Source organism: Salmonella sp. NW38, assembly GCF_051807745.1.
Classification (GTDB): domain Bacteria; phylum Pseudomonadota; class Gammaproteobacteria; order Enterobacterales; family Enterobacteriaceae; genus Salmonella; species Salmonella enterica.
The window spans coordinates 1-57671 of the sequence record NZ_JAMMTO010000007.1 but is presented as its reverse complement, the minus strand read 5'-3'; the positions used below and the strand labels follow the sequence as shown (position 1 = coordinate 57671).

Genomic DNA, 57671 nt, shown 5'->3' with positions numbered 1-57671 from the left:
GGCGCCGGCGTATAGTCATAAGCTCTGCCGTTAAGATCAAACGGCAGGTTAGTCTGATAGCCAATCGCCACAATCACCGGCGGCGAGTGGTCTGCCAGTTGTTTGAGCAACGCCTCCGGCAGCCTGTCCATCACTGCGTTGCCGTCCAGCATATATAAGACAGGATAACCCGACGGCGGGGCGGCTTTATTGGGAATAGCGGTCCATACCCGGTAATGTCTTGCGCCATCGGCAGATTGAAAGTCATTGACCCTAAAATGGTAATATCCCGAACCTTTATCAGCGATATTCGGCCCTAATGGCTGCATATCCGGCTGCGCATAACTCAGCGCGCTAAAACAAAAACTCACTAAAAATAGCGCCATGCGATAGCACTTGTTGTGGTACTGGCGACCATACATCGGATGTGATTCCTTTTTGGCAGGTGAAGTTTTATCGGGGCAGTAGACGTAATCCGTCAATCAGCGCGCCGCGCCACCAGGCATAATCGTGACCGCCGGTGTACACGCTGCAATGGCTTTCGACGCCGGCGGCGCGCAATTTTTCATGCAACTGTTTGACCTGCGGGACCGTCGAACCTTCCAGCGATCCCACGCACAGATGCGTACGTACGGCTGGCGAGGGCGCGGATAACACATGTTCGCTGACCCATGAGCGCTCTTCTGCGCTGAAATGGTCCGGGCGATTGCGGTTGTCCGGCGTCCACCACATTGAGGGGGAGTGGCTCAGCACCAGGCCGAAGCTCTCTGGCGCGTGGCGGGCCGCCATCAGCGCGGTCACGCCGCCGAGGCTTTGCCCTGCCAGCACCGTTTGTGTACGGTCCGCCCACCGCCGTTCCGGGTATTTGGCGCGAAGGGTTGGCAGCAGGCGTTCGGCAATGTCGAGCACCAGCTCGCGGCGACCGCCGAGGATTGCGACGCGTTCACGCGCGTTGATGTTATCAATGCCGAGTACGGCCACCGGCGCGATGCGTCCGCTGCGGATGGCAGCGTCAATGGCGGCACTTACCCCAAGATGGTCGAACCAGATCTCGCCATCCGTGAGTACCAGTAAGCCCAGCGGTTGTACGACAGGAACGTCAGGAAGATACAGCCGCACACGGCGACGTTGTCCGGCGAGCCGATGTTCTGAGGTGAAAAGCTGCCCGGCGTAAGCGCGACAGCCTGACCACTCCTCCTGTGCCGGGGCATGATCCAGCGCCAGAACGGATTCCTGCGCATTGCCCCGAACATTTATTCCCGGCGTGCTGTTCAGCGGGTCCGCCTTCCCGACAAGGGAGGCGAAACGGCTTCCAAGCTGCAACACCGTCTCGTCCGGGGTTTCCGGTGGTATTTCGACCATCGTATAGGAACCGCAGTAGGACGCCGGTAAGCGAAGCGTCAGATGCCAGATATCCGTTGTGGGCAGTTGCGTCATCATACCTTTCGCCACATTATCTTTATCGGTGACACGGTTCAGGCGGACATAAACCCCCCGCAGAGGAGAGGCGGCACGCCACAGGAAGGTGACTTCCCGTTCATCGTCTGCGTCGTTAATGGCTGTCACCAGCGGCAGCGCGAGCGAGTTTGCTTCTCGCCAGAAGTGAGAAGCGTCAACCTGGCTTCCGGCGGCGAGTTGGCGGCGAAGGCGCGTAGCGGTCTGTATAGCGACAGGAGCGACGGGCGGGCTCAGTCTCATTTTCTGTATTCCATCTCATTTATATTTCGGTCAGTATCAATAGCTAAAGCGGCTGTTACAGGAACAGCCGCTTGCGGGCTTTCTTTTGCGTAAATCGTGGCGATAAAAACTATCCTGTGACCTCTCCTTGCGTATCGCGTGTCTGGCCGACGCTGTCCCGCCACAGACGAGCATACAGGCCATGAGCCGCTATCAACTGCTCATGGCTGCCATATTCAGCGATACATCCTTTATCGATTACGACAATAACATCGCAGCGGCGAGCGGTGGTCAGTCGGTGCGCGACGATAAGCGCGATGCGTTTCTCGGTATGCGTCACTCCGGTAAGCGAGGTTATTAAGCGCTCCTCGGCGCTGCGGTCGATACGCGCTGTCGCCTCGTCGAGCAGCAGAATGTGCGCCTGCGCCAGTTGGGCGCGGGCGAGGGCAATCAACTGACGCTGGCCCGCGGACAGATCCGTGCCGCCGTTATTGACCGGAGTACGAAACCCCAGCGGCAGATGTTGCACAGTTTCAAAGAGTCCCGCCCGTCGCGCCGCGATCTCCACCTCCGTGTCGCTGCTGTCTGGCCGCGAATAGCGGATATTTTCGGCAATATCGCCGCTAAATAATGCGACATCCTGAGTGACCAGCCCCGTCTGGCGACGATAATCACTAAGCGACGCGGCATCAATTAGGCGCTCACCGACACGGATTTGCCCGCTGCCGGGAGAGTAGAGCCCGGCCAGCAGCTTGATCAGCGTCGATTTGCCGACGCCGCTACGTCCGACCACCGCGACTACCGTTCCTGGCGGAATGGTGAGCGAGAGCTTATCAAGCACAGGTTGCGTTTTTTCGGGATAGCGGAATGTCAATGCCTCCAGACGTAGCGCGCCGCCAGTGCCAGGCGTTATGGATGACGGTTCAATATTCTCCGTTTCCTCAGTCGCCAATAGCGCATTGATATGTTTGCCGCTGGCGGTTGCCTGCTGCCAGGAATCAACAATGCCTGACAACTGCTGTACCGGGCCATAAAATTGTCCCAGTAGCAGGAAGAACGCCGCCAGTATCCCGGGCGTCATTTCGCCTCCGGCGACCCGGGTCGCCCCGATTAAAAGCACGGCGGCATAGGCGGCCTCGGTGCAGAAGGTCAGGAACGGAAAATAGACAGCAAGGTATTTTTGCGCCCGCACGCGGGTGGCGCGGAAGTTGTCTGATAACGCCCGTAGCCTGGCGGCTTCCTGCTTCTGTTGGCCGTGTGACTGCACTACCCGCATACCGGAGACCTTTTCCTGAAGCGTACTGTTCACCTTACCAATTTCCAGCCGTGCCTGGGCGTAGGCAGGCGAGCTCAAACGGCGGTAAATCCACGTCGCCAGCATCACTACAGGCACGGCGCTTAATGCCGTTAACGCAAGAATGGGATCAAGCCAGAACATTGCCGCGGCGATAGCGACCATCGTCACGATGCTGGTGGCCGCGCTGGCAAGACCGTTTTGCAGAAATCGGGCGAGTGAATCAACGTCGACGGTCATGCGAGTAAGACGCGAGTCGATGTGCTTCTCGTGCCAGGGAAGACTCAGGCGTAGCAGGTGGCTGAAGCTGCGTAAGCGTACCGTATGCTGTACCGACTCTGCCGCGCGGGCGGCGAAGATCGTTTGCAGCGCATAGCAGCACCAACCGATCGCCACCAGGCACAGCGCGAGCAGGGCGCATATGCCAATAGTCGACATATCCCCTGCGGCAACGCCTGAGTCAATACCGCGCTGCAAAAGCACCAGCACGCCAACGCCTGCGGCGGAATCAAGCGCGATAAGCAGGGCGGCGATGACGAACATCCAGGCTACTGGCGTCAGCAACGATGAGACTTGACGCCCGTGGCCTGCCAGCGCCATCTGTACGGCGCGTTCCGGAACGCGCGTCATCCGGTCGACAAAACCTTTTCCGGCGGGGGGCTGGCGCTCATGCGCGTCGTCGGATTTTACCGCCTGCGTTGTTGGCCATAGCGCACGTTGTTCCGCCGGGGCGAGGGCGAGAAAATCACCCTCGCCGCTCATCAGCGAGCGAAACGTCGGACACCTTGCATCCAGCTCCGCCTGGGTACCGATATCCACGACGCGGCCTTTATCCAGCACGACGATCCGATCGGCTAACTGCAGTGTTGAGCGGCGGCGCGCAATCACCAGCAGCATATGCTCATTATCGGCATAACGACCAAGAGCCGTGTTAATTTCCGCTTCAGTACCGGCATCGACCGCCGAGGTGGTGTCATCGAGAATCAGCAGTTCCGGCGCGGTAATCAGTGCCCGGGCTAGCGCAATACGCTGGCGTTGGCCGCCGGAGAGGTTGCTTCCGCGTTCGGCCAGTCGGGTGTTGAACCCCTGCGGTAGCGCATTGATGAACCCGCTGGCGCCTGCGGCATCGGCGGCGCGTCGAATGTCGTCCTGAGTCGCTTGCGGGTGCCCATAGGCGATGTTTTCCGCCACCGTACCGGCAAACAAAAACGCGTCTTCAAACACTACGCCAACGCGACGACGAAGCGCCGTCAGTTTCAGGTCGCGAATATTCTGTTGACCCGCAGTGGTGTTGAGCCACACCCCACCGGAGGTGGGATCGTAAAAGCGCGCCAGCAACATCAGCAATGTTGATTTCCCGGAGCCGGATGCGCCAACCACTGCCACGGTTTCACCGGCGTGAATGGAAAAGGAGATCTCATTGAGGATACGGTTACCGTTGTCGTAGTGGAAACTCATCTTCTCCACGTCCAGCCCAATAATCTGACCCTCAACCGACTCAGTACCGTCTTCCATGCGAGAACGCGTGTCGATAAGCGCGAAGACGCGCTCTACCGACGCCTGTGTGCGCTGTGCAATAACCAAAAACGATGCCAGTACGCGGGTGGGGCCGGTCAGCATAGCGAGAAAACTCGCGAACGCAACGAAGGTTCCCAGATCGATGCGCCCATTCATTACCGACCAGCCGCCATAGCACAGCAGGACGATCTGCCCTATCACCGGTAGCGCCAGCATGGTTGCGCCCGGCATCGCCTGCGAGATAGCGGCGCCGATGCGTACCCGCACCATCTGCCGCGACTGACCATCGAGCCAACGCGTTTCGCGCAACTCCGCCACGCAGGACTTCACCACTGAGATCTGTTCCAATACTTCGCGCATATGTTCCGTCATGTGCGCCAGCCGGTCTGAGGCAAGCCCCGTTTGCGCGAAAACACGGCGACGGGTGCGCAGGGCGGTAATAGCAAGGGCGGCCAGTACGCAAATCACGATAAGCGTCATGGATGGCGACATCCATAGCATCACCACGATACCGGCCACATAGTAAGTGAGCACCGCCAGCGGCACCGGACACATCTGTAGCAAGGTGTGTACCTGTTGAAGATCGCTGTTGGTACGCGAAATGACCTGCCCGGTACGCAAGGCGTCCTGGCCTGCGCCGTCCAGTTTTTGAATACTGTCGAACGCACGGCTACGTAACGTATGCTGAACCCACAGCGAGAGTTCTCCGGCATAGCCGCGGCGCACGTAATTCCCGATAAAATCAAAAAGGGCAATTAATATCAGGCCGCAGGCAAGTAACGGCAGGTGGGTTGTATCGCCTGCTATCGCGTCATTGACGGCCTGACGCGTTATTAGCGGCGTCAGCGCAGCCAGTAAAATGGTCGATACTGATGCTACGATGACAATGATGCTCAGTGTTTTACGTTCCCAACACACGCGGGCAAGGCGAACTATCCAGGCACGAGCGGGCATGGGGGAATGAGTCGCGGGCATTAAGCCTCCTTATCGGTGAAAGATGAGATATGGCGACGCAATCTGGGTTCAGCCGCCACATTGTCATTGCGCTGCCGCGGTTAGCTGTGTTGCAGCATGGCGATCAGTTTTTTTGCCACCTCGGTCGGGCAAGGCTGGGCCGCCATTTCCGCCGCGACCTCCTGCGACGCCTCGCGAAGCGCGCGATTACCGAGGAAGGTATTGATCATGCTGCTCGTAAGCCCGCTCTTACCGGGAATAATGCCGCATCCGCGCTCGACCACGGCGCGGGCATTGACGGGTCTGTCGGCACCCTGGCCAAAGACTATCTGCGGAATGCCGGCATGTAGTGCCGTCAGGGTGTTGCCTGCGCCGCCATGGTGGATAAAACCGTCGGCGCCGTTAAGGAAAACGCCCATCGGAAGCCAGTCGACCAGACGGACATTCGGCGGTAGTGAACGTAAATCCGAGCGGGCATTTGCCGGAAGATGCAGGATGATTTCGGCATCTACTTCGCCGGCAGAATCCATTACCCAGGAAATCAGATCCAGGCCATCCACCATCGGTTTGACGGTGCCGAGGCTGACCAGAAGACGCTTGCGATCAGGTGTACGTTCCCACCATTCTTCCCAGACGGCGCCGCCGTTATACGGGACGTATTGCATGGAGATAACCGGCTCTCCGTCATTTTGCAGTATGCTCATGCTGGGCGGTGTGACGTCTATCCACGCCAGATCTCTTGGTGGCGCGCTGACCCCATGGCGGCGGTAGGCGTCAGAAAGTGATTTCGTCACGCCTTTGATGTGCCAGGGCGTATGACCGAAGCCGACGGTTTGCATCACTACCGGAATGTCATACTTAGCGGCAATCAGTGGTCCAACGACCCCAAGGGGAGGGTAGACGATGAGATCTGGTCGCCACTGCCCGGCGAACGCGACCAGCGGGTCAGTCATCTCTTCGCTGAAGAATGAGAAGTTCCCCATTTTTGTTCCAATGTTATTTTCTTTTCGCAATGCCTCCTGACGGCGATAACCCGCTTCCGAATCGAAACCAGGCGCAGCGTCAAATACCACCAACCCAGCTTCGGCTGCTTTCTGTGCAAATTTTCCACCGCTTGCAATCAGCACTTCATGGCCATTAACACGAAACGCTTGCGCCAGGGACAGCACAGGGTATAGCAGTCCATACAGTGGTGGACCGACAAACAGAATACGCATGAGAAATCCTCTCTCTCCACGTCATAAATCGAACAAGTCGTTAATGAGAATGATAATAATTACCAATATCATTTGAAAAATGCAATAACAAATACGACCCTTGATCATGTGATGATTTTTTGCGTAAAAATTGGGGAAGAGGAGAGCGTTAAGCGGTGAAGTTTAGTTTCAGACTTATTTACGCGCGTATGGTCGCAAAGGCAAAGCGCCAGGATTGGGGAACTGGATTCGCATACCAGACACCCGTGGATTATTAATGATAACTTCGTAAATAACCTTTCAGACAATGAGGTAAACGTACCGACAGCAAGGTAACGGGAAACGTAGGGAGTAGTATTGATAACACGTTGCGGGGCAATTTAACGCTGTCCGGCGGCGGATCGTGTTCTGTGTGGACTTTCCGTGCAGTGATGTGACGGACGCCTCTTCCTAAAGTAGTCAGTGCCATACTTTTAGTGACTGCATTAATTCTGGCGTTAAATCCTTTAATTTGGTGGACGTAAAGTAGACATAGACAACAAATAGGAGCTACGTATTCACGTTACCCCTTGTTTTATTTGCTGGCGTCCTTGTAATTGGTGGGGGAGGTGGTTGAGTTTGTTGGGGGGGATTTTTTGCGAGGAAGGGAAGGCGCAAAAAGAGTGGCGATAGTGTTGATATGGAAAGGTTTTTGTATATTTTTTGATTTTTAAGGTTATTTTTATAGTGCTGAAGTTTATTGTATTGATTGATGCCTGCAATAGATGCAAAATGAACTATACTAGAAAGAGAAAAGATCTGATTTAGAATTTGTCAAATAAATGGCTATAATCATAGGTATCACCAGTTCTTTCATCTGTGATTCTGCAGCGAGCATGATAAGCAGCCTTCGCAACGGAAGATCTGCCCTCACTTCGTTTCACAATTTTAAAATCCAGATGAAAAATAGCCATACAATAAAAACAACCTCAATATAAAATTAAATATCAAACCAAAATATAAATCTCCAATGCGACTATGCTGGTTTTAGTTTTTCGTAAGAAAAACTCTGGTGTTGACGTTGACTTTGTTTCCGAAGGAAACGGTGTTAGCCTGCGGCAGGCAACCGTCGGTAGACCCCACACGCTCACGAAGTGAGTGTATAGGTGGGCATTGCTTTATTTTTATATCTCCTAAAGGAGCTAAAAATAATGACAATGTTTTAAGTTTTTCTATACTTAATAATAACGCTAGTTTTTAAGTCTGTGAAATTAATGGGATTAGAATCGGATGAACGGCTGAGGTAGGGGGATAATATTGAATGTTTAGGTTTAGAGAGCGCCCGTAAGGGCAAAAGTGGTATTTTCTCCTCCCGCCGTAAGGCGGGAAAATAGGATTTAGATAAAACAGTGAAAATAACAGATATTCTTATGTGTTGCACAATTCACAGGTTAAGACCAGAAATCAGTGTCTAAAAACAACAGGTAAAATTGTTTTCATTGTTTTGATAAAATAAGTAACGCGGAGAGTATCAGGTATTTTAAGTTAGTAATTGCACACGTTTGTGTTGCAAAATTTCATTTTGAGCTTACTGATATCTCATTTTTCAAACCAAAACACCATTTTTTCGGGATGAATCCTATCATTAACAGGGATGAACCCTGTTCCAGCAATGTGATTGTTTTGAACAACCACAAAGTGCTGCGCCTCTTTCAACGCCACGGACCATTTCAAGCAGTTCAGCTTTACAAATGATGTTGATTTTCTATGTAAACTGGTATTTATTAATGTTATTAGAGTAGAAAGGATGCCAACATGATTCTATCTGAGAAAACGCTTGAAAAACTGAGGGTTTTGATCAATGAGGATACGGAGTATCGTTCCGGTCCAAAGCTTGTTCAGTTCTTTAATGATCTTGGTTTTCAAGATACATATGTACAGGGATTTCCTTCAAGGTGGATGTATACCGATGAAAAGTTGAGCGTGATAAATGGTAGTCCGCAGTTAGATCGTTGTATCAAGAAATTGTTCGCTCCAATTAACTTTGTTGGCGATATACCTCGATTAGACGCCTTGATCACTGAATTTAATAAATATATGGCATTTGATAAATGGACGGTTAAACGAGAAAATGCTGAGATTGTTTTTGAGAAAAAGGATAAGATCGTTGTAGATACTGAGAATCAACGGAAGGATTCTGAAGATGATTTTTTGAGAAGAGAGTTCAATAATGTTGAATTTACTTCTGATTTGATTGATCCATTTGTGGCAGATGTATTGAAGGGAAGAATCAAAGAAATTGAGAATTGCTATCCGGCAGGCGCGTATCTGTCAGTGATATTTCTTGCTGGAAGCACATTAGAAGGTTTTTTGCTGGGTGTTGCTTCGAAATATCCAAAATTGTTCAATACAACAAAATCATCGCCTAAAGATAAGAGTGGGAAAATAAAACAATTTCATGAATGGTCATTGTCTTCATTTATTGAAACGGTCAGAGAGTTAGGATTGATTGAGTATGATACATATCGATTCAGTCATACTCTCAGAGATTTTAGAAACTATATACATCCATACCAACAGCTATCACATCAATTCAATCCGAGAGAACATACAGCCAAAATTTGTTTACAGGTACTAAAAGCAAGCATTACGGAAGTAAATGATCATATTGGGAAATTAAAATAGGTGCCGTTATGGGCGAAAGTATTTTTATTGGGATTTTAACAGGCATTATCAGCGGGGCCTACACAGGACTTATACTATCTAAGTATGTGCTTTTCACATCATTACGACGGGAAACACTCAGAATTGTCAGGCGGATTAATTATATCGATGGAGAAGGATACTCAAATTATGAGTCGTTATCTGAATTAATATTAATATCTTCTGATTTTCTTGCGTTAAAGCATAAGAGGGCAGGGGAGGACGTTATGGCCATTTTCAATGAACTGAACTTAGAGGTATTGAACTCTAATAAGAAAACTAATGGTGATAAAATAGTAGATGCTCAGCGAAGGTTAAGAATGATGCCTGTAAATATATGGTCTATTATTAATCCACTATCTTTTAGGATGTGATTAAATATAACTGATATAGACTAAGCTTAACACGATATCAATATTAAATTAAAATGGTAAAACGAAAGTGAGTTAGTATCATAATGACAAACCAATAACAAGTGGAGCTGAAGATCCTGATTTATTGAATAGACTAAATAGCTGCGTAGTTGAAATAGAAATGGAATGCTTTCAACCTTCTGCCTATGGATTGACCTTTTTCTTTTTTAATTGTATTTGATGTTTTTAACAGCTAAAAGGAAAGGTATTATGAATACGGATGATAAAAATAGGAAGCCAAGAACAGAAAAAACCATTAAGCAAAAAATAGCATCAGCGCAGATGCGTCTGAATCGTCTCAAGACCAAAGAGCAATCTTTATCCAAGAGTGCTGAGACACGCTTGAAGATCATCCTTGGTGCTGAAGTAGTTAAAGCCGTGGGCTGTAAAGTTGAAGATGTCGATAAAGAGTTTGTATTAGGGATATTATTACAAAATTCGGATATTAATACGGAGGCTAAAGCGAGAGTTAAATTACGAGGGAAAAGATTCCTTGAGGATATGGTGGGAAGGCAAGAATAAAATCTGATGATTCACCATAATAACAAGTTAGTCCCTTAATGGGAGAATAAAGGGCTTTTCGGCCCTTTATTATTTAATGTTGTTTAAGTAAATCTCCCTCTATCCATTTCGTTATTGCATATCTAATATAGTTGTTGAATGTTACGTAATCCATCTGCCTTTCTTTAAAAGCAAAATCTATATTTCTTTGTAAGTTCACATTAAATTCACCAAAGTGAAATTTTCCTGAGTGAAAGTGACCTGACCTTACAGAGTAAAAGTAATCAGATATTTCTTTCTTAAAATCTGAGTTTCTATATTTTTTCATGAAGTCAGAGAAACCTATGCTATCTATTTTTGCTAAAGATTCAATAGCACATATTTTATAAGAAATCTCTGTGGTGGCATTGTTCCTAGCTAGGGTTAAGGCAGTATTGTACATACGATAAAAAGAAGTGAAAATTGATTTTTTTGTGGGGGTAAACTTGAAATATCTCTGAAATCATTTCTTATACATGTTGGTACAGAAATCTCTTCTGACGGATAATGTGCATTTTTTGGAGATGTACTAAAGGTGGTTTTGTTTTGTTATTCTGTTTAGGTTTTTCTATTTTATGATTTCTAAAAAGTGTATCGAAATGTTGATCATCTGAAAGCGTATCTTGAATATACAGTTTATCATCAAATACTAATGCTCCATTACTGTCAGGATAGGCGACATTCATAGTCCATCGACCTGATTAAAAAGAGTTAACATGCTCTAGATTTTCTATATTTTTCAACCCATAGTGATTATCTTTTATAATTAAATTAAGTTCATAATCTATGAATCCAGTTCTGTATCTGTTTAACTCAAATGCATTTCATTTTTTTATTGTGAATATTCTGAATTCTGAAGTGATCAGTTCGAAACTAACATCAAGTAATACGCATAGATAAGCATTGAGATTTGCTGTGTGATTGTATGCAAGACTTCTTGCATGATCTACATTTATTGCATCCACCTCAATGTCAAACATGACGATTTGTTCTGTCAGTGACTCTTGTTTACTTGTCCAGATATGAGGTTTTATTAAAGTTTAAAAGTCTGAATTAACTAGGTAGGATTGTCTTATCGGGTGAGAGTTAAAATAACGAGAGTATGTTCTAATGGTGTATCTTACCGTTTCATTATTTTGGCTACTCCCTAGTATATCATTGACAAGTTCAAGAACGTAATATTTTAAATGAAGTTGAGGTAGATCATTTTCATTTTTGTCTAGGGTTGCTTCAATAGATAACATTTTCAGTCTCGTTACTTTTAAAATCTATAGCTAGGTTGAATTTTTGTTGTGGCCTGATATAAGGAAAAAATCGACAAGCAAGTGAGGTTGAGGATGCAAAACAGAAGGCCAAGGGGGGGAAAGCAAAAGCGGCTCGTTTTGGAAAAATGAAAGAGGAAGTGATTAGATTACTACAAAAAAATAAAGTAGACGGAGGATGGCGTAAGAAAACAATCGCATTCAAATTTATTAAAGATGATTTGCTTTTATTTGTTGAGAAAAATGGATGGCCTTCTGCTGAGGATAAAGATGAGTTAAATAAATCATCGGTAGATAAATATGCTAATATGCAGCGGTTAGTGATGGATTGGTCTAGAAATGATCAAGGCGTGAAGAGTGCTTTTGATTCGGTAATACAAAGGAAGCCCAAAAAATAAAGAATTTTTTCTTACTCATTGACGTTATTTGTGGGCATCTTTATTTCTATCGCGGATCATCATTCATGACTATCCGCGATGCATCGGAAGTGATTTAGAGCAAGTATATTATTATCTTTTACACTCATTTTTTTGAAGCAGTTTAGTTGTGAAGCCATCTTTGAAATGAAAGTAACTAGCAGTAATGAAAATAATTATTTGTATGTATCCAAGACTCATTGTAGGCTTTGCCAGCATGCCAAAATAAGCAGCAATAGATATGACTACTAAAAGGAAACGCTTTGCGGTATACCATCCAAAAAAATGCTCACTTGTTTTAGTATTAGAGCAAGCGACGGCTTTCGATACTTTAGATGTTATTTGTCCAAAGATCAGGCATGATGCTAAAGACCAATCTGGAGATGTGATTATCTCTTGCCATGTTGAAATATAAATTTTTATCGAAATTAAAAGTAGAAAAGGAATGGCTATAAATAAATATTCAGCCTTCAACTCTGCAAATGTTGCTTTTCTTTCTTTTAAACTAAGTGTCGAGTTCATACTGTAACCCATTATTTCGTTGGATATTGCTGATGTTTATCACTTTTAAGTTTCTAATCTGGGGTTGGCCTTTGCCTTTTGGTGGTGTGTAAATATCAAAAGTAATTTTAGCATCAATAATATCTTTTGGTCCAATTGCAGGAATTAAACCGTCTTGATATCTTTCCAACCATTCTTTATGTGTTATTCTTCCACTCAAGCGCTTATCCAAACTTATGCTACGAAATGACCACACAGAATTACCTTCGTTAACAGAGACGGTTACATAGAGTTTATCATTTAATTCTATGCTTTCAGTACTCCCTAGGAACATTTCTCTTGGTTTTCCACCAAAACGCCATTTTGTATTAAATTTAAAGTTTTGGTTGTTATCGCTATTGCTAGTAATAATGACTGATTCATTTGGCTTTATTTTTTGATTCGCAGTTGAGAATTTTTCTAGAGCAAATGATAGATTTTGTCTGTCTATATTGGGGTCCGCTATTTGTTGTGGTAGATTTTTTGCTAATGCAGTTTCTAGATTTACAGCTAGAGTTTCTACTTGTTCTTCAGTGTCGGTGGTTTCAATGTCAGTTAACTCTCTAAATAACTCATCACCTGAGTTATAAAATGCATTGGCTAATATTTCGTCAATTTTTCCGGGAATCACTGAGAGTTTACTAAGTATTGAACCACTTTTAATTTCATTTAATTGAAAGTTGAAATCTGCTTTAATTCCAATAGAGTTACTTAATACTTGTCCAAAATCACGGTAAGCATTTATGTATAATGCCATCGCCTCAAATACCTCTTCTGGATTGTGGCGGTCTTTGAGATAATCTATTTTTATCGATAACTCTGGGTTCACATTTAGCCCCTTGTGGCGCGCAACATTCAGGACCGTGATCCATGCTTTCCTATAGGTGGACGTCTGAAAGTTGAATTATCATGATGGTTTTATCTATCCAAAATAACTCTAATACTCCTGTTTTTCAATGGTTTTCTGCAGTCTTGAAGGGGGCAAGACATATGTTGATATGACGTAACTTGTACTTTCAGCAAACTCCTTTGGTATTTGGATAATCATTCCACCAAAAGAAATGAATAGATAACTTTGATACATGATGGCCTGTTTCAAACTTAAGTTGATCATTAGGGGATGGGACACTAACACACTCTGGTGCTAGTGTAAGGTAATCTGATTTGCATTTACCCCGCTAACTTAATACCTCTCACGCCCCCAGCCAATATGCTTCCTGCATCAGCTGCTTCTATAAAGTCAGCCCACCATTGCATCATAGGTCGTCGCGGCTCAAGGTAATCACTGCGGTTGTAAGCTCGACGTACCTCATTCTTATCCACATGTGCAAGTGCTGCCTCAATGACATCAGGTGGAAAACCTTGTTCATTAAGGGCCGTACTTGCAATAGATCTCAGCCCGTGTGAAACGAGCACCCCACCAAAACCTGCGCGTTTTAGCGATGCGTTTACGGTCTGACTGTTCATCGGCTTGTTTGGCTTGATGCGGCTGGGAAAGATAAATTCTCGATTTCCACTTAACGGCTTCATCATCTCCAGTATCGCAATTGCTTCATCTGACAATGGAACAGTATGGTCGCGGTTCATTTTCATACGTGCTGCAGGAATCTTCCACTCTCGCGCTTCTATGTCTACCTCTTCCCAGCGAGCTTCAGCCGCTTCGACAGGGCGGGTAATAGTAAGAAGTTGCCACATGAACAGGCAGCGTGTTGAGAGGCTAATGCTGGCTGTTCGCATTGTCTGCATCAGTTGAGGTAGCTGATCCGGTCGAATACTGGGCATGTTCTTTTTCTGAGGTTTCTCGAAGGCTTTACCGATATGAACGCTGGGAACAGCATCAATCAGTCCTGTGTTTTGGGCATAGATCATGACCTCATTAATGCGCTGGCACAGGCGACGAACGGTTTCCAGTGCTCCTCTGGCCTGAACCGGTTGCACGGCCTGAACCAGTGTATGAGCTTTAATATCTGTAACGCTAACGTCGCCAATCGCAGGAAAGACATCTCTTTCAAGAGAGCGCCAGATATCTTCCGTATAGTCCTCTGTCACACTAGCTTTCTTCACATTCCACCTACGTTCAGCTACGAGCTGGAAAGTATTTGTTTTGGCTTCCAGCGAACTGCGCAATTGTTCTTGCTGATGTTCCTGCGGATCGATCTGTTTAGCCAGGAGTGAGCGGGACTCTGCACGGTAGTTTCTGGCATCGGCAAGGGTAACTGACGGGTAGGGGCCTATGCTCTTCTTTGCTCGTTTCTTGGTGACAGGACGAATGTAGCGAAACTGCCAGATTTTACTCCCGCTGGATTTGATGAGTAGCTCAAGGCCATCGCCATCATAGAGAACGTAGTCCGCTTCTTTGGGTTTAGCAGATTCGATTTCCTTAACGAATAGAGGTTTGGTTTGTCTTGCCATTGCCGGGTTTCCATAGTTTTAGGCACCTCAAAAGCAATATAGCTTTATGAGGTGCCTAACAAGGTGCCTAAAAGGTTCGGATTTAATTAGTTGGCATCAGACTTCGCGGGACAAATTCAAGGCACAAAAAAGCCCGCATGGCTTGCGCCGTGCGGGCTCTTAGGACTTCATCGGATGACTCTGGTAATCACCGATGGAGAATTTTGGTGGAGCTGGCGGGAGTTGAACCCGCGTCCGAAATTCCTACATCCTCGGTACTACATGCTTAGTCAGTCTTTACATTCGCCTGGCACCTGCGGACGGACACGCCACTACCAGACTAGCCTGATTCGTTTTAACGCTTCAACCCCAGGCAGGGCATCCGCGCGATCTCTTTTGGGTTTGACCTCTCTTGATCCCCGTCCTAAGAGCGGAGGCTAGGGAGAGAGGGCTCTAAGCAGGTTATTAAGCTGCTAAAGCGTAGGTTTCGTCGTTTGCGACTATTTTTTTGCGGCTTTTTACGAGGCCAACCGCCCCTCGGCATGCACCTTGGGTTTCGCAAATCCCGTCGAATCCAGAATCAGCCCCAATGTGTAAGGTAAGTATAACAGACTTGTGACACGCGTGACCAGCCCCCGTATCTTCTTATCTTCAACGATTTACCGCTCGCGCAGCGCTTCTTTCGCGCGATTAAACGGTTTGATTAAATAGTCGACAATGGTTTTTTCACCGGTTTTGATATCCACCGTGGCGATCATGCCTGGAACAATCGAAAAACGGCGTCCTGATTTATTTTGTAGATAGTCCTGGTGGGTGCGGATAAACACGCGATAGTAGAAAATTTCCGGTTTCACTTTATCCTGAATGGTGTCCGGTGAAATGGTCTCCACCACGCCGTCAAGCCCGCCGTAAATGGCGTAATCGTAAGCAGTAATTTTAACCAATGCGCGTTGGCCGGGATGAATAAAGGCGATATCACGCGGCGAAAGGCGGGTTTCAATCAGCAGACGATCGTCTACCGGCACTATCTCCATCATCTCGCCGTTAGGCGGGATCACGCCGCCAATCGTCGTGACCTGGATATTTTTAACAATGCCGCGTACCGGCGAACGCACGGTAAGGCGGGTGACGGAATCCTCGCGTCCTTTTAAAATGGCGGAGAGCATATCGACCTCAGCGTTCGCTTTCGATAACGCTTCGCGTGCCTGCACATAATATTGTGAGCGCAGATCGGTAATTTTTAAGCCTAAATCGCTTTTTTGTCGTTGCAGGCGTAGCACTTCAACATGACTGGCCGCGCCGCTTTTCTCCAGCCGCTGGGTAATGGTCAGCTCTTTATTAACCGACGCCAGCGCATCCCGTAGCTCGGCTTCGGTATCGGCCAGCTGCGCGCGGCGGCTTTTATAGAGACGCGTCTCTGCGGCAATCAGATCCGGCCAGCCGTTCAGCTCAGCGGGAAAGGCGAGAGGTAAGTCGCTGACTTCCGCAGTTAACCGTGCGCTGGAGGCGAGTGAAGCGCGATATTTTGCCGCACTTTCACCAACATTGGACGCCAGACGCGTCGGATCAAGCCGGGCGACAATCTGGTTAGCCTGAACTCTGTCGCCTTCCCGCACCGTCAACTGCGCCAGAATGCCGCCATCCAGCGACTGCAGAACCTGTTCGCGTGAACTGGGGATCACTTTCCCGTTGCCGGTGGAAACCTCATCCAGCCGGCCAAACCACGCCCAGATGCCGAGAATGAGAAATAACAGTGAGCAGATCAGAACAATACGACTCGCGCCGGAAAACGCCCGTTCACGCTGAATATCGAAATCGTCCATCGCGGCATCATGCTGATTGATTTTCATTTTTCCACTCCCGACGGTGACTTTGCATCCGATCCGCGTTAAGCGCCTGCGCTTTTGGCGCATCCATCACCAGTTGTCCTTCTTTCAGGACAATGACACGCTCAACCAGCTCCAGTATTGGTACCCGGTGCGTCGCGACGACCAGGGTACGGTTGCCAAGCCACTGATGTAACCGCTGAATAAACTCTCGCTCCGTATGCTCGTCCAGCGAGGCGCTGGGTTCGTCAAGTAGCACAATATTGGGGGAGCGCAGCAGCATTCTCGCCAGCAACAGGGACTGACGCTGCCCACCGGACAGGCCGTTACCACCCTCCATAATGGGATGATCCAACCCTTTTGCCAGCCGCCTGACGAAGACGGCGCCGCCGCTGACTTCGAGCGCGTCAAAAATCTGTTCATCGTTGGCGTGCGGCGCGCCGAGCGTCAGGTTCTCTCGTAGGGTGCCGAAGAAAAGCCGCGCGTTCTGGCTAAGAAAGCCGATGTTGCGGCGTAAATCCGCCATATCGATGTGCGACAAGCTGAGATTATCAAGCCGGGCATCTCCCTGAATCATCTCCAGGCCACCCGCCATCGCCTGTAAAAGTGTGGATTTACCCGCACCGTTACGCCCCAGTATCGCAATCCGCTCGCCTGGCATGATCTCCAGACGCACGAGGCGCAACGGTATGCGTTGATCGTCGTTATGGTAACGAAACTGAGCGTTTTCAAAGAGGTAATGCCCGTGGAGGATGTCGCGGTGTATTAGGCTATCGTCATGCTGTGTCTCGGTGGGCAGTTGCATAATGTTGTCGAGACCCATCTTCGCCGCTTTCACCTGCTGCCAGCGCGCCAGCACGCCGCACAGGTTAGCCATTGGCGCGATCATCCGCGAGCCGAGCATCGACGCGGCGACCACGGTGCCGGTAGTCATACTGCCTTCAATGACCATCGGCGCGCCGAACATAATCACTGCGGCATACACCAGACTTTGTACCGACATCCCCCAACTGATAAGCCCTTGCGTGAGTTTGCGGGTGCGTAGACCCGACTCGCCGGTGATACGGATATAGCTATTCCACTGCTGAAGAAAGCGGTTCTCCGCCTGCATCAGTTTAATATCTTCCAGTCCCTGAACGCTTTCGACCAAGACTGCATTGCGTAGCGTCGCTTCGTGGGCGGCCTGGTTGGCGAGGACAGCCAGTTTTTTTTGCAGTGCGACGCCCGGCAGGATCATCAGCAGCGCCGCCACGGGCGCTATCCATGCCAGCGGTGGGGCAATAATCGCCAGGACTACCATAAACAGGAAAAAGAAAGGCAGATCGACAATGGTCGCCAGCGTTGAAGAGGTAATCATCTCGCGGATCTGCTCCAGTTCGCGTAACTGCGAGATAAAACTGCCAGTGGAACGGGGGATAGCGCTGTTGCGCAGCCTTAACGCATGACCGAATACCCGATCGGAAATGCGCATATCGGCGCGTTTACCGAGCACATCCATAATGTGCGTACGCGCTTCACGCAGCAGAAAACCGAACAGCACCGCTACCAGTACGCCGAAGGAGAGAACGTACAGGGTAGGATATGACTGAGCGGGGATCACCCGATCGTAAACCTGCATAGAGAACACAATCCCGGCCAGCGACAGCACGTTAATCAGAAAGGCGGCGACCATTACCGGTAAATAAGGGCGAATATCCTGCAGAACCAGCTCGCGCATCCAGTCAGGTTTAAAGCGGGAGATATAGCGGTCGACGCGGCTATCCTTGAGCGCCGATAGCGGGCGTAGCGCGGCAACATAGAGGATCTCCGGCAATAACTCGCTGAGCGTCAGGCGGTTACGCTGGCCCTCTTCTTCAATCACAAAAACGTCTACCGCATCTTCGCCATTAACATGCTCGATGACCAATAACTGCCCGTCCCGGAGCTCGACAACCAACGGCAATCGCCACTGACTAAATGCCGTTTTGTCTATGTCCGGCGCATGAAAGGATAAACCCGCCTGCCGCGCGAGCTGCGTTAAGGCGGTCGTTCTGCTTTTACCCCTAAACCACGGGGCGTTGGCCTGAATTGAACCGGGAGAACAGGCAACGCGATAATGACCGGCGACATAGCTGATGGCCTGCGCCCATTGGCTTAGCGCGCGCTCACTGAGTACCTCTTCTACATCGGGGGCGGCGCGGGTCATGGCTGGATCTCCACGGATTGAATGCTGCGATGATTTAACGCGAACGCCTGACGAAGCGCGCCGGTGTTATACAGACAGTTCAGTTGCAACTGATGCAACTGGCTTTCCGTTTGCAGTTCGGCAAAACGCGCCTGGTAAACTTCCTGCTCCGCATTCAGCACGTCGAGCAGCGGGCGGGAACCGAGGTCAAGGTATTGCTGCTGATACAGTTCGCGCGTGCGTTCGCTAAGCTGCTGTTGCCGACGAAGGATTTGTAACGCGCTGGCAAGACTCATTGCCTGGCTGCGTGCCTCCATTAGTTTCTGGCGGACATCAAGCCGGGTGCGCTGAATGGTCGACTGAGCCGCGTCTACCGCATGGCTGGCGGCGTTGCGTCGGGCAGTCAGCCCTCCGCCCTGATAAAGCGGCATCTCAACTTTCACCCAGGTGGAATACTGGGTTTTATCCAGCACTTCATGACTGGGATATTTATCATTAAGATAATGTTGAACGGAAGGTTCGAGCGAAATTGTCGGCGTCATTTGCGCGCTGGCATAGTCCAGATTCGCCCGCGCAACGTTGGCCTGCGCCCAGGCGGCCAGTACCGCGGGCACCAGTCGATCGTCGGGAGTTGCCGTCTCACAGCTGCGAGCAAGTTTCGCCGGGAAGTCATTATTGATGCCGTTAAGCGAATTCCAGCCCAGCCAGCTCATCAGTGAGGCTTTCGCACTGTCGAGATTGGCCTGATACTGCGCCAGTTGCGAGCGGGCGGATTCGATTCTGGCTTCGGTTTGCACTACGTCAGATAGCGACGTAGCGCCTTCATCGCTGCGCTGCCGGATAAGTTTACCGATGCTGTCCAGCGCGACGAGCTGTTCTTCCGCCGCTTCTACCATTTGCTGCCAGCTCTGCGTTTGTACAATGGCGTTGGCGGTTTCGTGCGCGACGGTATCAATACTGAGCAACACATTGGCCTGTTGCTGCGCTGCGCCTGCGGTTTCGGCGCGAACCTGGCTTGCCACTTTGCCGAAGTCATAAAGCATTTGCGATACCGACAGCACCAGCGAGGGGTTATACCCGTGATCGGTGTAGGTATTGCTGTACCCATTGTTCACGCCAGCGCTGACTTGCGGATAATATTTCGATTTGGCGACCTCTATTTGTTCATTCTGTGCGAGCAGTTTGCCGACGGCTTCGCGAATAGAAGGATGCCAGTTAACGGCGCGATTGACCGCGTCATTGAGCGTCAGGTTGCCCGGCGCGGCGGCGCTGAGCGGCAACTCAGCGGCGGAGCCATCCAGCGAAGGAAGCATCTGGTCCGTTGCTAATCCTTCGGATGTAATAATTGGCGGCGCTTCTGCGCCCCGGGGCTGGTGATGAAACAAAGCAAATGCCAGTACGATGGCGACAGGCGCGACTCTTCCCATAGTTTATCCCTTTTAAATATCACCGCTTGTTGCCCCGAACGTCGTGGCGTTCGGGGCTTTTTTATCAACCGCCGGTTATCAGGTGGTTGTTTTGCAAAAGATCATTTAGCGTGAGCTGCACATTCTCCAGAGTGACAAGGTCAGTGGATTTAAACGCGCTGCCGACGCCGTCGCGATCGACGGATATCACCGTATTGGCGCCGCTGGTATGAACCTGAACAAAGTTACCCAGCGTCGCCGCCTGGTGATCCCAGCCGGTCAGCAGTTCGTGGATATCGATCTTGTCGCCCTGCGCGGTGGAGAAGTTTTGCCAGCGATCGGCGCCGTTGCCGCCGGTCGCGTCCGCGCCGTTTAACAGGTGGTAAATCAGCGTATCGCCATAGGCGGAGCCGATGAGAACATCGTTTTGGTTGGTACTGACGATTTGCGGCGCCATATCAATGGTCAATGTGGCGCTATCCGTATGACCCATCTTGTCATCCAGTTGATAGGTAAAGACCTCTTTACTGGTGATGGACGACATCGCGACGCCATTATTCAGGGTGTAGGTGTAAGCGCCATCGAGGTTAATTTGCAATGTGCCGTAATGTCCCTGAATCGTGGCGCTGGTGGTATTCGCCGCGGCGTCCAGCGTGGCGGCGCTGCCGTTATACCCGCTAATGCTCAGGCGGGTATTCACCGTATTAAGCTGATCCATCGCCCCCGCCGCATCGCTGCCGTCAAAAATATTGCCGAGAACGGTATGCGTTCCGGACGTTTCAAAATTATCCAGATCGACGGTGGTGCCGATGACGCGTGGCGTGATCGTCGCCGCCCCGGCCAGGGTATTGGTGCCGGTAAAGTTAAGCGTGTACGTTCCGGCATCCAGCTCCAGGCCGCTCAGGTTGACGGTCACCGTCGCGCTGCCCAGCGTGATATTCGCCACCGGAACGGTTCCGTTGCGTATGACGGTCCCGTTCTCCTGAATGGCCCAGCTAATATTCAGATTGCCCAGCGTAATGAGCGTGGAGACATCAAAGACCAGTGACGCGCCTTTAAGTACGGTACCTGTTGCAACGTCAAAGGTGCCGCTCCCGCTGCCCGATTTGCCGAGTAGCCCCCAACTGGCGCTGCCGACGCTGGAGTCCAGCCAGGCAGAGGTATCCTGAAGCGTGGCGACGCTAAGGGTATCGCTGACATCATTAATCGCATCCAGCGCCCTGGCGGTTGGCGTGATATTGAGCGAGGCCGTATCGGTATCGCCGTTTGGCGCTTTGACTGTATAGATAAAGCTGTCCGGCGTTTTAATGCTGTCGGCGCCGACGCCGTTCTTCAGCGTGTAGGTATAGTTGCCTCTTGCGTCAATGATGAGCGAGCCATACAGTCCGTTTACCTCCGTCGTGCCGGTCGCCGCAATCGCCACGCCGTTTACTTCAGTGAGGAGGGCGTCCGTAGGGGCGACATCATTGGTCAGTACGTTGCCGGTGGTGTTGGCGGTGATACTGTCAACGGCATAGGTGTGGTCCTGGGAAATCGCCAGCGTATAGCCAGTGAGGACGCTAATGCCGCTGGCGGTATTCAGCACGAACAGGTATTCGCCGCCAGGCAACGTCAGGGTCAGCGGCTGGGACTGTCCGGCTAACAGCAGGGTGTTAATCCAGCCCTTTTGCACCCGAAACTGCTCATATTGCTGAATGGCATCGTTGAAGCGATAAACGTACAGATCGAACGTGGAAACCAGTGAGACGCCGCCGACGGTTCCCTGTAACGTCATGGTTCGCGTAGCGCCTTCTTCAACGTTAAAGATGATCGGATTAGTCATATCATCAAGCAGATTCGCGTTCAGTACATTACCAAGTCCGACGCTTAATACCGTGACGCCGCTTTGTGTCGAGGGACCGTTGTTGACGTAGCTAACGTGAGTATCAAAGACCAGAGAGGCGTTATTGTCTGTCGCTATCACGCTGCCCGGTACAGGCGCGGGACCCAGATTGATAACCAGTTGCGCGGCGCTGCTACCGACGCCATTCTGGGTAATGGTGTAGGTGAAGCTCTCTTTATGTCCGTATCCCGCCGTGGGGTTAGTCAGCGTGTAGGTGTAACTGCCATCCTGATTAATGTGCAGCGTGCCGTATTGTCCCTGGATATCCACGCCGCCCGCGCCGACCGGCGTACTGACACCGTTGGCGTTGGTGATGGCGGTGACCGTGGTGCCCGTCGGCGCGGTATCATCAGCCATGACGTTGCCGGTGCTGATGGTTGGCCCGCTAATAATACCTGCGCTGGTCTGGTGTACATCGACATCCAGGCTGGTATACGACCCGGTGGCGAGCAGACTGGTGTTATAAGTGAGTACCCGGTACTGGCCTTCGCCCAGGCCGCTCAGGTTCAGGGTAACGCCGCTCCCGGTCAGGGTAAGCAAATTCGCGAAGTCGCCAACGGCGGTGTTGACGATCGTTGTCCAGGCGCCGAGGCTGGTGTCGTAGCGCTGTACCACAATCTCCTGAGTACTGAGCAGCGAAAGCACGATTCCCGTTGCGGCGGCATCAATGGTGACGTCGCCCGTACCACCTTCAGCAATGGTGAACTCAACCTGAGCGGTATCGTTACCCAAAACCGAGGCGACATTGCCAAGCGCGCCAACCAGCAGCAGGCCGTAATCCGAATAGTTTTGCGTGCTGGTGACGGCGGTAGAGGTCAGATCAATACTGGTGATGTTATCCCTTGCCGCCAGCGGCAGAATCGGCGCGGTAATGCCTAACGTGCCGGAGGCGTTACCCGCAGCGTCAGTGGCCGTCACGTTAATGAGTTGACCTTCAATTTGTTTTGTCGGCAAGGTGAGAGACCATGCGCCGTTGCTGCCGGCGGTGGTGGTGAGCGTCACGCCCCCCGCCAGCGTGACGGTTACGGTGCTGTTTGCCTCAGCCTGTCCGGAAAGTGAACCGCCATCGGCGCTGAGCGTACCTGACGGCGTACCGGGCGCCAGCGTATCGACAATCACCGTCGCGGCGGTGGAGACGCTGCCTGTACCGTTGGCGTTAGTCGCGGTGGCGGTGAAGGCGTGGCTGCCTTCGGTCAAATTGCCTGTCGGGGTAAAGCTCCAGTTTCCGCTGGCGTTCGCCGTGGTGGTGCCGAGCAGCGCCCCGTTGTTATAAATGCTCACCGTGGCGCCCGCCTGAGCGGTACCATTCAATGTGGGTTGTGCGTCATTAGTGACCTGACCGTTGGCGATAGCGCCGGTATAAATACCCACATCATCTACTACGTTGGTGATGATCGGTGCTTCCGGCACGCGCGTATCGGGCGCGGTAAATCCGGCGGCAATGCCGGTGTTGCCTGCTTTATCTTGGGCAAATGCCAGTAGCGGCTGACCATTGGTCTGCGCGGGCGTGAGTGTGGCGGTGAAGCTGCCTGTACCGTCGGCGGTGGCGGTTCCCAGTACCACACCAGTCTCAGAGGTAATCGTCACTGTACTGCCTGCTTCCGCGGTGCCCGTCACCCGATTACCGGTAGCATTGATGACCAGGTTGCCGGGCGCGCCGGGCGCAATGGTATCCACGATAATCGTTGTCGATGGCGAAGCGGCGCTAACGTTGCCAGCCGCATCGGCGGCGCTAACGCTATAGGCGTGACTTCCCTGGCCGAGCGCGGCGGTTGGCGTCCAGCTCCAGTTGCCGCTGGCATTGGCGTTCACGGTCGCAACCAGCGCGCCATTATCGAAGATGCTTACCGCGCTGTTGGCTTCCGCGGTACCGTTGAGCGTCGGCTGTGTGTCGTTGGTCGATTGTCCATTGCCAATGGCGCCGGTATTGTTCGGGACATCATCAACGATGCTGGTTATAAGCGGAACCGTTGGCGCAAGGGTATCGACCACGATAGTAAAACCGCTGGTGGCCGGGCTAACGTTGCCTGCCGGGTCGGTGGCGGTCACTGTTAATGTGCGCGTGCCGTCGTTTAACCCTGTCGTTGGCGTGAAGCTCCACGCGCCGCCCGCGTTAGCTGAGGTGACGCCAAGCAGAGTGTTGCCATCATAGATACTGACCACGCTGCCCGCTTCGGCAGTGCCGTTCAGCGTGGGGCGGTTATCATTGGTTATCTGACCATTAGCGAGATTTCCTGTGACCCCGCCCGCGACGTCATCCACCACGGACGTCAGGATTGGCGTTTGCGGCGCGGTGGTATCGACCGTCAGGGTGAAAGCCGTACTGTTCGGGCTGCTGTTTCCTGCGGCATCGGTGGCGACGGCGGTGATGACGTGTGTTCCGCTTGCCAGCGTTGAGGTGGAGACGCTCCACGCGCCGTCAGGTTGAGCCGTTGTCGTGCCAATGACCGTACCATTTTCATAGAGCGTGATCGTGGCGCCGGCTTCTGCGGTGCCGCTGAAGGTTGGCGTAGGATCGTTGGTATTTTGGCCGTTCGCGATCGTGCCGAGGCCTGGCGCCTGATCGTCACTGACTGATGTGATTACCGGCGTCAGCGGCGGCGTGGTATCGACGACGAAATTAACGCTGTCTGAAACGGGACTGGCGTTGCCTGCGGCATCAACGGCAATGACGGTAATTACATGGTTGCCCGTCGCCAGAGAGGCATCGGGCGTGTAGCGCCAGCTACTGCTATTGTCGGCGGGAATTTCAGCCAGCAGCGTGCCGTTATCGTAGAGACGAATAGTTGTGTTGGCTTCACGGGTGCCGCTAATGACAGGGCGCGCCTCGTCTGTGATCTGTCCTGAACTCAGATTGCCGGTAATGGGGCCCGTACCGTCGTAGACCGTATCAATAACAGGCGCGGCGGGAGCCGTGGTATCAATAGTAAACGAGCGTATTTCGGACGCGGCGCTGGTATTGCCTGCCGCATCGGTTGCTGTCGCCGTCAGGTTCCAGACGCCCGCGCCCAGCGAGGTAGACGGCGTAAAGCTCCAGCTACCGTTGGCCTGAACTTGCGCCGTGCCGACCAGCGCGCTGCCATTATAAATCGAGATGGTTGTACCCGCCTCACCGGTACCCGAAAGTGTTGGTCGGGTTTCGTTCGTCGAGCCGCCGTTGGGGACGATGCCCGTCACCGGCGCCGTATTGTCTGCCACGCTGGCGATAACCGGCGCGGCGGGCGGTGTGGCGTCAATCGTCAGCACAAATCCGCTGGACACCGCGCTGCTATTACCCGCCGGATCGGTGGCGCTAAGGGTGAACGTGTGGCTACCGTTTGCAAGCGGCGTCTGTGGCGTAAAACTCCATGTGCCGTCGCTATTCACCGTCGTGGTACCGATGGACGCGGAATTACCGTCAAGATAGACATTAATCGTCGCGCCAGCCTCTCCGCGCCCGTTCAGGGTGGGCGTCGCATCGTTCGTTAGCTGCCCGCTTACCAGGTTGCCGGTAATACCGGGTTGGTCATCTACGACGGAGGTAAGAACCGGGATCGCCGGAGGCGTAATATCGACCACGATCGTCCACGGCGCGGAGACCGCGCTGGTATTGCCCGCCGGATCGGTAGCGCTAACCGTCAGATTATGGCTTCCCTCTGATAAATTGCGGGGCACCGGGAAGATCCAGCTACCGTTTTCGCCTACCTGAGCCGTGCCAAGCGGCGTACCGTTATCAAAAATGGTGATTGTCGCGCCAGGTTCGCCAGTTCCGTTCAGTATTGGCTGCCGATCGTCGGTGGATTGCCCCGGTAACACCGGGACGGTCGGTTGATTGTTATCGTCAATCACGGACGTGATAACCGGCACATCTGGCGCCTGCGCGTCAATGTTCAGCGTAAAGCCGTCCGAAGGCTGGCCGCTATTGCCGGCGGGATCGGTCGCCACGGCGGTAAAGATATGTGCGATGCTCTCCAGCGGCGCGTTCGGGGTGAAGCGCCAGTTGCCGCTTTGATCTACCGTGGCGGAACCGATTTCTACGCCGTTATCCAGAATGCGGATCGTGGCGCCTGCTTCTCCCGTTCCGTTGAGCGTCGGGCGTGAATCATTGGTGAGCGCGCCGTTATCCAGCGTACCGGTCATGCCGGGGACATCATCCGTTGCGCTGGTAATAACCGGTTGCGCCGGCGCGCTAAGATCGACAGTGATCCCGACCGGTGCGGACAGGCCACCCGGGCCATTCGCATTGGTTGCCTGGACGGTGAAGTAATGTGTGCTTTCGCTTAATGGCGTCGCGATCTCAAAGATCCAGTTCCCGCTGGCGTCAACGGTGGCAAAGCCTGCCGAATCGCCATCAATGAAAACTTCAACGGTAGAGCCGATATCCGTGGTGCCGCGCAGCGTCGGCGTGGTGTCGTCCGTGGCGCCGCCCGCCGCAATATTCCCCTGTACGCTCCCGACATCATCTTCAATCGCCGTGATGGCCGGGACGGCGGGCAGACCGCTGTCGGAGGCGGGAAAATTCGTAGCCGGGCCGTTATTCCCCGCGCGATCGATAGCAATTGCCGTCAGCGTACCGCCATCGGTTTGCGCCGGACTGAGCGTAACGACGAATTCACCGGTGCCATTAGCGACAGCGCTGCCGACCAGGGTGCCATCGGCATGATGAATTTCAACGGTAGCGTAAGGATCGGCAAGTCCGGCCACGCGCGTGCCATCGTCGTCCACCGTCTGGATCGTTGGCGCGGGCGGGGCGGTGATATCCACGGTAATGGTGATCGGCTGGGTTTGCGCCGTGGTATTTCCAGCGTCGTCAGTCGCGCTGAAGGTTAGCGCATGGCTGGCTTCTGACAATTCGGGCGTATTGAATGTCCAGCCCCCGTCGGTGACGAGCGCCGTACCGATTGCCACGCCATTGTCGTAAATCGTGACGGTGCTGCCGTTTTCGCCGCTGCCGTTGATAGTCAGCGTCCGATCGTTAGTAAAGGCGCCATCGGTTAATGGCCCGGTCACTGGCGCAATATCGTCGAGGATTTCATTGACGACGGGCGGCTGCAACGGAACGGTGTCGACGGTAAAGGTAAAGCTGTTCGATACGCCGCTGCTGTTTCCGGCGGCATCGGCGGCAATGGCGGTCAGGGTGTAGATGCCATCCGGCAACGCGCTGGTCACCGGCAGCGTCCAGGTGCCGGTCTCATCGACGGTGACTACGCCCACGACACTACTGCCGTTATAGAGCGTGATCACGCTGCCGATGTCGCCAGTGCCGTGAATGACCGGCGTATTGTCGTCAGTGGTTGCGCCGCTGACAATAGTATCCTGGACTTCGCCGACGTTATCTTCGGCAAAAGTGATAACCGGATTGGCGGGCGCAGTGGTGTCTAGCGTAAAAGTGACTGAGGCGGAAGGCGGACTGATATTGCCCGCTATATCGGTTTCCGTGACGGTAATGGTATAGGTTTCTGGCGTCAGTGCCGCAGGCGTAAAGTTCCAGCTACCGTTATCGCCTACCGTTGTGCGACCAATTTCACTGCCATTATTGTAGAGAATAATCGTGCTGCCGATCTCTCCCGTGCCGCTGAAGGTCGGCGTGGTATCGTTCGTTGCGCCATTATTGCCGATGTTGCCGATAACCGGCGCGACGTTATCGCTGATTAGCGGCGCGTCAGGCTGCGCTGGAGGCTGGGTATCAAGGGTAACGGAGAAAACGCCGGAGGTCTGGCTACTATTGCCTGCGGCATCCGTGGCGGTGGCCGTCAGGATGTTTAACCCTTCGCTCAGATTACGGGTTAGCGGATAGGTCCAGCTACCCTGTGGATTGACCTGGACGGTAGCCAGTTCTACGCCGTTATTGTACAGGGTGATGATGGCGCCGGGTTCGCCGGTGCCGCTGAGGGCCGGCATACGCTGATTGGTAATACTGCCGTTTGCCAGTAGCACCTCGCCTTCTCCGCCTGTGATGGCGGCTGACACGATCTGCGGCGCATCCGGCGCCTGGGTATCGACGCGCAGGGTAAAGCTGAGGGATTCGGGACTTTCGTTCCCCGCCGGATCGTTGGCGCGAGCGGTCAGAAGGTGGTCGCCGTCGCCCAGCGCGGCAGGCGGCGTAAACTGCCAGCGCCCGTCCGTGCCGACCAGCGCCTGACCTATGGCATTGCCGTTATCGTAAAGGATGATTGTGTCGCCTGCGGTGCCGCTACCGCTCAACCGGGGCTGGGATTCCTGGGTAATCTGATTGGTATCAATCGTATTTCCGTCGCCGTCAGCTACGCCGATAACGCCGGGGGCGGCAGGGGCCTGGGTATCAATGGTAATCGTAAAATCGGTCGAAAAAGGCGTGGTGTTGCCGTTACTGTCGCTGGCCGTCACGGTAAAGGTGTAGGTGTCGTCCGCCAGTGGCGAGGCCGTGGTGTAAGCGTAGCTCCAGACGCCGGAATTACCGACGATAATATCTGCTATCCGGGCACCATTCTGATACAGGTGTACTGTGGAACCCGGTTCACCTGTACCGTTAATCGTTGGCGTGCTGTCGTTAGTGAGCCCCAGATGCGCGACGCTACCGAGAATACCTGGCGCATCATCTGTAATGAAGGTGATTACCGGTTGCTGCGGCGATTGCGTATCGACCACCAGGTCGAATGACGCGGCCGGACTGGCATTGCCTTTAGCGTCGGTTGCGATTACTGTCAGTTGATGCGCGCCTTCACCTAAATTTTGCGACGGCGTAAACGTCCAGCCACCGTTGGGCTGTAGCGTGGCGAGTCCCAGCGAAACGCCGTTATCAAAAATTTCGACACGCGCGCCGGCCTCCGCCGTACCGCTAAGGGTAGGACGGTTGTCGTTGGTGGTTTGTCCGTTAACCAGCGGCCCGGTGAAGCTTTCAACATCGTCCAGCACCTGAGTGATAATGGGCTTATCCGGGGCGGTGATATCGGGCGCTTGCGCTGTGGTTGGCGGGCTGACGTTGTTGGCGCTGTCGGTGGCGGTGACGGTAACCTGTTCGCCGTTGGTCTGTGCGGGGACGAGGGGAAGGGTAAAATGACCTTCGCCATCTGCTTTGCCGCTGCCGAGCGGCGTGCCATCCGGCGTGGCGATCGTGATGGCGCTACCCGGTTCGGCGGTGCCGCTGATACTAGTGCCATCCTCACTAATTACCACGTTTTTTGGCATTTCCGGCGCGGTACTGTCCGGCGCGATAACCGTCGCGGCGGCGCTTTCGTTTTTCGCGACATCGGTGGCGGTAGCGATAAGCGCCTGGCCGTTAGTCTGCGCCGTATTCAGCGGAACGATAAATTGTCCGTTGCCGTTAGCGACGGCGCTGCCAAGTACGGTGTTGCTACTGTCGCGGATAGTGACCGTTGCCCCGGCTTCCGCCTGACCGCTTACGGACAGACCGTCGGTCGCCACGATAAGGCCGTCCGGTGCCGCTGGCGCAGTTTTATCCGGCGCGTTCAGCGTTTCTACCGGACCGCTATTCGTGGCTTTATCGGTAACGCTAATGCTTAATGTTTCGCCGTTAATTTTCGCCGGGCTAATACCTATTGAGAAGGTACCGTCGTCGCCTGCCGTTCCACTACCGAGCGTATTTCCCTGGCTGTCTTTGATAACCACAGTACTGCCAGCTTCCGTAGTGCCGGTAAGTCTGTCGCCGACGTCGCTAACCGCCAGGCCTTCCAGCACCGGCGGCTGCGTGTCGATATCAATGGTAAAGGAGGCGGACTGCCCGCTGGTGCCGCGATCGTTGGTCGCGGTAGCGGTAAAGACATGGTCGCCATCGGCAAGTGCCAGCGAGGGGGTAAAGCTCCATTTGCCGTCAGCGTCAGCGACAATGGGCGGAAAGGTCGGTACAGGAAAGCCATTATCGTTAATCGATATCGTACTGCCTGGTTCAGCAGTACCGCTGAGGGTTGGGCGGTTATCATCTGTGGCATCGCCATTTTTCAGCAGCCCGGTAACGGTGCCAGCGTCATCCGTCACGGTAAGGATAGTCGGCTGGGCAGGATACTGTGAGTCAGAAGCGGTAAACTCCGTGGCGGGGCCGATGTTACCAACGGCGTCCTGAATACGCGCTTCCAGACGCTCGCCGTGGGTCTGAGCCGGATTCAGCGTGATGCTGAAGTGGTTATTTTCTCCGGTAATCGTGGAGCCCAGGTAATTTCCCGCCGGGTCATAGATCGACACGGTACTACCAGCTTCAGCGGTGCCGCTAACGGTTGTGCCGTCTTTCGCGACATTATCAATGATAGCGGCGTCAGGCGGCGTGGTGTCCACAATGATAGTAGGCGTTGTCGTCACGCGGCTCGTGTTTCCGGCTTTGTCGCTTTGTTCGACGGTAAAGGTATGTTCGCCATCGCTTAACGGTGTAGTCGGGGTAAAGGTCCAGCGTCCATTTTCGTCTACGGTAGCGCTGCCGATAACGGTTGAACCCTCTTTAATCGTGATGGTATTGCCTGCCTCTCCCTGCCCGGAAAATAGCGGTTTTGCCTCGTCAGTCCGGTCATTATTCTGTAGCGGCCCGGTGAGCAAACCGGTGTTATCGGCAATCAGTTCAACGCGTGGGGCATCGGGGCTGAGTGTGTCGATAGTCAGTGTAAAGCGGGCTGATTCGCTACTTTCGCCTTTAACGTTAGTCGCAATGGCGGTGAAATGATTTTCCCCATCCGCTAGCGCGCTGGTAATGGCAAAATGCCAGTTTCCGCTGCTATCAACCGTTGTGGAGCCTATTTCCTGACCATTGGCGTAAATATGGATGACTGTGCCAGCGCTGCCGGTTCCCTCCAGCGTGGGGGTATTGTCGTTCGTAAACTGATTATTGCTCAGCGTGCCGGTGAGGGGAGCGGCATCATCGATAGCGGCGGTGATAGCTGGTGTATCGGGGAGAGGAATGTTGGGCGCATCAATGGTTGCGGATGGGCCGGTATTGCCGGCATCGTCAGTCGCGGTCACGGTAAGTTGTTCGCCGCTAATCTGTGGCGCTGTTAGATCAATACTAAATTTACCGTCGCTATCCGCTTTGCCCTCGCCAACGACGTTACCTGAAGGATCTTTGATGGTAATGGTACTGCCCGCTTCGGCCTCGCCGCTCACCGTTTTTCCGTCCGCTGAAATCAGCAACTTGCCGGGAGCGAGAGGCGGGGTAGTATCTACAGGATTACTGCTACCTGGAGTATTGCCGTTAGGGTTACTGCCGCCGGGATTGCTGTTATCAGGGGGATTACCGTCAGGATTGGTGTTATCGGGGGGCGGATTATCGCCATCCGAATGATGGTGGGAATCGCCGCCGCCGGAAGACGCGATAGCGGCAATGCCGCCAGCCGCCACCGCGCCAGCCAGTACCCACGGCCAAACGGCGCCGCCTGCTTCATGGGAAGTGCCGGAAGTGACCAGCAGCTCATTAATATCAGCGATTTGTTCAAAATGTAGCCCGGCTTGCGGATTTTCTACCCACCATAACGTGCCATCATTTTCCGCCAGTACCAGCTGGCTTGCGCCCAGATCGTTGGTAACGTAAAAGTTTTTAATCGTGATCGTTTCGCCGGAATGGAGCGTCACCACCAGATCCTGATTAATGCGCGTAAGTTGACTAATCTCTTCCCGGGCCACTGATAATTTAACAATTGACGGGGCGTTAAGAGTGACCGATGAGGATTCCACAGTGGTGGAGACGCCAGTCAATTTCGAAACCACGGCGAGTAGAGGCATAAATTAGCTCCTGATGGATTTGCTCTGTGTATTAATTAACGGGCACGACGTTCAGGGCAAAATGCGTAGACGAGCCTTCCCGTTCATCGTGAGAGATGAATTTCCGTAGCCATATTCTTTTTTATGAGCGTAGGTGAAGGTCTGGTTTTCTCGCCGAATAACCCTTTGTTTTTTGTGCCTGACTAGTGCTTTCGTATTAGATGATATAGTCAGAAAAAAATCTTTCTGCAAATTAAGATCTATTGATAAAGGTGTTAGTGCGTCTGAAATATAACGGAGTTTGTGTTAAGGAGAGGTGGGGTGGGCTAACAACGCATGATGATTTTTTATTTATCTTTATGTTTTATAATGAATTTTAATTTCTTCGTCTTTTTCTTTTTTAACATAAAAACAATACCTTTTGTGAAGGTATTCAGCATTATTAAATTTTATAAAAATCATTTGAAGTATTGTGTTATTAGGCTATAAAAATTTTTTAAACAAAGAATATATTCTTGTTGTGGTATTTATTGCTATTGATAAGCGTCAGGCACAGAGAATATATTTTCGAGGCATGCATGAGATATGAATATTGACCAGCTTCATACTGAGAAGCTGGTCACAAAAAATGTCTATTATCGGCCTGCATTTTTCATAATGCGTGCTTTATCCAGTTGCCACTCACGTTCTTTAAGATCGGAACGTTTATCATGTTGTTTTTTACCTTTCGCCACGCCGATCTTCACTTTGCACCAGGCATTTTTCCAGTACAGAGAAAGCGCGACGACAGTATAACCTTCACGATTAATACGGCCATACAGCGAATCAAGCTCACGCTGATTTAACAACAGTTTGCGGGTTCGGGTTGGGTCGCATACGACATGTGTCGAGGCGACCGCCATCGGCGTAAAGTTTGCGCCAAACAGCCAGGCCTCGCCATCTTTGAGGATAACGTAACTGTCGCCGATATTGGCTTTTCCTGCGCGCAGAGATTTTACTTCCCAGCCTTGCAGGGCGAGACCAGCCTCGAACTCTTCTTCGATAAAGTATTCGTGCCGGGCGCGCTTATTCAGCGCGATGGTGGCTGAGCCCGGTTTATGTGCTTTTTTCTTCGTCATAAGTGTCGTGAATTCATAGGTAATCTGATATCGAAAACACCCCATTACGTCCTGATGAGGTGCAAAAATCTATCTTAGCATGAGTTGGGCTATGCACGCACAATTAAGGCATGACGGTTGGGGACAGCATTTTTTTTACTCGCTGATAAGTGGTATTATTTACACGATTTATGTTGATGGGAATTGCTATGCCTCAGATTAGTCGGACTGCTTTAGTCCCCTACAGTGCGGAACAGATGTATCAGTTAGTGAATGACGTGCAATCGTATCCCCAGTTTTTGCCTGGGTGTGTTGGTAGTCGCGTCCTGGAGTCATCGCCAGCACAGATGACGGCGGCTGTTGACGTGTCGAAGGCGGGTATCAGCAAGACGTTTACGACGCGTAATCAGCTAACGCGTAACCAGAGCATTCTGATGCATCTGGTGGATGGCCCCTTTAAAAAGCTGATCGGCGGCTGGAAATTTACCCCGCTCAGCCCCGAGGCGTGCCGTATTGAGTTTCAGCTTGATTTTGAGTTTACCAATAAACTCATTGAGCTGGCGTTTGGTCGTGTATTCAAAGAGTTAGCGTCCAACATGGTGCAGGCGTTTACGGTTCGCGCCAAAGAGGTTTACCGTGCCGGATAAACTTGTGGTTGAAGTGGCTTATGCGCTGCCGGAAAAGCAGTATTTGCAGCGCGTAACGCTGGAGGAGGGCGCGACGGTCGAAGAGGCGATTCGCGCTTCCGGCTTGCTGGAATTGCGCACAGATATCGATCTGGCGAAAAATAAAGTGGGCATCTATAGTCGTCCGGTAAAACTCACCGATACGGTGCAGGATGGCGATCGGGTTGAAATTTACCGTCCCTTAATCGCCGATCCAAAAGCATTACGCCGCCAGCGCGCCGAAAAATCGGCTGGCAGATAATTAACCTTGCCGGATAACGGTGTGAAAGCCGTACCACACCTGAAGCACAGGTGTGCCTGTAAGCCAGATGAACGTAGCGCCATCAGGCAAATTCGTACCAAATGGCGGGGGAGAGGTTTGCAGGCCTGATGAACGTAACCTCATCAGGCGGTATCACAAAATTACTTCGTCAACGCCGGTTTGTTATCAATATTGGTTAACACGCCGCTGCTGTTAAAGGTGAGCGTCAGAGTCTGCTGCGTCACGTTCTCATGTCCTGGCTGCTGGCGGAAGACATAAAACCAGGTGTTCGTACCAAAAGGATCGGTCATCATCGGCGTGCCTAAAGCATACGCAACCTGTTGTTGCGTCATACCAACACGCACTTTGGCGACATCCGTAGGTGTAAGATAGTTCCCCTGATTGATGTCAGGTCGGTAAACCACTCGCTCCAGAGTGGAACAGCCTGCGGTCAACATCAGGAGTACTGCTGCGGCAGCAGTCAGCGTTTTACAGCGCATAGTGATTGGGTTCCTTTTCGGGCCTGAGCAGTACGTGGCTCATATTAATATGCCGATGATAATAGACCTTTCATCACTTTAAAACCTTTTGCTGTCGGGTCTTACGGCGTTTTTGTTGTGAACTCAGACCTTCGGGAGGTAAAAAAGTTTACGCCGCCAGCAGTTCTTTTGCGTTTGCCAGCGTATTACGCGTAACTTCACTTCCTCCCAACAGGCGGGCCAGTTCCTGTAAACGCGCACGTTTATCCAAAGGTTGCATATGTGTTTCGGTCATTGCCCCGTCTGTTTCTTTACTGACAAAGAAGTGCTGGTGACCGCACCCGGCTACCTGTGGCAGGTGAGTGACGCACATCACCTGAGTGGATTCGCCAAGCTGACGCAGGAGTTTACCGACCACGGCGGCGGTTGGGCCGCTGATGCCAACATCGACCTCGTCAAAAATCAGCGCCGGCGTTTCCATTTTGCGCGCGGTAATCACCTGAATAGCCAACGCAATGCGCGACAGTTCACCGCCAGACGCGACTTTAGCGATAGGTTGCAGCGGCTGACCTGGGTTTGTCGTCACTTTAAACTCCACGCGATCGGCGCCGTCGTTGCTCAGATGATGCTCATCAAATTTCACGTCGATAGTAAACAGACCGTGCGGCATTGAAAGTAAATGCATACTTTCAGTGATCAACTGCCCCAGCTCCTGGGCGTAAAACTGACGCTGTTGATGCAGCGCTTGCGCCGTTTCCAGCGCTTGTTGGTGATGCTTATTAACCGCCAGCGTCAGCGTTTCCAGCGAATCGGCCTGATCGTCGAGCTGCTGCTGTTCTTCGAGCAGTGACTGATAAAGCTGCGGCAACGCTTCCGGGCTGACGTGATGTTTTCGCGCCAGCGAAATTTGTTTAGCGATGCGCTGTTCAAGCTCAAACAGGCGATTGGGGTCTAAATCCAGACGCTCGCAATAGTGGCGTAATTCATCGCTGGCTTCGGTGAGTTGAATAGTGGCTTCTTCCAGCATATCCAGGATGCCGGAAAGCTTGCTGTCCATACCCACCAGCTCGCTAACCAGTTGTTTTGCGCTATATAACTGGCTTTGCAGGTTAACGTCTTCGCCGTCCGCGAGTAGCGCCAGAGCGTTCTGGCTGGTCGTAAGCAACTGCCCGCTGTTGGCCAGCCTTTTGTACTCTTCGTCAATTTGCTCGAATTCGCCGGCCTGCGGATTAAAGTCGTTCAACTCTTTTAACTGATATTGCAGCAGTTCCGCGCGCGCGGCGCGTTCCTGGCTTTGTTGCTGGTGATGGGCGAGATCGCGGCAGCTTTGATGCCATAATTGGTAGCGGGCAGCCATCTGCTGCGCTAAAGCGGCTTCGTTGGCATAGCTATCCAGCAGCGATTTTTGCTGTTCGGGTTTGGTAAGCTGCTGGTGCGCATGTTGACCATGAATTTGAATCAGCAACTGACCGAGCTCGCGTAATTGAGACAGGGGCACAGCGGTGCCGTTAATAAAGCCCCGTGAGCGGCCATCGCTGCTGATAACGCGGCGAAGTAAGCATTCGCGACCTTCTTCAAGCTGGTTTTCTTCCAGCCAGCGCAATGCCGCAGGCGTGTCTTTCAGCGCAAAGCGGGCACACAAATCGGCGCGGGTCGCTCCGGTACGGACCATATCGGCCTCAGCGCGACCGCCCAGACACAGACCCAGGGCATCAATCGCAATAGATTTACCCGCGCCGGTTTCACCAGTAATGACGGTCATTCCGCTCTGAAAATCGATCTCAAGCTCACGAACGATAGCAAAATTGCTGATGGTCAGTTGCGCCAACATAGCTGTTTTCCTGTATGAAAAACCATGACTGTAATTAAATACAGTATAAACTGGTTTTTTATACAGTAAAGAGGCTAACGTAAAATTAGAATAATTTTTTTGACCAACCGAGTTTTGTGCTTAATGTATTGAAATAGCTATAGTCTTTGGGATGTATCAGGTTGAGGTGGTAGTCGCAGCGGCGAATCAGCACATCTTCTCCTTCCTGAATAGGCAGCGCTATCTGGCTGTCGCAGCTAATTTCCAGATCGCTACGGCGATGCGAAAAACGCAGACGAATCGTGCTACTGCTGTTAATGACTAACGGGCGCGCCGACAAGGTATGCGGGAACATCGGCACCAGGGTGATTGCATCCAGTGAAGGGGTCAGAATAGGGCCGCCTGCGGAGAGCGAATAGGCGGTGGAGCCTGTCGGCGTAGAAATGATCAGACCATCAGATCGCTGTGAAAAAGCGAAGGTTTCATCAATATAAACCTCGAATTCGATCATATGCGCCACTTTTCCCGGATGCAGCACCACTTCATTAATGGCTGTGCTGATACGCTTCTGGCGGTCCTGTTGGCAGACCTGCGCTTCCAGCAGAAAACGTTTTTCGGAGATATAGCGCCCTTCCAGCACATCAGATAATTGTTGCAGGGCGTTGTCCGGATCGAGATCGGTCAGGAAGCCAAGATTACCGCGGTTAATGCCAATCACATTGATGTCATAACGCGCCAGCGTACGTGCTGCGCCAAGCATATTGCCGTCGCCGCCCACGACTACCGCCAGATCCGCCTGTTGACCAATTTCCGCCAGCGTGCCGGTTGGCACATTTTTTAGCTGTAATTCGTGGGCGATTTGTTGCTCCACAATGACCTCATAACCCTGATCGCATAGCCAACGGTAGAGCATTTCATGTGTCGTGAGTGCGGTGGGATGACGCGGATGCCCCACAATGCCGATACACTTGAAATGATTATTCATTTTTCTGAGGTCCTTGTAGCGAAGATTGATGACAATGTGAGTACTTCCCTTGAAACCCTGAATCTGATCCCCATAATAAGCGAAGTTAGCGAGATGAATGCGAAAAAAACGCGGAGAAATTCATGAGTAGTAAAGAACAGAAAACGCCTGAGGGGCAAGCCCCGGAAGAAATTATCATGGATCAGCACGAAGAGGTTGAGGCAGTTGAACCAAACGATTCTGCTGAGCAGGTGGATCCGCGCGATGAAAAAATTGCGAATCTGGAAGTTCAGCTTGCAGAAGCCCAGACTCGCGAACGCGACACCGTGTTGCGCATCAAAGCGGAAATGGAAAACCTGCGCCGTCGTACTGAACAGGACATCGAAAAAGCGCATAAATTCGCTCTCGAGAAGTTCGTCAACGAATTGCTGCCGGTAATCGATAGCCTGGATCGCGCGCTGGAAGTCGCAGACAAAGCCAATCCGGATATGGCGGCAATGGTCGAAGGGATTGAGCTGACGCTGAAGTCTATGCTGGATGTGGTGCGTAAGTTCGGCGTGGAAGTGATTGCTGAGACCAACGTGCCGCTGGACCCGAACGTGCATCAGGCGATTGCGATGGTGGAGTCGGAAGAGGTTCCGGCAGGCAATGTGCTGGGTATTATGCAGAAAGGCTATACGCTGAACGGTCGTACCATTCGCGCGGCGATGGTGACTGTAGCGAAGGCGAAGTAAAAGTCTGATGGCCGATGTAAAGTCGGCCATTTTTTTAGCTTAAAAAATCCTGCACTTCCAGCCACGGCGTGTTGAAATCCTCTATTTTTTTATATTCGCTCATTGGCAGAACGACCACATTATAGGTGTCAGCTCCTTCATTCAGATCAAAAATCTGGAAGCCCCTTTTATTGAGTTCGGTCTGAATGCGTTCAAAGATCTCGTCAAGGTAACGGTCTCCGGCTTCACAGACATCGGAGATTTCATCCTCTTGGGTTATTTCGACAAGAAGATTTCTTAATTCCTCAGAATCCGTCAGGTTTTTTGTGAGTTCATAAAAGCGATCTGCGGCAAAATTAGCCAGTTCGCCTTCTTCATCTTCACCTTTCCAGTCAACGAGGTGAATTAATCCTTCGCCGCGTAGAACTTGTAAAAATGCCTGTGCCAGATCGTTATTTCCGAGATCGCCATCGCTACAATCCAGAACGTCCTGCAACCCATATTCGTCTTCATCTTCGTCTTCAAAGATTTCAGGTTGCGTCGAAAGTTGAGAGAAAATAGTGTGCCATAAGGTTGGGTTGTGCGATAAAATAACGCTGGCGACGACGTTGAGGTCGTCTGCAAAATTCTTTTCCCATTCAATTACGTAATCTTCTGACATAACATCAATATCCTTTCTGAATGCTTGAAAAGTCATTATTGCATTGTTAAGTAAATGGCAGGAATTGATGGAATCTTAAAAGACGGCGATAAAAAAGGCGAACCGGAGTTCGCCATTGTGTTACTCCGCCACACTCTCGCGCAGCGGCTTTACCGGTACAACCTTTACCTGCTTAATCATATTTTCCTGTACATCGAGAATATCGATATCGTACTGCTCAATGCGCACGCGCGTGCCAGCAACCGGAATTTCCTCCAGCGCCTCCAGAATCACCCCGTTGACGGTGCGCGCGTCGTCTTCCGGCAGGTGCCAGTTAAACGCTTTATTGATTTCCCGGACGTTGGCGGTACCGTCAATAATGACCGAACCGTCGTTTTGCGGCGTGACCTCTTCCGCCAGTGTCGGCGACATCGATGTGGTGAAGTCGCCAACGATCTCCTCGAGAATATCTTCCACGGTGACCAGCCCCTGGATATCGCCATATTCGTTGACGACCAGTCCGACTTTCTTTTTATTGCGCTGAAATTTGATCAGTTGCGTACTGAGCGGCGTACCTTCCGGGACGTAATAGATTTCATCGGCGGCGCGCAGCATCATCTCTTTGGTGAACTCTTTTTTCTCGGCCATTAACCGCCAGGCTTCACGCACGCGCAGCATACTGATGGCGTCATCCAGCGAATCGCGATAGAGCACAATGCGTCCGTGCGGCGAGTGGGTAAGCTGCCGCTCGATAGACTTCCAGTCGTCATTGATATCGATCCCGATAATTTCATTACGCGGCACCATGATGTCATCCACGCTGACCTTTTCCAGGTCGAGAACCGACAGCAGCATATCCTGATTGCGGCGAGAGATTTGCGAACGGGATTCATGCACGATAGTGCGTAATTCCTCTTTGCTTAACGACCCGCTGACCACGATGTCCGTTTTAATCCCCATCAGACGCATCAGCAGGCGGGTGATGGTGTTAAGTAACCACACCAGCGGCATCATCAGTATCTGTAACGGCGCCAGCAGGAAGCTGCTGGGATAGGCCACTTTTTCCGGATAGAGCGCGGCGATAGTTTTGGGCAGGACTTCGGCAAAAACTAGCACGACAAACGTCAGTACCCCGGTGGCGATAGCCACGCCGGCGTCGCCGTAAAGCCGCATACCCACAATCGTGCCGAGCGCCGAGGCAAGAATGTTGACCAGGTTATTGCCGATCAGCACCAGGCTTATCAGTCGGTCGGGTTTACGCAATAATTTTTCTACCCGTTTTGCCGAGCGATTACCTTGCTTCGCCATATGGCGTAAACGGTAACGGTTTAGCGTCATCATTCCAGTTTCGGAACCGGAAAAATAGGCCGAGATGACCACCATGATGATTAATATGATAATCAGCGTGGTGGTGGAAATGTGTTCCAGGGGAAACTCCTTTAAAAGCTTAGCTTACAAATTGCTGTAATATGCGGCTACCAAAATAGGCCAGCGTCAGAATACCCGCGCCTGCGACGTTAAACCACACGACCCGCCGACCCCGCCAGCCTTCATGGTAATGCCCCCACAGCAGAACGATATAAACAAACCATGCCACGATAGAGAGCACGGCTTTATCAATATTTTCAGTACTGAACAGGTTATGCATGTAAAACAGGCCGGTACACAGAGTAAGGGTCAGCAGTACGACGCCAATCTGCGTGATATGAAACATTTTGCGCTCAATACTCATCAATGGCGGCATTTCATTACTAAACGCCAGCTTTTTGTTCTTCAACTGATAGTCGATCCACGCCAGCTGTAGCGCATACAGCGCGGCGATTATCAGCGTCGCGTAAGAGAAAAGCGACAGACCGATGTGCACCATCATGCCTGGGGTCGCTTCCAGATGCGTAATATATTCATTAGGCATGAACGTGGCGAAGGCCAGGTTAATCAGCGCAAAAGCATAGACAATGGGCAGAAGTAGCCAGCCGCGATTACGCGACGCGACAATGGTCATTACCGTGCAGATCATCAGGCTGACCAGCGAACCGACATTCAGCAGGCTCAGGTTTTGTCCACTGTCGCCGCCGGGCAGAATACGCGATTCCAGCGCGACAGCATGGCACACCAGCGCGATGACCGCAGAAAGAATAGCCATACGCCGCCAGCCGCTGTTTTTTTGCAACAGTCCGGGAACGATCAGCGCGAGGCTGAAGGAGTAGGCGACAAGGGCAAGTAAAGCAAAAACGGGCATAGTTGTGTCGACAGTTGACCAGTGAGAAAGAGAAGCAGTATAGCGTTACGTGACCGCAGCTCCAACCGTTGCATAACAACAAAGACGGCTTCATGGTATACTGTGGCGAAATTCTGTAACTGTGTCGCTGCGGCGACCAACCGTTTCCACCCCAGGCGAGAGACAATGTTTGATAATTTAACCGATCGTTTGTCGCGCACGCTGCGCAATATCAGTGGCCGTGGGCGTCTTACTGAAGACAACGTTAAAGAGACGCTGCGCGAAGTGCGCATGGCGCTGCTGGAGGCTGACGTTGCGCTGCCGGTAGTGCGTGAGTTCATCAATCGCGTAAAAGAGAAAGCGGTTGGTCATGAAGTTAACAAGAGCCTGACCCCAGGGCAGGAGTTCGTCAAGATTGTCCGTAGCGAACTGGTTGCGGCGATGGGCGAAGAGAACCAGACGCTGAATTTAGCTGCGCAGCCGCCAGCCGTAGTATTGATGGCGGGTCTGCAGGGGGCGGGTAAAACCACCAGCGTCGGTAAGCTGGGTAAATTCTTGCGCGAGAAGCACAAGAAGAAAGTGCTGGTCGTCTCTGCCGACGTCTATCGCCCGGCGGCGATCAAACAGCTCGAAACGCTGGCTGAACAGGTTGGCGTGGATTTCTTCCCGTCTGATGTCGGCCAGAAACCGGTTGATATCGTCAACGCCGCGCTGAAAGAAGCGAAGCTCAAATTCTACGACGTGCTGCTGGTGGATACCGCCGGTCGTCTGCACGTTGACGAAGCGATGATGGACGAAATCAAACAGGTCCACGCTTCTATTAAGCCAGTAGAAACGCTGTTTGTCGTCGATGCGATGACCGGTCAGGATGCCGCGAATACCGCAAAAGCCTTTAACGAAGCGCTGCCGTTAACCGGTGTGGTGCTGACCAAGGTCGATGGTGATGCGCGTGGCGGTGCGGCGCTCTCTATTCGTCATATCACCGGCAAGCCGATTAAATTCCTCGGTGTCGGCGAGAAAACCGACGCGCTGGAGCCGTTCCATCCAGATCGTATCGCCTCGCGTATTCTCGGCATGGGCGACGTGCTGTCGCTGATCGAAGACATCGAAAGCAAAGTTGACCGCGCACAGGCTGAAAAGCTGGCGACCAAACTGAAGAAAGGCGACGGTTTCGACCTGAACGACTTCCTGGAACAGCTCAAACAGATGAAAAACATGGGCGGTATGGCCAGTCTGATGGGCAAATTACCGGGCATGGGGCAGATTCCGGACAACGTTAAATCGCAGATGGATGACAAAGTGCTGGTGCGTATGGAGGCGATCATCAATTCGATGACGCTGAAAGAGCGAGCGAAGCCGGAAATCATCAAAGGTTCCCGTAAACGCCGTATCGCACAAGGCTGTGGGATGCAGGTGCAGGACGTTAACCGCCTTCTGAAACAGTTCGACGACATGCAGCGCATGATGAAGAAAATGAAGAAGGGCGGGATGGCGAAGATGATGCGGAGTATGAAGGGGATGATGCCGCCAGGCTTCCCGGGTAGATAAATATATCGGGCTACCTTATTTGCCATTTTGACGCCGGAGTGTGCTCGAAATGCTCACGTACTGCGTGTACGCTCCGCTTTCTGCGCGCACGCCGACGCCAAACTGGCTGCAACGGTCACGCCCTGGAATCAAGCTTCATCACATGTTGATTGCTTTTTTCCCAGAAATCAGTAAAATTTTCGGGCTTTTAATATGACGCCGGGCTCCGTTCCTCGATGGGGCCCGGTTGTTTTATTCACACAAGAGGATGTTATGGTAACTATTCGTTTAGCTCGTCACGGCGCTAAAAAGCGTCCGTTCTACCAGGTTGTTGTCACCGACAGCCGTAATGCACGCAACGGTCGCTTCATTGAGCGCGTTGGTTTCTTCAACCCAATCGCTAGCGAAAAAGAAGAAGGCACCCGCCTGGATCTGGATCGCATCGCTCACTGGGTTGGCCAGGGCGCAACCATTTCCGATCGCGTTGCGGCGCTGATCAAAGAAGTAAAAAAAGCAGCTTAATCTGTCACGGTGGTCATGATGAGCAAGCAACTCGCCGCACAAGTACCCGCTGAACCGGTTGTACTGGGGAAAATGGGTTCTTCATACGGTATCCGTGGTTGGCTCAGAGTGTTTTCCTCCACTGAAGACGCCGAAAGCATTTTTGACTATCAGCCCTGGTTTATCCAGAAGGCGGGTCAGTGGCAGCAGGTACAGCTGGAAAGCTGGAAGCACCACAATCAGGATCTGATCATCAAGCTGAAAGGCGTTGACGATCGAGATGCCGCGAATCTTCTGACGAATTGCGAAATTGTCGTGGATTCCTCGCAACTTCCTGCGCTTGAGGAGGGAGACTACTACTGGAAAGACCTGATGGGCTGCCAGGTAGTCACCGCTGAAGGCTACGATCTCGGTAAAGTTATCGACATGATGGAAACCGGGTCGAATGACGTTCTCGTCATTAAGGCGAACCTGAAAGATGCATTTGGTATCAAGGAACGACTAGTACCGTTCCTCGATGGGCAGGTTATCAAGAAAGTCGATCTCGCTACTCGTACTATCGAAGTAGACTGGGATCCTGGTTTTTAAACCACCGAATAAACGGTAATAAATGGCGTTATGGGGATTGGCTTGTGTTTATTGGCATAGTTAGCCTGTTTCCTGAAATGTTCCGCGCAATTACCGATTACGGGGTAACTGGCCGGGCAGTAAAAAAAGGCCTGCTGAACATCCAAAGCTGGAGTCCTCGCGACTTCACGCATGACCGGCACCGTACCGTGGACGATCGTCCTTACGGCGGCGGACCGGGGATGTTAATGATGGTGCAACCCTTGCGGGACGCCATTCACGCAGCAAAAGCCGCGGCAGGTGAAGGCGCTAAAGTGATTTATCTGTCGCCTCAGGGACGCAAGCTTGATCAAGCGGGCGTTAGCGAGCTGGCCACGAATCAGAAACTCATTCTGGTGTGTGGTCGCTACGAAGGCGTAGATGAGCGCGTAATTCAGACCGAAATTGATGAAGAATGGTCAATTGGCGATTACGTTCTCAGCGGTGGCGAACTACCGGCAATGACGCTGATTGACTCCGTCGCCCGGTTTATACCGGGAGTTCTGGGGCATGAAGCATCAGCAATCGAAGATTCGTTTGCTGATGGGTTGCTGGATTGTCCGCACTATACGCGCCCTGAAGTGTTAGAGGGGATGGAAGTACCGCCAGTATTGCTGTCGGGAAACCATGCCGAGATACGTCGCTGGCGTTTGAAACAGTCGCTGGGCCGAACCTGGCTTAGAAGACCTGAACTTCTGGAAAACCTGGCTCTGACTGAAGAGCAAGCAAGGTTGCTGGCGGAGTTCAAAACAGAACACGCACAACAGCAGCATAAACATGATGGGATGGCATAGGCCCCCGAATATCAGTTTACCCAGGATAAGAGATTAAATTATGAGCAACATTATTAAGCAACTTGAACAAGAGCAGATGAAGCAGAACGTACCTTCCTTCCGTCCGGGCGATACCGTGGAAGTGAAAGTATGGGTTGTTGAAGGTACCAAGAAACGTCTGCAGGCATTCGAGGGCGTGGTTATCGCTATTCGTAACCGCGGTCTGCACTCTGCATTCACTGTTCGTAAAATTTCCAACGGCGAAGGCGTTGAGCGTGTCTTCCAGACTCACTCTCCGGTAGTTGACAGCATTGCTGTTAAACGTCGTGGTGCTGTTCGTAAAGCTAAACTGTACTACCTGCGTGAGCGTACTGGTAAAGCGGCTCGTATCAAAGAGCGTCTTAACTAAGAACGCGCTTTCGCAACATCCGAAAGCTTGTAGAAAAGAAGGGGCTGGCATTACGCTGGCCCCTTTTTTTATGGGTTGCTCCACGCCATAGACGGTTGCATGATTAGGCCGGGTCTGTGGTCTCAACGCTGAGTCAGAAACGGCCAGGCCCGTTCCTTAGTTTAGCGAGCGTTCCGCACGCCGGTGTTTAGCCTGATACATATTTCGATCGGCCAGTTCTTGTAGTTTTTCGGCAGTGGCATGTTCCCATGTCAGCGCAAAGCCAATACTCAGGGTCATCGTTATCCGCTGGCCGTTATGCAGTTCAAAAGGTCGATTAAACGCCTGGGATAGCGCTGCGCAAATACGTTGTACTTCATACTCCGAATGTACACCGTAAAGCACCATCGCAAATTCATCGCCGCCGAGTCGGTAAGTCTGATAACGGCTACCACCGAATTCCGCTAATCTTTTGGCAACCTCTATAAGTACCCGGTCGCCTGCCGCATGTCCCCAGGTATCATTAATATATTTAAAGTTATCGCCATCCAGAAATAACAATGCCGAACTGCTACGAGCGGAATTGTCCTTCATCAGCGCGTTAATACAGCTGCGAAATGCTGCGCGATTGGCAAGCCCCGTCAGCGGATCGTGCAGCGCGGTACGTAGTAACTGGGCATTTTTAGCCTGAAGCCGTAGCTGCCATTCTTCCATCTCATCCAGAAGGCTATTGAAATCCTGCGCAAACAGGTGAAATTCCGCAATACGCTCATCAGGTACCCGGCGTGAAAAATTTCGGTTAGTGCGAACGTCGTGTACAACTTCAGTAATATTTTGCAGCGCATCCACAACGCCATTGTGTAAATAACGCGTGAGCAGCAGGGCAATGCCGGATGCCAGCAGAATACATCCTGTCAGCACTGCCAGCGATAGCCAGATAAAATGACCAATAAGGCTGTCGCGGGCGACAAGCCGTACTTCGCCGATGGCCCTGCCGTTGTGCCAGACGGGTTGTGATACCGGCAATGGAAAAAGCCAGTGGCTAATTAAGCCAATGAGCTTATCGTCTGCGGCTCGCGCATCATAGCGCCATGAGGCGATAATACGGCCATTTTTATCGCGGACCTCCGCCGCTGAAAATTGTCCCTGGCGTCCCAGTGTGGCGAGCGTTTCCGCTGCGGCCGTGTTATCGGAAAATACCAGTGCCGCTTCAAGGCTATGGGCCATTGTGGCGGCGGTCAAATCGAGATTCTTTTGCGCATACTGTTTGAGCGTAAGGACAGACGCAACGCAAATTAATAGCCAGATCAATGTCATCGTAAGCAGCACGCTGATTATACTAATCCGCCGTAGTGTGCGTTTAAATGTTGGTCTGGACAGAGAAAATTCCTTATTCATGCTTTTGATTCCGTGCAAGCATTAATACTTCTGGATTCACTCTCACGCCGCTATGCGAGAGGGAGTCTAGGTTGACGGAAAATTTGACTTCATCATTGTTAATGATCAGACAAAATGCGCTGCCAATAATACATTCGGTATTTTGCTCGGCAATTAATAACAAGGCATTAACTGGATAATGACGCGTTAACTCCACCTGATAAGCTGGCGATTCATTGCCAAAGTAAAAACCATCACAGCGGGCGCTCAGGGCTTCTTGTGTGGTACGGATGACAAGCGGTTGATAAGGGAAAGCCCAGTCAGCCTCTTCGCTAAGTACCCTGACAAAACGCGCAGATGAAAATATGCATAGCCTTGGCGGCCCGGATAACGCCGGCCAGTGTGTATAACTGACGATACCGGAGACGATGGCGCGTACGGATTTCTCTTCTTCCGTGACGCGTTGAGCATACAGAGGCAAGCTTGCTAATAATAGCGATAACAGAAGGATAAATCGGTGAGAAAAACGCATTAACAAGTCCCCACCATCTTCAGTCGTAAAGCATTAAAATACATCCGTGATTGTTTGTAGCAAAATAACATTATTTTGCCATATCGTCATTATTTCTTATTGATAATATGAATAATTTAAATGGCATCCCTGATATTAAATTCTTGTGATAATGGTATTAATCACCCTATATCAGAAAGTAAAAATATGTGTGCGGAGAAAAAATAATCAAAAAATAGCGAGCATCGCTCATTTTACCGCTTTTCTGAGGCTGGGAATAAAATAATTCACTTATTGTGTAAAGTTTTTGATACGAAATGAAGGGGTTTAATCGACGATTGCGCATGGTGTAAAGTTTATTTTACGTAATATGGATTGAAATCTTTACTTTTTGTGGTATGGTTTAAACATCCTCGTGGAGGATCAACTATCGCAAACAAGAAAAGACAGGATCTCCATCATGCAAAAAGACGCGCTGAATAACGTACGTATCACCGATGAACAGGTATTAATGACGCCGGAGCAGCTTAAAGCGGCCTTTCCGTTGAGTCTGGCGCAGGAAGCGCAGATAGCGCAGTCCCGGGGAATCATTTCTGACATTATTGCCGGGCGCGATCCGCGTCTGTTGGTGGTATGCGGTCCTTGTTCTATTCACGATCCTGAAACCGCTCTGGAATATGCCCGTCGATTTAAAGCCCTTGCCGCAGAGGTCAGCGATAGCCTCTATCTGGTAATGCGCGTCTATTTTGAAAAGCCGCGGACTACCGTCGGCTGGAAAGGGCTGATTAACGATCCTCACATGGATGGCTCATTTGATGTGGAAGCCGGGTTGAAAATAGCGCGTCAGCTACTGGTGGAACTGGTGAATATGGGGTTGCCATTAGCGACCGAAGCGTTGGATCCGAACAGCCCGCAATACCTGGGCGATCTGTTTAGCTGGTCGGCGATAGGCGCGCGCACAACCGAATCGCAAACCCACCGCGAAATGGCGTCTGGTCTTTCTATGCCGGTCGGCTTTAAAAACGGCACGGATGGCAGCCTGGCGACAGCGATTAACGCCATGCGCGCCGCTGCGCAACCTCATCGTTTTGTTGGCATTAACCAGGCCGGTCAGGTTGCGTTATTGCAAACCCAGGGAAATCCGCATGGCCATGTAATTCTGCGTGGCGGCAAAGCGCCAAACTATAGCCCGGCAGATGTCGCTCAGTGTGAAAAAGAGATGGAACAGGCGGGACTACGTCCTTCGCTGATGGTAGATTGCAGTCATGGTAACTCCAATAAAGATTATCGCCGCCAGCCAGCCGTTGCCGAATCTGTGGTTGCGCAGATTAAAGATGGCAATCGTTCAATCATTGGCTTAATGATTGAAAGTAATATTCATGAGGGTAATCAGTCTTCCGAACAGCCGCGCAGCGAAATGAAGTATGGCGTTTCCGTCACCGATGCTTGTATTAGCTGGGAGATGACCGATGCCCTGTTACGTGAAATTCATAAAGATTTGAGCGGCCAGCTGGCGGTGCGTGTCGCATAAGAGGTTGTTATGGTTGCTGAATTGACCGCATTACGCGATCAAATAGATGATGTCGATAAAGCGTTGTTGAATTTACTGGCTAAGCGCCTGGAACTGGTTGCCAAAGTCGGCGAGGTGAAAAGCCGTTTTGGCCTGCCTATTTACGTGCCGGAGCGTGAGGCCTCTATGCTGGCTTCACGACGGGCGGAAGCGGAAGCGATCGGTGTCCCGCCCGATCTCATTGAAGATGTCCTGCGCCGGGTAATGCGTGAATCTTACTCCAGCGAAAATGATAAGGGGTTCAAAACGCTTTGTCCTTCTCTGCGTCCGGTCGTCATTGTGGGCGGCGGCGGACAGATGGGGCGTCTGTTTGAAAAAATGCTCACGCTGTCGGGCTATCAGGTCCGTATTCTGGAACAACAGGACTGGCCGCGCGCCAGGGACATTGTCGCCGATGCCGGAATGGTGATCGTCAGCGTGCCGATTCATGTTACTGAACAGGTCATAGCGCAACTGCCGCCCCTGCCGTCCGACTGTATTCTGGTCGATCTGGCATCGGTGAAAAGCGGTCCGTTGCAGGCAATGTTGGCGGCCCATGATGGCCCCGTGTTGGGCTTGCATCCGATGTTTGGTCCGGACAGCGGGAGTCTGGCGAAGCAGGTGGTGGTCTGGTGTGATGGGCGTCAACCGGAAGCGTATCAGTGGTTCCTTGAGCAAATCCAGGTGTGGGGTGCGCGGTTGCACCGAATTAGCGCTGTCGAGCACGATCAGAACATGGCTTTTATCCAGGCGCTGCGCCACTTTGCTACCTTCGCTTATGGGCTGCATCTGGCGGAAGAGAACGTCCAGCTTGAGCAGCTTCTGGCGCTATCATCGCCGATTTATCGACTGGAGCTGGCGATGGTCGGGCGTCTGTTCGCCCAGGACCCGCAGCTGTATGCGGACATTATTATGTCGTCGGAGCGCAATCTGGCGCTTATCAAGCGTTACTATAAACGTTTTGGCGATGCGATCGGGTTACTGGAACAGGGTGATAAGCAGGCTTTTATCGACAGTTTTCGCAAAGTTGAACACTGGTTTGGCGATTATGCCAGACGCTTCCAGAATGAAAGCCGTGTGTTATTGCGTCAGGCGAATGACAGCCGACCATAATGATGACATCTATACTAAAAGCCAGCTTTGCTGGCTTTTTTCGTTTAAGGAACCGTTATGACTACGCCGCACGTTTTATTTGATTATGTCGGACATCTACCAGAATGCCCCACATGGAGCGAGGATGAAAGCGCGCTGTATTGGACCGATATCCTGGAACAGGAGATCCATCGTTACCATCCGGCGAGCGGGACGCATAGCGTGCTGGCGTTTCCGGAAGAGGTGGGCTGTTTTGCCTTGCGTGAGCAGGGCGGATTTATTGTGGCCATGCGTCATGCTATCTGGCTGGCCGATAAAAATGGATTATTGCAGCGTAAGGTTTGCGACAATCCCTCTAATACGAAACTGGCGCGTTTCAACGATGGCGGCACTGATGGCGATGGACGTTTTTATGCCGGAACGTTCTGGGCGCCAGGTGACTATAATGGCGCGTTGCTGATGCGGATCGATCATGACCTGACGGCAAAAGTGATCCAGTGCGATATCCAGGGACACAACGGCCTGGCGTTCAGCCCGGATAACCAGTGGATGTATACCTCCGATACGCCGAATGGCGTGATATACCGCACGTTACTTGATAAACATGGCGAACCGGGCAAGCGTGAACTTTTTCGCCATTTTGGCGAAGGAGAAGGACTTCCCGACGGCGCGGCGATGGATAGCGAAGGGTGCTACTGGAGCGCGATGTTTGACGGCTGGCGCGTGGCGCGTTTCTCACCGCAAGGAGAGCAGCTGGAAGAGTACCGGTTGCCGGTACGTTGTCCGACGATGGTTTGTTTTGGCGGCGCAGACATGAAAACGCTGTTTATTACAACTACCAGAGAAAATATGTCTGCTCAGGAAGTGGCGGATTATCCTCTCTCCGGCGCCATCTTCACCCTGCAGGTAGCCGTCGCAGGGATGAAGAAAAGCCGTTTTATTGAACGTCAGGCAGGTTCTACCGGCACGACGTTTTCGCTGGGATAGCAGCCAAGCACTTTCATTGAGCGCGTGATCTCGCCCAGCTCTTTTAGCGCGCTTTGCATTACCTGCGACTCCAGGTTCGCCTGAATATCGAGATAAAACATCTCTTCCCACGGATTGCCGTGAATGGGGCGCGACTCCAGTTTCGTCATGATGAGATTGTGGTTACGCAGCACCAGCAGCGCTTCGACCAGCGCGCCAGCCTGCTGCCCGGTGGCGATTAACAGAGTGGTTTTTGCCGGAACCTGATCGGAAACGTTGATGGCTTTGCGCGCCAGTACCAGAAAGCGGGTGATATTCTGCGTCTGGTTTGCGGCGATGCGTTCCAGCACCTGTAAACCGTGCAACATGCCGCCTGCCTCGCTGCCGAGCGCCGCGACGCGCGGAGAGTTCGCCTGCGCGACTTTTTCCATCGCTGCCGACGTACTCTCGGTATAGTCGATTTTCCAGTGCGGATAGCGGCTCAAAAACTTACTGCACTGCTGGAACGGCTGCGGATGGCTGTACACCGTTTCGATGGTATTCAGATCCGTAGCGCCGGAAACCAGCACGCAGTGATCGATAGTGACGGTCATCTCACCGACAATCGACAGACTGGTGTGTTGCAATAAGTCGTACACATCGTTGATAGCGCCGGAGCTGGTGTTCTCTATCGGAACCACGGCGTAATCGGCCTGGCCGGTTTCGACCTGATGAAAAATATCGGTGAATTTTGCGCAACCGCTCTCAATAAATTGCTCAAAATGGCGTGCGGCATACTGGCGCGCCGCGAGATGAGAATAGGAGCCTTTCGGCCCAAGAAACGCAATACGTGCCGAATGAGGGTGAGTATTATTCAGATGTTGTTGCAGCAGCGCCTGCTGAGTAAGCACGGAGTCTTCAATGATAAGCTGGAACAGACGGGTAATGTAGTGTGCGTCGAGATGGTGGGCTTTACCGAGATGGATGAGTCTGTCCAGCAGCGCGCGTTCACGATCGATATCCCGAACCGGACGATGCGACAGTAGTTTTGCTTGTCCCACTTCAATCGCCAGCGCGCGTCGTTTTGCCAGTAAGGCCAGTAACTCTTCGTCTAAGGCGCTGATTTTATCTCGCAGCGCCAGTAATGGGTTTTCCGATGTCATAGTGTTGCCTTTTTTGTTATCAATAAAAAAGGCCTCCCGGTGGGGGAGGCCTTCTTGTTCGTCTTCGCATTCTTTATCACATGACGAAACGCCTCCCGGTCAGGGGAAGATAAAAAAGAATGCGAAGAAAAACCGGGTTAGCTTCATAACTGTTTCCTTTGTGTACGTAAGTACAGTACTCGTACTGTTTTAATCCTGTCAACAAAAAACGCGCCCGAAGGCGCGTTGGCGATACACTCAATGTAAGGGACTACTCTTCTTCTGCTTCGACGAAGCTGGCATCTTTCACCGATGCGGTGGCACGACGGGCTTCGCCTTTGTGCTGCACTTTATTGAGCTGCCGTTCCAGCTTGTTGATCAATTCATTAATAGCGGTGTACATATCTTCATGTTTTGCGCTGGCGACCAGATGTCCGTTCGGTGTATTAATGGTGGCGTCAGCAATAAAGCCCTGTGGCTCTTTAGACAGAATGATATGAGGATTAATCAGGTGAGTTTGCCATTTTTCCAGTTTGGCGAGACGGTCTGCGACATGTTGGCGGATTGCCGGAGTAATTTCCATTTGTTTACTGGTAATGTTCATTGTCATAAATTTTACCTCTTGTCTTTCCCGTCTTGGTGATTCCAGCATACCGTTCTTAATGTCAAAATGTGTGATGTAAATCACATTATTTTGTCACTTTTTGTCAAGGCGAACTTTTTGTGAGGCATCGCAGGAAGAAGTGATCTTTTACTTGAGGAATGGCTGAAAGCAGGCCATATTTGACTGGATGCGTTGCAGTGAAATCATTTCTGTTGCATCAGATACCGAATAAAAAAACGGCAGCCGGAAGGCTGCCGTTTTGCTTGTCTGTATTGCTTCAGGTGTTTTTGCTGTTAGAGGCAATAATTTTCGCGACTTTGTCAGCCTGCGCATTCAGCTGCATCTGACGATAGGCGTTTTCCATCAGCGGCAACGCATCGCGCGTGGCCTGCGTATCAGGATAATTGCGTAGCATACCTTCTACCCGGTTTACGACCGCAACCCATGCGCCGCGCGCGGTATAGTACTCTGCGACGGAATATTCATATTTCGCCAGACGGTCTTTCAGGAATACCAGACGCTTAGTGGCGTCGGTGGTGTACTGGCTATTAGGATAGCTGCGTACCAGTTTCGAAAAGTCATTGAACGCCGCCCGCGCATGTTGCGGATCGCGATCGCTGCGATCGACGCCAAAGAAACCTTGCAGCGCGCTATCATCCAGCGCCATGTTCGTCAGGCCGCGCATGTACATGACATAGTCAATATTAGGGTGCGTTGGATTAAGACGCATAAAACGATCGATAGCGGCCTGCGCTAGCGGCAAATCGGCGTTTTTGTAATAGGCGTAGATAAGATCCAACTGCACCTGCTGAGAATACGGTCCGAATGGATAACGATTATCTAACGCTTCCAATTGCGTTATTGCCTGTTTCCAGTTACCGTCCTGCAGCTTTTGCTGAGCAGTCGCGTAGATTTCATTCGGCGGATTATCGGGCACCTCTTCCTTTGAACCCGAGCAACCCGCCAGAAACAGGCTCAACGTGGCTGCTGCCACCAGATATTTCATGCGCGTCATGACGTTTTGACTTTCCTCAAAATGTTTTACGGGAGATTCTCTGTTCCTGCTCCCGGTTAAGACCAGCTACAATAGCACACTATATTAAACGGCAAAGCCGTAAAACCCAACGTTAAACGAAGAAGCTGTATATGGCACAACGAGTACAACTCACCGCAACGGTCTCCGAAAACCAACTCGGTCAACGCTTAGATCAGGCTTTGGCCGAAATGTTCCCGGATTATTCACGTTCGCGTATAAAAGAATGGATTTTGAATCAGCGCGTGTTGGTCAATGGTCAACTTTGCGATAAGCCAAAAGAAAAAGTGTTAGGCGGCGAGCGGGTGGCTATTGATGCGGAGATCGACGAAGAGATTCGTTTTGAAGCGCAGGATATCCCGTTAGATATTGTTTATGAAGATGACGATATTCTGGTTATCAACAAACCACGCGATCTGGTGGTACATCCTGGCGCGGGTAACCCGGACGGTACGGTACTGAACGCGTTGCTACATTATTATCCGCCGATTGCGGATGTTCCGCGCGCGGGCATTGTGCATCGTCTGGATAAGGACACGACGGGGCTGATGGTGGTGGCCAAAACCGTTCCGGCGCAAACGCGCCTGGTGGAGTCTTTGCAGCTGCGCGAGATCACCCGCGAATATGAAGCGGTCGCGATCGGACATATGACGGCGGGAGGAACGGTGAATGAACCCATCAGTCGTCACCCGACCAAACGTACCCATATGTCGGTGCATCCTATGGGCAAACCGGCGGTGACCCACTACCGCATTATGGAACATTTCCGTGTGCACACGCGTCTTAGGTTGCGTCTGGAGACCGGGCGTACGCACCAGATCCGCGTGCATATGGCGCATATTACGCATCCGTTAGTGGGCGATCAGGTCTACGGTGGTCGTCCACGTCCACCGAAAGGCGCATCGGAAGAGTTTATTTCCACGCTGCGTAAGTTTGACCGCCAGGCGCTTCATGCAACGATGCTGCGTCTCTACCATCCTGTATCGGGTATCGAAATGGAGTGGCACGCGCCGATTCCCCAAGATATGGTGGACCTTATCGATGCGATGCGCGCCGATTTCGAAGATCATAAAGATGATGTGGACTGGTTATGAATGCACTGATTGTCCCGCAGTGGCCGCTGCCGAAAGGCGTCGCAGCCTGTAGTTCTACCCGTATTGGCGGGGTGAGTTTACCGCCTTACGACTCGCTGAATCTGGGCGCGCATTGCGGCGATAACCCGGAGCATGTTGAAGAGAACCGCAAGCGTCTGTTTGCGGCGGGCAATCTGCCTTCGAAACCTGTCTGGCTTGAACAGGTTCACGGTAAAAATGTGTTGAGGCTTACCGGGGAACCTTATGCCTCCAAACGTGCGGATGCGTCTTACAGCAATACGCCAGGAACCGTCTGCGCGGTAATGACGGCAGACTGCCTGCCTGTGCTATTCTGTAACCGTGAGGGAACAGAAGTGGCGGCGGCTCATGCGGGCTGGCGCGGATTATGTGAAGGCGTACTGGAGGAAACTGTCACCTGCTTTGCTGACAAACCAGAAAATATCATCGCCTGGTTAGGTCCGGCGATCGGCCCGACCGCGTTTGAAGTGGGGCCGGAAGTGCGTGACGCATTTTTAGCAAAAGATGCGCAAGCCGATAGCGCATTTTTGCCGCACGGGGAAAAATTTCTGGCGGATATTTATCAGCTTGCACGCCAACGTCTGGCGAATACCGGCGTTGAACATGTCTATGGCGGGGATCGCTGCACCTTTAGCGAAAGTGAGACTTTCTTCTCTTATCGTCGCGACAAGACGACAGGTCGTATGGCAAGTTTTATTTGGCTGATATAACCTAAAGAATCAAGACGATCCGGTACGGGTAACTTTCTTTTCACATAATTCAGGTCATTCACCTTGAATAATTGAGGGATGACCTCATTTAATCTCCAGTAGCAATTTTGACCTGTTATGGGAGGAGTTATGCGTCTGGATCGTCTTACTAATAAATTCCAGCTTGCTCTTGCCGATGCCCAGTCGCTTGCGCTGGGGCACGACAATCAATTCATCGAACCACTTCATTTAATGAGCGCCTTGCTGAACCAGGAAGGGGGATCGATACGTCCTTTATTAACCTCCGCCGGCATTAATGCTGGCCAGTTGCGCACCGCTATCGATCAGGCGCTGAGCCGTTTACCGCAGGTGGAAGGCACCGGCGGCGACGTACAGCCTTCTTCGGAACTGGTACGCGTACTGAACCTTTGCGACAAGCTGGCGCAAAAACGGGGGGACAATTTTATTTCGTCAGAGCTGTTTGTTCTGGCGGCGCTTGAGTCTCGCGGCACGTTAACCGATCTGCTGAAATCAGCCGGTGCGACCACGGCCAATATCACTCAGGCAATTGAACAGATGCGCGGAGGTGAAAGCGTGAACGATCAAGGGGCTGAAGACCAACGTCAGGCCTTGAAAAAATATACCGTCGATCTGACCGAGCGCGCCGAACAGGGCAAGCTCGATCCGGTTATCGGTCGTGATGAAGAAATTCGCCGCACCATTCAGGTGCTGCAACGTCGTACTAAAAACAACCCAGTGTTAATCGGTGAGCCAGGGGTCGGTAAAACGGCAATTGTTGAAGGGCTGGCGCAGCGCATTATTAATGGTGAAGTCCCTGAAGGCTTAAAAGGTCGCCGCGTACTGGCGCTGGATATGGGCGCACTGGTGGCCGGAGCGAAATATCGCGGCGAATTTGAAGAGCGTCTGAAAGGCGTGCTGAACGATCTGGCGAAACAGGAAGGCAACGTCATTCTGTTTATTGACGAGCTGCACACCATGGTTGGCGCAGGTAAGGCCGATGGCGCAATGGACGCCGGGAATATGCTGAAACCGGCGCTGGCGCGTGGTGAACTGCACTGTGTGGGCGCCACCACGCTGGATGAATACCGTCAGTACATTGAAAAAGACGCGGCGCTGGAACGTCGTTTTCAAAAAGTGTTTGTCGCAGAACCTTCAGTGGAAGACACCATTGCTATTCTGCGTGGCCTGAAAGAACGTTACGAGCTGCACCACCATGTGCAGATCACTGACCCGGCGATTGTGGCGGCGGCAACATTGTCTCACCGCTATATCGCCGACCGTCAGTTGCCGGATAAAGCTATCGACCTCATCGATGAAGCGGCATCCAGCATTCGTATGCAGATTGACTCTAAGCCGGAGGAGCTGGACAGGCTCGACCGCCGCATTATTCAGCTCAAACTGGAACAGCAGGCGTTGATGAAAGAGTCTGACGAGGCGAGTAAAAAACGTCTCGATATGCTGAATGAAGAACTGGACGATAAAGAGCGCCAGTACTCTGAGTTAGAAGAAGAGTGGAAAGCGGAAAAAGCGTCGCTCTCTGGTACGCAAACTATTAAAGCGGAGCTGGAGCAGGCGAAGATCGCCATTGAGCAGGCGCGTCGTGTGGGCGATCTGGCGCGAATGTCTGAACTGCAGTACGGCAAAATTCCGGAGCTGGAAAAACAGTTGGAAGCCGCGACCCAGTCGGAAGGTAAAACCATGCGTCTGTTACGTAACAAAGTAACGGATGCGGAAATTGCCGAAGTGCTGGCGCGCTGGACCGGTATTCCGGTCGCCAGAATGCTGGAAGGCGAACGTGAAAAACTGTTGCGTATGGAACAAGAGTTACACAGCCGTGTGATCGGGCAGAATGAAGCCGTTGAAGCAGTATCGAACGCCATACGTCGTAGCCGCGCGGGGCTGTCCGATCCGAATCGTCCGATTGGTTCCTTCTTGTTCCTTGGGCCGACGGGGGTCGGTAAAACCGAACTGTGTAAAGCGCTGGCTAACTTTATGTTTGACAGCGACGACGCGATGGTGCGTATCGACATGTCTGAGTTTATGGAGAAACACTCCGTGTCTCGTTTGGTCGGGGCGCCTCCGGGATATGTCGGCTATGAAGAAGGCGGTTATTTGACGGAAGCGGTGCGCCGTCGCCCTTATTCCGTCATCTTGTTGGATGAAGTGGAAAAAGCGCATCCGGATGTATTCAACATTCTGTTGCAGGTGCTGGACGACGGTCGACTGACTGACGGGCAGGGGAGAACGGTCGACTTCCGTAATACGGTGGTCATTATGACTTCTAACCTCGGTTCCGATCTCATTCAGGAGCGCTTTGGCGAACTGGATTACGGTCGAATGAAAGAGATGGTGCTGGGTGTGGTTAGCCAAAACTTCCGTCCGGAATTTATCAACCGTATTGATGAAGTTGTGGTATTCCATCCGTTAGGTGAACAACACATCGCTTCTATTGCTCAGATCCAGCTGCAGCGTCTGTACAAACGTCTGGAAGAACGTGGTTATGAAATCCATATCTCCGACGAGGCGCTGAAACTGTTGAGCGCCAACGGTTACGATCCGGTCTACGGGGCGCGTCCGTTAAAACGTGCTATTCAACAGCAGATCGAAAACCCACTGGCGCAGCAAATCCTGTCTGGTGAACTGGTTCCTGGCAAAGTGATTCGCCTTGAAGCCAATGATGATCGTATTGTGGCAGTGCAGTAAGTCACAAATTTGAATAAAACGGGCCCTGACGGGCTCGTTTTTGTTTAAAAACCAGGCGAAAATAGGCTTTTGGTTCAAATGTTGTTTGAAAAGTGAACGGTTGAGCTTTTTTTTGCATTTAGGTCTTGTCAGGCTCTAATAACTCCCTATAATGCGCCACCACTGACACGGAACAACGGCATACAGGCCGCCTGGTCAGAAAGGCTTCGTTAAGAAGTCTGTGAGGAAAGCGAAAATAAAGGCTTGACTCAAAAAGAGGAAAGCGTAATATACGCCACCTCGCGACGGTGAGCTGAAAGCCGCGTCGCACCTGCTCTTTAACAATTTATCAGACAATCTGTGTGGGCACTCGAAGATACGGATTCTTAACGTCCTCGGACGAAAAATGAATACCAAGTCTCAAGAGTGAACACGTAATTCATTACGAAGTTTAATTCATTGAGCATCAAACTT

General features: G+C 51.7%; 42 protein-coding genes, 1 other RNA gene, 1 pseudogene and 1 other annotated feature (1 of these 45 running past the window's edge). Of the genes and pseudogenes, 18 read left to right on the top strand and 26 right to left on the bottom strand.

Annotated features, from left to right (window positions below; genetic code table 11):
* The 5 genes and pseudogenes from NA624_RS13525 to NA624_RS13505 all read right to left on the bottom strand — a co-directional run.
* Positions 1–401: the beginning of an alpha/beta hydrolase gene (locus NA624_RS13525; RefSeq protein WP_000274357.1), read on the bottom strand. Its footprint begins 535 nt before the window's first position; 401 of the gene's 936 nt are visible here — the first part of the coding sequence; the start codon lies at positions 399–401; its stop codon lies off the left edge, out of view.
* A gap of 31 nt (positions 402–432) precedes the next feature.
* Positions 433–1677 (bottom strand): esterase family protein, encoded by a 1245-nt coding sequence (locus tag NA624_RS13520; protein WP_001239929.1) that lies wholly within the window; start codon positions 1675–1677, stop codon positions 433–435.
* Between the two features lie 109 nt (positions 1678–1786).
* Positions 1787–5443: a salmochelin/enterobactin export ABC transporter IroC gene (gene iroC, locus NA624_RS13515; RefSeq protein ID WP_001111802.1), complete on the bottom strand. Its 3657-nt coding sequence runs from the start codon at positions 5441–5443 to the stop codon at positions 1787–1789.
* 80 nt (positions 5444–5523) lie between these two features.
* On the bottom strand, positions 5524–6639 hold the full coding sequence (gene iroB, locus NA624_RS13510; protein WP_001221106.1) for a salmochelin biosynthesis C-glycosyltransferase IroB: 1116 nt from the start codon (positions 6637–6639) through the stop codon (positions 5524–5526).
* A 785-nt stretch (positions 6640–7424) separates the two neighbouring features.
* Positions 7425–7571: pseudogene (locus tag NA624_RS13505) on the bottom strand (MobQ family relaxase); the annotation flags it as partial.
* A gap of 841 nt (positions 7572–8412) precedes the next feature.
* Here NA624_RS13505 and NA624_RS13500 point away from each other — a divergent pair.
* The 4 genes from NA624_RS13500 (at position 8413) to NA624_RS13485 (ending at position 11913) form a co-directional block, all read left to right on the top strand.
* On the top strand, positions 8413–9282 hold the full coding sequence (locus NA624_RS13500) for a hypothetical protein (protein WP_000603564.1): 870 nt from the start codon (positions 8413–8415) through the stop codon (positions 9280–9282).
* Positions 9283–9290: 8 nt separating this feature from the next.
* Positions 9291–9674: a hypothetical protein gene (locus tag NA624_RS13495; protein ID WP_000504709.1), complete on the top strand. Its 384-nt coding sequence runs from the start codon at positions 9291–9293 to the stop codon at positions 9672–9674.
* A gap of 249 nt (positions 9675–9923) precedes the next feature.
* Positions 9924–10235, top strand: a complete 312-nt coding sequence (locus tag NA624_RS13490; protein WP_001090617.1) for a conjugal transfer protein TraD — start codon at positions 9924–9926, stop codon at positions 10233–10235.
* 1408 nt (positions 10236–11643) lie between these two features.
* Positions 11644–11913: a hypothetical protein gene (locus NA624_RS13485; RefSeq protein WP_000657150.1), complete on the top strand. Its 270-nt coding sequence runs from the start codon at positions 11644–11646 to the stop codon at positions 11911–11913.
* Between the two features lie 111 nt (positions 11914–12024).
* Here the strand turns inward: NA624_RS13485 and NA624_RS13480 are convergent, their stop codons facing one another.
* The 9 genes from NA624_RS13480 to smpB all read right to left on the bottom strand — a co-directional run bounded on the left by NA624_RS13480 (position 12025) and on the right by smpB (position 32915).
* Positions 12025–12453, bottom strand: a complete 429-nt coding sequence (locus NA624_RS13480; protein WP_001089371.1) for a hypothetical protein — start codon at positions 12451–12453, stop codon at positions 12025–12027.
* On the bottom strand, positions 12437–13300 hold the full coding sequence (locus tag NA624_RS13475; protein ID WP_001067697.1) for a hypothetical protein: 864 nt from the start codon (positions 13298–13300) through the stop codon (positions 12437–12439). The genes NA624_RS13480 and NA624_RS13475 overlap by 17 nt, the downstream gene beginning before the upstream one ends.
* Before the next feature lie 341 nt (positions 13301–13641).
* Positions 13642–14883: an integrase gene (locus tag NA624_RS13470; RefSeq protein ID WP_000113811.1), complete on the bottom strand. Its 1242-nt coding sequence runs from the start codon at positions 14881–14883 to the stop codon at positions 13642–13644.
* Between the two features lie 204 nt (positions 14884–15087).
* Positions 15088–15450, bottom strand: a transfer-messenger RNA (tmRNA) gene (gene ssrA, locus NA624_RS13465).
* A 71-nt stretch (positions 15451–15521) separates the two neighbouring features.
* Positions 15522–16685: an HlyD family type I secretion periplasmic adaptor subunit gene (locus NA624_RS13460; RefSeq protein WP_072101562.1), complete on the bottom strand. Its 1164-nt coding sequence runs from the start codon at positions 16683–16685 to the stop codon at positions 15522–15524.
* A gap of 7 nt (positions 16686–16692) precedes the next feature.
* Complete coding sequence (locus NA624_RS13455; RefSeq protein ID WP_000196152.1) at positions 16693–18873, bottom strand: type I secretion system permease/ATPase; 2181 nt, start codon at positions 18871–18873, stop codon at positions 16693–16695.
* Positions 18870–20279 (bottom strand): TolC family outer membrane protein, encoded by a 1410-nt coding sequence (locus tag NA624_RS13450; RefSeq protein WP_000533851.1) that lies wholly within the window; start codon positions 20277–20279, stop codon positions 18870–18872. Before NA624_RS13450 ends, NA624_RS13455 begins: the two co-directional genes overlap by 4 nt.
* A gap of 64 nt (positions 20280–20343) precedes the next feature.
* Complete coding sequence (bapA, locus tag NA624_RS13445) at positions 20344–31818, bottom strand: biofilm-associated protein BapA (RefSeq protein ID WP_001128838.1); 11475 nt, start codon at positions 31816–31818, stop codon at positions 20344–20346.
* Positions 31819–32432: 614 nt separating this feature from the next.
* Complete coding sequence (gene smpB / locus NA624_RS13440) at positions 32433–32915, bottom strand: SsrA-binding protein SmpB (RefSeq protein ID WP_001518569.1); 483 nt, start codon at positions 32913–32915, stop codon at positions 32433–32435.
* A gap of 188 nt (positions 32916–33103) precedes the next feature.
* Between smpB and NA624_RS13435 the strand changes: the two genes are divergently transcribed.
* Together NA624_RS13435 and NA624_RS13430 are read left to right on the top strand one after the other, a co-directional pair.
* Entirely contained in the window at positions 33104–33541 is a 438-nt protein-coding gene (locus NA624_RS13435) for a type II toxin-antitoxin system RatA family toxin (RefSeq protein ID WP_001543334.1), read from the top strand.
* Positions 33531–33821: an RnfH family protein gene (locus tag NA624_RS13430; RefSeq protein ID WP_001112990.1), complete on the top strand. Its 291-nt coding sequence runs from the start codon at positions 33531–33533 to the stop codon at positions 33819–33821. Before NA624_RS13435 ends, NA624_RS13430 begins: the two co-directional genes overlap by 11 nt.
* Before the next feature lie 161 nt (positions 33822–33982).
* Here NA624_RS13430 and bamE read toward each other — a convergent pair whose 3' ends face one another.
* The 3 genes from bamE to nadK all read right to left on the bottom strand — a co-directional run bounded on the left by bamE (position 33983) and on the right by nadK (position 37095).
* The gene (gene bamE, locus NA624_RS13425; protein WP_001203445.1) at positions 33983–34321 is read right to left on the bottom strand and encodes an outer membrane protein assembly factor BamE; all 339 of its coding nucleotides are present in this window, start codon (positions 34319–34321) and stop codon (positions 33983–33985) included.
* 148 nt (positions 34322–34469) lie between these two features.
* Positions 34470–36131, bottom strand: coding sequence for a DNA repair protein RecN (gene recN / locus NA624_RS13420; protein WP_000880965.1), 1662 nt, complete (start codon positions 36129–36131; stop codon positions 34470–34472).
* An 85-nt stretch (positions 36132–36216) separates the two neighbouring features.
* Entirely contained in the window at positions 36217–37095 is an 879-nt protein-coding gene (gene nadK, locus NA624_RS13415) for an NAD(+) kinase (RefSeq protein ID WP_001059155.1), read from the bottom strand.
* A 122-nt stretch (positions 37096–37217) separates the two neighbouring features.
* Between nadK and grpE the strand changes: the two genes are divergently transcribed.
* On the top strand, positions 37218–37808 hold the full coding sequence (gene grpE / locus NA624_RS13410; RefSeq protein ID WP_001518875.1) for a nucleotide exchange factor GrpE: 591 nt from the start codon (positions 37218–37220) through the stop codon (positions 37806–37808).
* Between the two features lie 34 nt (positions 37809–37842).
* Here the strand turns inward: grpE and NA624_RS13405 are convergent, their stop codons facing one another.
* The 3 genes from NA624_RS13405 to NA624_RS13395 form a co-directional block, all read right to left on the bottom strand.
* On the bottom strand, positions 37843–38448 hold the full coding sequence (locus NA624_RS13405) for a DUF6630 family protein (protein WP_001287933.1): 606 nt from the start codon (positions 38446–38448) through the stop codon (positions 37843–37845).
* A gap of 120 nt (positions 38449–38568) precedes the next feature.
* Complete coding sequence (locus tag NA624_RS13400; protein ID WP_127172650.1) at positions 38569–39855, bottom strand: HlyC/CorC family transporter; 1287 nt, start codon at positions 39853–39855, stop codon at positions 38569–38571.
* A 19-nt stretch (positions 39856–39874) separates the two neighbouring features.
* Positions 39875–40666 carry a cytochrome C assembly family protein gene (locus tag NA624_RS13395; protein ID WP_001537507.1) on the bottom strand — a complete coding sequence of 264 codons (792 nt, stop codon included), beginning with the start codon at positions 40664–40666 and terminating at the stop codon, positions 39875–39877.
* A 165-nt stretch (positions 40667–40831) separates the two neighbouring features.
* Between NA624_RS13395 and ffh the strand changes: the two genes are divergently transcribed.
* From ffh to rplS, 5 genes are all read left to right on the top strand, one after another.
* On the top strand, positions 40832–42193 hold the full coding sequence (gene ffh / locus NA624_RS13390) for a signal recognition particle protein (protein ID WP_000460052.1): 1362 nt from the start codon (positions 40832–40834) through the stop codon (positions 42191–42193).
* A 252-nt stretch (positions 42194–42445) separates the two neighbouring features.
* Positions 42446–42694 carry a 30S ribosomal protein S16 gene (rpsP, locus tag NA624_RS13385; RefSeq protein WP_000256453.1) on the top strand — a complete coding sequence of 83 codons (249 nt, stop codon included), beginning with the start codon at positions 42446–42448 and terminating at the stop codon, positions 42692–42694.
* Positions 42695–42712: 18 nt separating this feature from the next.
* A complete protein-coding gene (gene rimM / locus NA624_RS13380) occupies positions 42713–43261 on the top strand; it encodes a ribosome maturation factor RimM (RefSeq protein ID WP_000043266.1) in 549 nt (182 codons plus the stop codon).
* Positions 43262–43305: 44 nt separating this feature from the next.
* On the top strand, positions 43306–44073 hold the full coding sequence (trmD, locus tag NA624_RS13375; RefSeq protein ID WP_000469807.1) for a tRNA (guanosine(37)-N1)-methyltransferase TrmD: 768 nt from the start codon (positions 43306–43308) through the stop codon (positions 44071–44073).
* A gap of 40 nt (positions 44074–44113) precedes the next feature.
* On the top strand, positions 44114–44461 hold the full coding sequence (gene rplS / locus NA624_RS13370) for a 50S ribosomal protein L19 (RefSeq protein WP_000065257.1): 348 nt from the start codon (positions 44114–44116) through the stop codon (positions 44459–44461).
* A gap of 156 nt (positions 44462–44617) precedes the next feature.
* Here the strand turns inward: rplS and dgcN are convergent, their stop codons facing one another.
* Both dgcN and NA624_RS13360 read right to left on the bottom strand, forming a co-directional pair.
* Positions 44618–45838 carry a diguanylate cyclase DgcN gene (gene dgcN / locus NA624_RS13365; RefSeq protein WP_001030990.1) on the bottom strand — a complete coding sequence of 407 codons (1221 nt, stop codon included), beginning with the start codon at positions 45836–45838 and terminating at the stop codon, positions 44618–44620.
* Positions 45831–46349 carry a YfiR family protein gene (locus tag NA624_RS13360; RefSeq protein ID WP_001212379.1) on the bottom strand — a complete coding sequence of 173 codons (519 nt, stop codon included), beginning with the start codon at positions 46347–46349 and terminating at the stop codon, positions 45831–45833. The genes dgcN and NA624_RS13360 overlap by 8 nt, the downstream gene beginning before the upstream one ends.
* Before the next feature lie 439 nt (positions 46350–46788).
* Here NA624_RS13360 and aroF point away from each other — a divergent pair, with 439 nt between their 5' ends.
* The 3 genes from aroF to NA624_RS13345 are packed head-to-tail and all read left to right on the top strand — an operon-like array spanning position 46789 to position 49956.
* Positions 46789–47859 (top strand): 3-deoxy-7-phosphoheptulonate synthase AroF, encoded by a 1071-nt coding sequence (aroF, locus tag NA624_RS13355; RefSeq protein ID WP_001168062.1) that lies wholly within the window; start codon positions 46789–46791, stop codon positions 47857–47859.
* 9 nt (positions 47860–47868) lie between these two features.
* A complete protein-coding gene (tyrA, locus tag NA624_RS13350) occupies positions 47869–48990 on the top strand; it encodes a bifunctional chorismate mutase/prephenate dehydrogenase (protein WP_000225191.1) in 1122 nt (373 codons plus the stop codon).
* 57 nt (positions 48991–49047) lie between these two features.
* Positions 49048–49956, top strand: a complete 909-nt coding sequence (locus tag NA624_RS13345; RefSeq protein ID WP_000210991.1) for an SMP-30/gluconolactonase/LRE family protein — start codon at positions 49048–49050, stop codon at positions 49954–49956.
* Here the strand turns inward: NA624_RS13345 and pheA are convergent.
* The 4 genes from pheA to bamD form a co-directional block, all read right to left on the bottom strand.
* The gene (pheA, locus tag NA624_RS13340; protein ID WP_000200080.1) at positions 49917–51077 is read right to left on the bottom strand and encodes a bifunctional chorismate mutase/prephenate dehydratase; all 1161 of its coding nucleotides are present in this window, start codon (positions 51075–51077) and stop codon (positions 49917–49919) included. The genes NA624_RS13345 and pheA overlap by 40 nt on opposite strands.
* Before the next feature lie 22 nt (positions 51078–51099).
* Positions 51100–51225: a sequence feature (Phe leader region), on the bottom strand.
* The gene (gene pheL / locus NA624_RS13335; protein ID WP_010989056.1) at positions 51177–51224 is read right to left on the bottom strand and encodes a pheA operon leader peptide PheL; all 48 of its coding nucleotides are present in this window, start codon (positions 51222–51224) and stop codon (positions 51177–51179) included. (Overlaps the previous feature by 48 nt.)
* A gap of 102 nt (positions 51226–51327) precedes the next feature.
* Positions 51328–51666 (bottom strand): ribosome-associated translation inhibitor RaiA, encoded by a 339-nt coding sequence (gene raiA, locus NA624_RS13330; RefSeq protein ID WP_000178449.1) that lies wholly within the window; start codon positions 51664–51666, stop codon positions 51328–51330.
* A gap of 271 nt (positions 51667–51937) precedes the next feature.
* The gene (gene bamD, locus NA624_RS13325; protein WP_000197662.1) at positions 51938–52675 is read right to left on the bottom strand and encodes an outer membrane protein assembly factor BamD; all 738 of its coding nucleotides are present in this window, start codon (positions 52673–52675) and stop codon (positions 51938–51940) included.
* Positions 52676–52806: 131 nt separating this feature from the next.
* Here bamD and rluD point away from each other — a divergent pair, with 131 nt between their 5' ends.
* The 3 genes from rluD to clpB all read left to right on the top strand — a co-directional run bounded on the left by rluD (position 52807) and on the right by clpB (position 57218).
* Complete coding sequence (rluD, locus tag NA624_RS13320; RefSeq protein WP_000079130.1) at positions 52807–53787, top strand: 23S rRNA pseudouridine(1911/1915/1917) synthase RluD; 981 nt, start codon at positions 52807–52809, stop codon at positions 53785–53787.
* Positions 53784–54515 (top strand): purine nucleoside phosphorylase YfiH, encoded by a 732-nt coding sequence (gene yfiH, locus NA624_RS13315; RefSeq protein WP_000992639.1) that lies wholly within the window; start codon positions 53784–53786, stop codon positions 54513–54515. The genes rluD and yfiH overlap by 4 nt, the downstream gene beginning before the upstream one ends.
* Before the next feature lie 129 nt (positions 54516–54644).
* Positions 54645–57218: an ATP-dependent chaperone ClpB gene (clpB, locus tag NA624_RS13310; RefSeq protein ID WP_001235092.1), complete on the top strand. Its 2574-nt coding sequence runs from the start codon at positions 54645–54647 to the stop codon at positions 57216–57218.
* The last annotated feature ends 453 nt before the right edge of the window (positions 57219–57671 follow it).

What these genes read in the sequence shown, in the direction of transcription:
- smpB (WP_001518569.1), bottom strand. Translation starts at nt 32,915, where the DNA reads ATGACGAAGAAAAAAGCACATAAACCGGGCTCAGCCACCATCGCGCTG.
- aroF (WP_001168062.1), top strand. Translation starts at nt 46,789, where the DNA reads ATGCAAAAAGACGCGCTGAATAACGTACGTATCACCGATGAACAGGTA.
- bapA (WP_001128838.1), bottom strand. Translation starts at nt 31,818, where the DNA reads ATGCCTCTACTCGCCGTGGTTTCGAAATTGACTGGCGTCTCCACCACT.
- nadK (WP_001059155.1), bottom strand. Translation starts at nt 37,095, where the DNA reads ATGAATAATCATTTCAAGTGTATCGGCATTGTGGGGCATCCGCGTCAT.
- ffh (WP_000460052.1), top strand. Translation starts at nt 40,832, where the DNA reads ATGTTTGATAATTTAACCGATCGTTTGTCGCGCACGCTGCGCAATATC.
- rluD (WP_000079130.1), top strand. Translation starts at nt 52,807, where the DNA reads ATGGCACAACGAGTACAACTCACCGCAACGGTCTCCGAAAACCAACTC.
- clpB (WP_001235092.1), top strand. Translation starts at nt 54,645, where the DNA reads ATGCGTCTGGATCGTCTTACTAATAAATTCCAGCTTGCTCTTGCCGAT.
- NA624_RS13520 (WP_001239929.1), bottom strand. Translation starts at nt 1,677, where the DNA reads ATGAGACTGAGCCCGCCCGTCGCTCCTGTCGCTATACAGACCGCTACG.
- NA624_RS13405 (WP_001287933.1), bottom strand. Translation starts at nt 38,448, where the DNA reads ATGTCAGAAGATTACGTAATTGAATGGGAAAAGAATTTTGCAGACGAC.
- NA624_RS13485 (WP_000657150.1), top strand. Translation starts at nt 11,644, where the DNA reads ATGAAAGAGGAAGTGATTAGATTACTACAAAAAAATAAAGTAGACGGA.
- NA624_RS13435 (WP_001543334.1), top strand. Translation starts at nt 33,104, where the DNA reads ATGCCTCAGATTAGTCGGACTGCTTTAGTCCCCTACAGTGCGGAACAG.
- NA624_RS13360 (WP_001212379.1), bottom strand. Translation starts at nt 46,349, where the DNA reads ATGCGTTTTTCTCACCGATTTATCCTTCTGTTATCGCTATTATTAGCA.
- iroC (WP_001111802.1), bottom strand. Translation starts at nt 5,443, where the DNA reads ATGCCCGCGACTCATTCCCCCATGCCCGCTCGTGCCTGGATAGTTCGC.
- iroB (WP_001221106.1), bottom strand. Translation starts at nt 6,639, where the DNA reads ATGCGTATTCTGTTTGTCGGTCCACCACTGTATGGACTGCTATACCCT.
- NA624_RS13495 (WP_000504709.1), top strand. Translation starts at nt 9,291, where the DNA reads ATGGGCGAAAGTATTTTTATTGGGATTTTAACAGGCATTATCAGCGGG.
- bamE (WP_001203445.1), bottom strand. Translation starts at nt 34,321, where the DNA reads ATGCGCTGTAAAACGCTGACTGCTGCCGCAGCAGTACTCCTGATGTTG.
- NA624_RS13500 (WP_000603564.1), top strand. Translation starts at nt 8,413, where the DNA reads ATGATTCTATCTGAGAAAACGCTTGAAAAACTGAGGGTTTTGATCAAT.
- NA624_RS13470 (WP_000113811.1), bottom strand. Translation starts at nt 14,883, where the DNA reads ATGGCAAGACAAACCAAACCTCTATTCGTTAAGGAAATCGAATCTGCT.
- bamD (WP_000197662.1), bottom strand. Translation starts at nt 52,675, where the DNA reads ATGACGCGCATGAAATATCTGGTGGCAGCAGCCACGTTGAGCCTGTTT.
- NA624_RS13455 (WP_000196152.1), bottom strand. Translation starts at nt 18,873, where the DNA reads ATGACCCGCGCCGCCCCCGATGTAGAAGAGGTACTCAGTGAGCGCGCG.
- recN (WP_000880965.1), bottom strand. Translation starts at nt 36,131, where the DNA reads ATGTTGGCGCAACTGACCATCAGCAATTTTGCTATCGTTCGTGAGCTT.
- rimM (WP_000043266.1), top strand. Translation starts at nt 42,713, where the DNA reads ATGAGCAAGCAACTCGCCGCACAAGTACCCGCTGAACCGGTTGTACTG.
- NA624_RS13490 (WP_001090617.1), top strand. Translation starts at nt 9,924, where the DNA reads ATGAATACGGATGATAAAAATAGGAAGCCAAGAACAGAAAAAACCATT.
- NA624_RS13450 (WP_000533851.1), bottom strand. Translation starts at nt 20,279, where the DNA reads ATGGGAAGAGTCGCGCCTGTCGCCATCGTACTGGCATTTGCTTTGTTT.
- grpE (WP_001518875.1), top strand. Translation starts at nt 37,218, where the DNA reads ATGAGTAGTAAAGAACAGAAAACGCCTGAGGGGCAAGCCCCGGAAGAA.
- NA624_RS13395 (WP_001537507.1), bottom strand. Translation starts at nt 40,666, where the DNA reads ATGCCCGTTTTTGCTTTACTTGCCCTTGTCGCCTACTCCTTCAGCCTC.
- yfiH (WP_000992639.1), top strand. Translation starts at nt 53,784, where the DNA reads ATGAATGCACTGATTGTCCCGCAGTGGCCGCTGCCGAAAGGCGTCGCA.
- raiA (WP_000178449.1), bottom strand. Translation starts at nt 51,666, where the DNA reads ATGACAATGAACATTACCAGTAAACAAATGGAAATTACTCCGGCAATC.
- dgcN (WP_001030990.1), bottom strand. Translation starts at nt 45,838, where the DNA reads ATGAATAAGGAATTTTCTCTGTCCAGACCAACATTTAAACGCACACTA.
- rpsP (WP_000256453.1), top strand. Translation starts at nt 42,446, where the DNA reads ATGGTAACTATTCGTTTAGCTCGTCACGGCGCTAAAAAGCGTCCGTTC.
- NA624_RS13345 (WP_000210991.1), top strand. Translation starts at nt 49,048, where the DNA reads ATGACTACGCCGCACGTTTTATTTGATTATGTCGGACATCTACCAGAA.
- tyrA (WP_000225191.1), top strand. Translation starts at nt 47,869, where the DNA reads ATGGTTGCTGAATTGACCGCATTACGCGATCAAATAGATGATGTCGAT.
- pheA (WP_000200080.1), bottom strand. Translation starts at nt 51,077, where the DNA reads ATGACATCGGAAAACCCATTACTGGCGCTGCGAGATAAAATCAGCGCC.
- NA624_RS13460 (WP_072101562.1), bottom strand. Translation starts at nt 16,685, where the DNA reads ATGGACGATTTCGATATTCAGCGTGAACGGGCGTTTTCCGGCGCGAGT.
- rplS (WP_000065257.1), top strand. Translation starts at nt 44,114, where the DNA reads ATGAGCAACATTATTAAGCAACTTGAACAAGAGCAGATGAAGCAGAAC.
- NA624_RS13480 (WP_001089371.1), bottom strand. Translation starts at nt 12,453, where the DNA reads ATGAACTCGACACTTAGTTTAAAAGAAAGAAAAGCAACATTTGCAGAG.